We start from the raw sequence: 57,671 nt of genomic DNA, 5'->3' as shown, positions 1-57,671 counted from the left end.
GTGCCCAGCACGTCCGGGCCGAGCGCGGCGCCCGCGTCCCGGTAACCGACCGGGGTGCGCTCGGCGGCCGCCCAGCGGCCGATGCGCACCTGGCCGGCGAGCAGATCGTGGCGTGCGCCGCGCCGGGGCAGGTCGCGGGCGCCGGAGGGGTGGGTCCAGGCCGCGCCGCCCTGTCGCAGCACGGTCTCCCGGAAGTCCGCGAACCCCGCCGTCCACGCCCGCCGCACGCGCACGCAGTCCACGTCGTTCATCCGGCCGGCCCTGACCTCGCCGGTGAGCAGCTCGGCCGCCTCGTGCTGTCCCGCGTCCCGCAGCTCGGGCCACTGCGCACGCGGCCGCTCGGCGGCGGGCACCCCGTGGTCGGGCCCGCCGTGCCGGGCGGCGAGTCGTTCCTTCACGTACGGCCACCAGCCGCCGACCTTCGCGAACGGCCACACCACCAGCAGCGTGATGACCGCGTACAGCGAGTTCGTGAACAGCCAGGAGGCGAACAGCTCGTAGCTGCCGGAGATCAGCACCACGAGCGAGAACAGCGGGTCGACGACCGGCAGCGCGTCCCAGCCGACCCCGAAGGCGTCGGGGAACACGAAGCTCAGCGTCGCGAGCGCGCCGAGCAGGGCGAGCAGGGCGCGGGCGGGCTGCGGCCGGCGGCCGACGAAGTGCTGCACGACGTGCGGCCAGCTGCCCAGCCGGCCCATGGCGTAGACGAGGACGGCGAAGAAGACGCCGTCGTAGACCACCCGCGCCTCGGCGCCCTCCGTGGTCTTCGGGGAGGCGATCGTGCCGCCCCACCACCAGTCCTCCGGGGTGAACAGCCGCAGCAGCGTGAACTGGTACGGCATCGCGCCCCGCCGCCACAGCGACCACAGCACCAGCGCCACGACCAGCGGTACCAGCATCCCGACGACCGTCACGGGCGCGAGCCGCTCCGCCGCCCGGGCCGCCGCCTTCGGCAGCCGGTACCCGAACCGCCAGATGCCGGGCTTGCCGGCCGGCCGCTCCTCGTCCAGCCACTCGGCGACGGACGGGGAGGAGGAGGGCCGTGCGGCCGGGGCCTGCGCGGGCCGTGGCGGCACCTGCGGCGGTCCCGCCGGGCGCGGCACAGGATTCGCATGCGTACCCCGCATGTCCTGCGTCCCGTCGCTGTCCATCGCCCCTGCCCCCTGACCAGCCGTTCCGTATGCCGTTCGCGAGTCAATCTAACGCGCCCACAACGGGAGTTCACCGTTTACGCGGCCGGGCCTGCGACGATCACCGGCCGACGGCACTGTCCACGACGGACAAGCCGCCCCGCCGACACCGCCCACTTGGAGCATGCGCACCCCCCGCTCCCCGTCCTAGCCTGCGAGAAAAGAAGGCACGTGTCCGCAGAGCAGTGTCCGCGAAACCCCAGGAGCCCCTCATGACCGCCCTTCCGCAGGAGCGCCGCGTCGTCACCGCCATCCCCGGCCCGAAGTCGCAGGAACTGCAGGCCCGCCGCATCGCCGCGGTCGCGGCCGGGGTGGGCTCCGTGCTCCCCGTCTTCACCAAGCGCGCGGGCGGCGGCATCATCGAGGACGTCGACGGCAACCGCCTGATCGACTTCGGCTCCGGCATCGCGGTGACCTCCGTCGGCGCCTCCGCCGAGGCCGTCGTACGCCGGGCCACGGCCCAGCTCGCCGACTTCACCCACACCTGTTTCATGGTCACGCCGTACGAGGGCTATGTGGAGGTCGCCGAGGCCCTCGCCGAGCTCACGCCGGGCGACCACGCCAAGAAGTCCGCGCTGTTCAACTCCGGCGCCGAGGCCGTCGAGAACGCCGTCAAGATCGCCCGGGCGTACACCAAGCGCCAGGCGGTCGTCGTCTTCGACCACGGCTACCACGGCCGGACGAACCTGACGATGGCGCTCACCGCCAAGAACATGCCGTACAAGCACGGCTTCGGTCCGTTCGCGCCCGAGGTTTACCGGGTCCCGGTCGCCTACGGCTACCGCTGGCTGACCGGCCCGGAGAACGCCGGCGCCGAGGCCTCCGCCCAGGCCATCGACATGATCAACAAGCAGATCGGCGCGGAGAACGTCGCCGCGATCATCATCGAGCCGGTGCTCGGCGAGGGCGGCTTCATCGAACCGGCCAAGGGCTTCCTTCCGGCCATCAGCAAGTTCGCGTCCGACCACGGCATCGTCTTCGTCGCCGACGAGATCCAGTCGGGCTTCTGCCGCACCGGCCAGTGGTTCGCCTGCGAGGACGAGGGGATCGTCCCGGACCTGATCACCACGGCCAAGGGCATCGCGGGCGGTCTGCCGCTCGCCGCCGTCACCGGCCGCGCCGAGATCATGGACGCGGCGCACGCGGGCGGCCTGGGCGGCACGTACGGCGGCAACCCGGTGGCCTGCGCGGGCGCGCTCGGCGCGATCGAGACGATGAAGGAGCTCGACCTCAACGCCAAGGCGAAGCACATCGAGTCCGTCATGAAGGCCCGGCTCACCGCCATGGCCGAGAAGTTCGAGGCCATCGGCGACATCCGGGGCCGGGGCGCGATGATCGCCGTCGAGCTGGTCAAGGACCGTACGACGAAGGAGCCGGACGCCGCGGCGACCGCCGCGCTCGCCAAGGCCTGCCACCAGGAGGGCCTGCTGGTCCTGACCTGCGGCACCTACGGCAACGTGCTGCGCTTCCTGCCCCCGCTGGTCATCGGCGACGATCTGCTGAGCGAGGGCCTCGACATCATCGAGCAGGCCTTCGCGCGCATCTGACCCGCGCCGCGCGCGCCTCAGGCGCCTCACGCGCATCCGGGCCGGGGCGCCGCACAGCGGATTCCTATCCGCCGCAGAGCGTGTGAAGAAGGTGTGCGAGGAGGATGGCGGGACGGGATACGGCCTGTCGCACCGCCTGTCACTGCCGTACGTTCTACCCAGATGAGAGATACACCCCGTCCGCAGGAGACTGCGGACGGAACCCAGGCCGGGGCCTCCCCAGCTTCGACCTGGTCGTGCCCTCGCGCACACAACCGGAGTTTCCGGCTTCGGATCTCCACACCGATCGGACGGCCGCTCGCCCCAAACCCCCCGGGGCGGCCGGCATTCCGGTCCGGACGGCCATCCCGGAACCACCCCCCCTGTTCCGGGATGGCCGACCTCCTTCTCTCCTCCTTGTTCTCTCCTTCTTCTCAGGTGCGGACCACACAGCGGGCCCCGGATGCGATCCGGGGCCTTTTTTCGGTCGACGCTCACTCCTGACAAGCTGGAGCCCATGTCGCCCCGCCCCCGCCCCGGCCCGCGCGCACTTCTGCTCGGCCTGCTCGGCCTGCCCGCCCTGCTCTTCGCGCTGATCACCTGGCAGGTGGCCGCCGACGGGCCTCTCCTGAGCACGGACGAGCGCGTCAGCCGCGCCCTCGTCCACCCGGACCGGGCCTCCGAGCTGCTGGCCGACCTGGGCAACGTGCCGGTCGCGGTGCCCGTCCTGGTGCTGGTCGCGGCGTATGTGGCGGGGCGGCGGAGGGCGGCCGACGAGGCGCGGTGGTGGGTGCCGTCCGTCGCCGCGCTCGCGCTGCTCGTGCTGGTGCCGCTGATCGTCGTCCCCCTCAAGGAGTGGACCGACCGGCCCGGCACGCCCGCCGTGCCGCCGGCCACCGGCTACTACCCCTCCGGGCACACGGCGACGGCGGCCGTCGCCTACGGCTCCGCGGTGCTGATCCTGCTGCCCTGGCTGCGCACGGCGCTCGCCCGGCGGCTGGCCGTCGCCGTGAGCGCGCTCCTCGTGCTGGCCGTCTCGTTCGGGCTGGTCCGGCGGGGCTACCACTGGCCGCTGGACGTCGTGGCCAGCTGGTGCCTGTGCACGGTGCTGCTGGGCGCGCTGTGGCTCTTCCTGGAGCGGGACCGGGAGCGGGCGCGGGACCTGGACCGGGAGCGGGAGCGGGAGCGGCATCGGGAGCGGGAAGGGGCGCGAGGCCGTCGACCCCGCCAATCCGGCGCACCCTCGCCGTCCACCCGTACGACTCGGACAAGCGCTCCTGCGGCTCCCCGCCCCTACCGTGGAGCACGCAAGCCACAGGACACCCCCAACGCGGAAGGGCCGGGAACGCCACTATGACTTCCACCCATGCCTTCTGGCTGGCCGGCCGCCAGGCCACCGGCGAGGACACCTTCGACGTCACCTCCCCGTGGGACGGTCGGCTCGTCGGGAAGGTCAGCGTGCCGACGGACGCGCAGGTCGAGGAGGCCGTCGCCGCCGCCCACGCCGTGCGGGACGAGTTCGCCGCCACCCCGGCCCATGTGCGCGCCGCCGCCCTGGACCACGTCAGCAGGCGTCTCGTCGAGCGCACCGAGGAGATCGCGCAGCTGATCTCCGCCGAGAACGGCAAGCCGATCAAGTGGGCGCGGGGCGAGGTCGGGCGCGCGGTCTCGGTGTTCCGGTTCGCGGCCGAGGAGGCCCGGCGGTTCAACGGCGGCGAGGCCCAGCGGCTCGACACCGACCTCGGCGGCCAGGGACGGCTCGCCCTCACCCGGCGCTTCCCGAAGGGCGTCGTGCTCGGCATCGCGCCGTTCAACTTCCCGCTGAACCTGTGCGCCCACAAGATCGCCCCGGCGATCGCGGCCGGTGCGCCGATCATCCTGAAGCCCGCCCCGGCGACCCCGCTCTCCGGCCTGATCATCGGCGACCTGCTCGCCGAGACCGAGCTGCCCGCCGGCGCCTGGAGCATCCTGCCGGTCTCCAACGACCGCATGCCCGCCCTCGTCCAGGACGAGCGGCTGCCGGTCATCTCCTTCACCGGCTCCGAGAAGGTCGGCTACGCGATCATGGACTCGGTGCCGCGCAAGCACTGCACCCTGGAGCTGGGCGGCAACGGCGCGGCCGTGGTCCTCGCGGACTACGCCTCCGACGCCGACCTCGACTGGGCCGCCGGCCGTATCGCGACCTTCTCCAACTACCAGGGCGGCCAGTCCTGCATCTCGGTGCAGCGGGTCATCGCGGACGCCGCCGTGTACGACCGGCTGCTGCCGCGCATCGTCGCCGCCGTCGAGGCCCAGGTGGCCGGCGACCCCGCCGACGACGCCACCGACGTCGGCCCGCTGGTCAGCGAGGACGCGGCCAAGCGCGTCGAGACCTGGGTGGACGAGGCCGTCGCGGCGGGCGCCTCCCTGCTCGCGGGCGGCAAGCGGGACGGCGCCTCGTACGCGCCGACCGTCCTCGCCGATGTGCCGGCCGACACCACGATCGCCTGCGAGGAGGTCTTCGGACCGGTCCTGACCGTGCGCAGGGTGGACGGCGAGGCGGAGGCCTTCGCCGCGGTCAACGAGTCCAAGTACGGTCTCCAGGCGGGCGTGTTCACCCACGACCTCCAGGTCGCCTTCCGCGCCCACCGCGCGCTGGAGGTCGGCGGTGTCGTCGTCGGCGACGTGCCGTCCTACCGCGCCGACCAGATGCCGTACGGCGGCGTCAAGCAGTCCGGCGTCGGCCGCGAGGGCGTCAAGTTCGCGATGGACGACTACACGTACGAGCGGGTCCTGGTCCTGACCGGCCTTGCGCTCTAGCTAATGGGAACCATTTTCAGATAAGCTCCGCGAAGAAGGGGCCCGGCACCGATGCCTTCCGGTGCCGGGCCCCTTCTCCGTGTCGGCCGTGTCCGGCCCCTCAACCGGTGAAGCCGACATGCGCGAGCCGTAGCGGGCCGCGCAGCCTGAGGTGCAGATCGTGGACGCCCTCGGCGCGCAAGGGGGCTTCGACGGTGACGTAGTCGTACGGGCCCGGGGTCGGCGTGTCGACCGTCAGCGCGGCCAGGGCCGGACCGCCGTCCAGGGCGAGCTCCATCGAGCCCTCGCCCGCCACGCTCACGCTCACCCCCGTCGCTGCGCCGAAGTCGCAGGCGCGGTAGACTAGTTCGCCCGTCCCGCCCGCCACCGGGGTCACCGCGTCGCCCGACGTCTTCGTACGGTCGACGATCTCGGTGCCGCTCTGCTCGTCGAAGTCGACGGCCGCCAGGCCGCGCCCGCGGACCGGGCGAGGGGCGGACGGCTCGCCCTCCAGCGTCACCGTCGTGCGCAGGCGGATGTCCGCGCTGGACGAGCCGACCAGCAGGTCGTAGGGGCCGGACTCCAGCCGCCACCGGCCCTGCGCCACGTCCCAGAACGCGAACGCGGACAGCGGGACCTCGAAGGCCAGCTCCGCCTTCGCGCCCGGGGCGAGCCGCACCCGGCGGTGGTCGAGCAGCTCACGGCGCGGGCGGGTCACCGAGGGGTCCACGGCGCGCGTGTAGAGCTGGACGACCTCGTCGGCCGTCCGGTCGCCCGTGTTGGCGACCGTGCAGGCGACGTGTGCCGAGCCGTCCTCGACGCGCACCGCCAGATCGGTGTAGGAGAACGACGCGTACGACAGGCCGTGCCCGAACGGGAACAGGGGGGCGCCCTCGAAGTACAGATACGTCTGGCGGGCGCCGATCACGTCGTAGTCGAGGAGATCGGGCAGATCGGCGTCGTCGGCGTACCAGGTCTGCGGGAGCCGGCCCGCGGGGGAGACGTCGCCGGCCAGGACGCGCGCCAGGGCGGTGCCCGCCGCCTGGCCGCCGTGCGCCGTCCACAGCACCGCCGACAGCGGGCCCGGCTCGAACGCGTACGGGTACGCCGACACCAGGGCCAGCACCGTGCTCGCGTTCGCCGCCCGGGCGGCCGCCAGCAGCCGCTCCTGCTGGGGCGGCAGCCGCAGCGTCGTGCGGTCCTGCGTCTCACGGCCGTTGATGTGCGGATCGTTGCCCGCCACCACCACGACCACATCCGCCCCGGCCGTGACGCGGGTCACTGCGTCCTCGCCGGATTCGACGACGATGAGCTCGAAGACCTCGGGACTCTCCCCGCTCTGCCCGTCCGCCCCGGCAACCCTGACGCCGTCGGCGGCGACACAGACATGGCGACCCGTTCCCATGTGCAGCAGGAGGTGACCGTTTCCATGGGGTTCGAGCCGGAACGTCTCCTGCACGACCCAGCCGCCCGGCTGGTCGGCGGCGGCGCGCAGAAAGCCGTCCTCGGCGACGGAGAGATAGCGGCCGTCGGGCGCGCGGAGCGTCAGCACGTCCTCGCCCCAGTCGACGAGCGCGAACTCGGTGCCGACGGCGTCCGTGGTCAGCGGCGGGAGATCGGTGCGGCCGGCGAGCAGCGCCGGGTCGAGGGCGCCCTGCGCGCCGCGCACCTCGTCGATGGCCTCGGGGGCGGTGGGGACCTTCAGGAAGGCGTCCGCCGAGGTCCGCAAGCGGACCCGGTCCACGCCCTCCGCGAACTCCACGCGCTCCGCGCCGAACCGCTCGTACAGCCCCTCCAGGGGAGTGGAGCGGTGGATCAGCGTGCCGCTGTACCAGTCCAGCTTGCACTCGTCGGCGAGCAGTCCGACCACCGCGATCCGGGTGTCGGCGGCCAGCGGCAGCACCCCGTCGTTGCGCAGCAGGACGATCGCCTGCTCGGCGGCCTCCCCGGCGAGCGTGCGATGGGCCGGGGTGTCGAACTCGCCGGTGCCCGCGTGCGGGTCGTAGTGCGGGTCGAACTCGCCCAGCCGGAAGCGGACCGAGAGCTGGCGGCGGACCGCCGCGTCCACGTCGGCCTCCGTCAGCAGGCCCTGCTCCAGGGCGCCGGTCACCCGGGCGACGATCTTCGAGCCGTCGGTCCCGTGGTCGGTGAAGCTGTCCACCCCGGCGACCAGCGCCGCCGCCGTCGCCTCCTCGTGGGTGTCGAAGTAGTGCTCGGAGTCCACCAGGTTGGAGGGCGCGCCGGCGTCCGAGCAGACCAGGAGCTCCTCGTCGGTCCAGGCGCGCAGCTGCTCGCGCAGATACGGCGAGACATGGTTCGGCCGGCCGTTGACCAGGTTGTACGCGGGCATCACGCCCGCCACCGCGCCCGCCTCGACGCAGCCGCGGAAGGCGCGCAGGTCGTACTCGTGCAGCACGCGCGGGCGGACCGAGGACGAGGTGACGTCGCGGCCCGTCTCGTTGTTGTGGGCCAGCCAGTGCTTGAGGACGGGGGCCGTGCGCCAGTACGTCGGATGATCGCCGCGCAGCCCGTGCGTGTAGGCGGTGGCGATGGCGGAGGTCAGCCCGGGGTCCTCGGAGTAGCCCTCCTCGTTACGGCCCCACAGCGGGTGGCGCAGCAGATTGACCGTGGGGGACCAGACGTTGAGGCCGACCCGCTCGTCGCGGGCGCGCATCGCCCGGACCTCCTTGGACACCGCCTCGCCCACCCGGCGCACCAGGTCGGTGTTCCAGCTCGCGGCCAACCCCACGGCCTGCGGGAACACCGTGGCCGGGCCCATCCACGCGACGCCGTGCAGCGCCTCCTGGCCGGTGCGGAACGCGGCGATGCCGAGCCGGTCGACGGCGGGGGCGAACTGGTGCAGGAAGGAGACCTTCTCCTCCAGGGTCAGCCGGGACAGCAGATCGTCGATGCGCTTCGCGAACGGCAGCTGCGGATCGCGGAAAGGCGGCGTGGGCGGCGTGTGTGCGGTCACGTGGGGATCCCTTTGCGGTGGAGCGGGGAGGGCTCTTTCGAAGCGCTTCGATGCTCATTCGACGGTGGGGTGGGTGTCAAGAGACCTCGCCACTATTTCAAGTGGCGCATAAGAACAGGTCACTCGCCGATACCTCGGAGGAATTTGGATGCGACCCTTGTGCGCCCCTGCACCTTCACTTAACCTCGCAGCAACATCGAAGCGCTTCGACGAAGAGTTGGCCCCCGTGCCCCAGTTCAAGGGTCGTCAACGGTCGCCCATGGTCGGAGGACCGCTTCAGCTCAGCCAGATCCACTGAAGACACCGCAGCCGACGGCCACCGCCGGGTGTCCTGGTGCGCCATGAAGGGTTGACGCAATGACGCCGAACGCCGCTTCCGCCTCCTCCGGGCCCAGCCGGAGAAGCTTCCTCGCCTCCACGGCGGTCGTCACCGCAGCGGTGGCGGGAGGGATGCCGCTGCTGTCCGCCTGCGGCGGCACGGACAGCGGCTCGCGCGACGGCACCACCTCGGGCAAGGACGCGAACAAACTGCTGCCGACCTACGTCGCCAGCACGGTCGCCCAGCCGGACCTGCCCTCGAAGAACGGCTCGTCGGCCGGCTACACCGGCAAGGTCGACCTCACGACCCTGACCGCCTCGGTCCCGAAGAAGCTCGGCACCGGCGATTCCTTCAAGATCATGTCCCCGTTCTGGGGCTCCCCGCCGAAGGCCGGCTGCGCCTACTACACGGCGCTCGACGCCGCCGCGGGCACCAAGATCACCTGGCAGAACCAGGACGGCAACACCTACGGCCAGAAGCTCGGCGCCGTCCTCGCCTCCAGCTCCATACCCGACATGGTGGTCGTGCCCGGCTGGGAACTGGTCGGCAAGATCGCGAACGCGGTCACCGCGAAGTTCATGGACCTCGGCCCCTACCTGGCGGGCGACAAGGTCAAGAAGTACCCGAACCTGGCCGCGATCCCCTCCGACGCCTGGCGCATGGGCATCTTCGGCGGCGCGCTGCGCGGCATCCCGATGCCGGCCGCCACCGCGTCCTTCATCGTGCCCTACTACCGCAAGGACATCTTCGACAAGAAGGGCTACACCGTCCCCAAGTCGCCCGACGAGTTCCTCAGCTGGGCCAAGGAGGCCACCAGCGCCAAGGCCAAGGTGTGGGCCTGCGGGGACATGAACTGGACCGCGTGGAACATCTTCGGCGTCCGCGGCTCCGGTCCGATCGGCTGGAGCATCGGTTCCGACGGCAAGTTGACCTACCGCGTCGAGCAGCCCGAGTACCTCGAAGCCCTGGAGTGGACCCGCAAGCTGTTCGACGCGGGCGTGGTCCACCCCGACGACAAGGCGCGCTCGGGCGACGTGGGCAACCGGTTCACCGCCGGGCAGATCCTGGTCTACAACAACGACATGTCCCACTGGTACGGGAAGACCTCCGAACAGGCCACGTCCAACCCGGACTTCGAGATCGACGGCATGGACATCTTCGGCGCGGACGGCGGCGACCCGACACTGTGGGCGGCCCAGCCCGCCGGCATCTGGTCGATGATCCGCAAGGGCGCCTCGAAGACGACGATCGAGAACGCCCTGGCCGCCGCCGACTTCGCGGCCGCGCCCTACGGCACCAAGGAGCGGATGCTCGTCGACTACGGCGTCGAGGGCACCCACTACACGGTCAAGGACGGCGTCCCGGTCAAGACCGACCTGGGCAACTCCGAGGTCGTCAACGCCTGGGTGATGCTGTCCGCACCGGCCGCCTACTACGCCCACCCCGACTTCCCCGAGATCGCCCGCAAGCAGGTCGAGTGGCAGCAGCGGATGGGCGCCTTCATGAAGAAGACGTCCACCTACGGCATGAACATCGTCGAGCCGACCCGCTACGCCAACCTCTCCAGCCAGTTCGAGCAGCTGGAGATCGACTACGTGCGCGGCAACCGGAAGCTGTCCGACGTGCAGGCCGCCATCTCCACCTGGAAGTCCTCCGGCGGCGACAAGCTGCGCGACTGGTACAAGCAGCTCATCGACCAGAACGGCAGCGGCAACTGATGTCCCTCACGGCCGGGAGCAGGCCCGACGGAAAGCGTCCCCCCGCGGCCGTCGAGGAACCGGCGGCCGCGGTCGCCGCAGCAGCGGCGAAGGAGCGGTCGCCGCGCAAGGCGGGCAGGCTGGGCAGGGCAGGCAGGGCGGGCAAGGCGGCCCGGGTCCCCTGGCGGATCCGGCTGCGCCGCGACCGCACGCTCATCCTGATGACACTGCCCGTCATCGTGCTGCTCCTGCTCTTCAACTACGTCCCGCTGCTCGGCAACGTCGTCGCCTTCCAGGACTACGACCCGTACGTCTCCAGCAACGGCGTCACGGCGATCTTCCACAGCCCCTGGGTCGGGGTGGAGCAGTTCTCCCGGATGGTCGACGACCCGCTGTTCTGGGACGCCACGAAGAACACCATCCTGCTGTTCGCGCTCCAACTGGTGCTGTTCTTCCCGATCCCCATCGCCCTCGCGCTGCTCATCAACAGTGTGATCCGGCCCCGGGTCCGGGCCGTGGCGCAGGCGATCATGTATCTGCCGCACTTCTTCTCGTGGGTCCTCGTGGTCACCGTGTTCCAGCAGATCTTCGGCGGCGCCGGCATCATCGCGCAGACCCTCGAGGACCACGGGTGGAGCGGCTTCGACCTGATGACCGACGCGAGCCTCTTCAAGTACCTGGTCACCGCCCAGGCCGTGTGGAAGGACGCCGGCTGGGGGATCATCGTCTTCCTCGCCGCACTCGCCGCCGTCAGCACCGATCTGTACGAGGCCGCCGCCATGGACGGCGCCGGGCGCTGGCGGCGCATGTGGCACGTGACGCTGCCCGCGCTGCGCCCGGTGATCGCGCTGCTGCTGGTCCTGCGCGTGGGTGACGCGCTGAGCGTCGGATTCGAGCAGTTCCTGCTCCAACGCGACGCGGTAGGAGTCGGGGCCAGCGAGGTCCTGGACACATACGTGTGGAACATGGGTATCCAGAACGGCGACTTCAGCTACGCGGCCGCGGTCGGCCTCGTCAAGGGAGCCATCGGAGTGTGCCTCGTCCTGGCCGCGAACAAGTTCGCGCATCTGCTGGGTGAGCAGGGGGTGTACCAGAAGTGAGTCTCAACACGCAGCTCATCCGCAGCCTCCGGGCTCCCGCCCGCCCCGCGTGGGAGGAACCGCCCGGCAAGGCCGGACTCACGTTGAAGGGCGGCTTCCTCGCCCTGTGCTGCCTCGGCGTGCTCGCTCCGCTGTGGATCGTGATCGTCACCAGCCTCTCCCCGAAGCCGGTGATCGACCGGGTCGGCGGCCTGGTCGTGATCCCCCAGGGCATCACCTTCGTCAACTACACCGAACTGCTCAGCGGCGGCCAGGTCAGCCGGGCGATCATGGTCTCGGTCGGCGTCACGCTCGCCGGCACGCTGTTCTCGATGACGGTGTCGGTGCTCGCGGCCTACGGGCTGTCGCGGCGCGGGAGTCTGGGACACCGGTTCTTCCTGGTGACCATGCTGGCGACGATGTTCTTCGGGGCCGGGCTCATCCCGACCTACCTTCTGGTGCAGTCGCTGGGCCTCACCGACACCTATCTGTCCCTGATCCTGCCCAGCGCGGTCAGCGTCTTCAACATCCTCGTCCTGCGCGCCTTCTTCATGGGGATCTCCCCGGAACTCACGGAGTCCGCCCGCATCGACGGGGCCGGCGACCTGCGCATCCTGCTGACCATCATCATGCCGTTGTCGCGGGCCGTGCTGGCCGTCATCTCGCTGTTCTACGCGGTCGGGTACTGGAGCGCCTGGTTCAACGCCTCCATCTATCTCACCGACCAGCAGATGATGCCGTTGCAGAACGTGCTCATCCAGCTGGTCCAGAAGAACACCGAGGCGCCGACCGGTCTTCAGCAGGCCGTCCGCACCGGTGAACTCTCCGCGCTGGGCCTGCAGATGGCCGTCATGGTCCTTGCGCTGATCCCGGTCGCGATCGCGTCGCCCTTCGTCCAGCGCCACTTCAAGCAGGGCATGCTCACGGGCGCGGTGAAGGGCTGAGTCCCGGCTGCGGGTGCGTGGGGGCCGGTCGCGCAGTGGACCGGCCCTGAAGGGGCGCGGGGAACTGCGCGAGCAACCACGAATCACCCGCAGACGAACCACGACCGGACGTCCCCGAACCCACTTCACCCACCCGAGGTCCCCCATGCACGTCACCCGTCGCACCGTCCTCGCCGGCACGGCAGTCGCCGCCGCCGCGCTCGTGAGCCTCCCCGCAACGCAGGCCCGCGCGGCCACCGCGGCCGCCCCCGCCTACCGCTGGCGCAACGCCGTGGTCGGCGGCACCGGATTCGTGACCGGCGTCCTCTTCCACCCCGCCGTCCGCGGTCTCGCCTACGCCCGCACCGACATCGGCGGCGCCTACCGGTGGGACGACAGAGCCGCCCGCTGGACCCCGCTCACCGATCACCTCGGCTGGGACGACTGGAACCTCCTCGGGGTCGAGGCCCTCGCCGTGGACCCGGCGCACCCCGACCGCGTCTACCTCGCCCTCGGCGCCTACGCCCAGTCCTGGGCCGGCAACGGAGCCGTCCTGCGCTCCGAGGACCGCGGCGCGACCTGGACCCGCAGCGACCTCGCCGTGAAGCTCGGCGCGAACGAGGACGGCCGGGGCATGGGGGAGCGGCTGCTGGTCGATCCGCGGGACAGCGACACCCTGTGGCTGGGCACGCGCCACGACGGGCTGCTGAAGTCGACGGACCGGGGCGCCACCTGGGCCGCCGCGAGCGGCTTCCCGGGCGTCCCGACCGCCTCCGGGCAGGGCGTCTGCCTGCTCGTCGCCGTCGGCCGCACCCTCTACGCCGGCTGGGCCGACTCCGACGGGACGACGCCCAACCTGTACCGCACCGCCGACGGCGTCACCTGGGAGGCCGTCCCGGGCGCCCCCGCCGGCGCCGCAGCGAAGGTTCCCGTCCGCGCCGCCTATGACTGCCACACCCGTGAGCTGTACGTGACGTACGCCAATGCCCCGGGACCGAACGGCCAGTCCGACGGCAGTGTGCACAAGCTGGCCGTCGCCAAGGACACATGGACGGAGGTGACTCCCGTCAGGCCCGGCGGGACCGACGCCTTCGGCTACGGCGGCGTCGCCGTCGACGCCCGTCGGCCCGGCGCGGTCGTCGTCTCCACCAACAACCGCTGGGCGGCCGTCGACACCCTGTACCGCACGACCGACGGGGGCCGCACCTGGACGTCCCTCAAGGACTCCGCCGTCTTCGACGTCTCCGAGACGCCCTACCTCGAGTGGGGCGCCGACGCGCCCAAGTTCGGCTGGTGGATCCAGGCGGTCGGCATCGACCCGTACGACTCGAAGCACATCGTCTACGGCACCGGCGCCACCCTCTACGGCACCCGGGACCTGAAGCACTGGGCGCCGCAGATCCGGGGCCTGGAGGAGGCGTCCGTCGTCCAGCTGGTGTCGCCGCCGGTCGGGGAGGCGCACCTGCTCAGCGGGTCGCGGGACATCGGCGTGCTCTACCACGAGCGGCTCACGGCCTCGCCCTCGCGCGGCATGGCCACGAACCCCGTCTTCGGGTCCGCCACCGGCCTCGCACAGGCCGCGGCCAAGCCCTCCTACGTCGTGCGCACCGGCTGGGGCGACCACGGCAACGGCGCTCACTCCGCGGACGGCGGCCGCACCTGGGCGCCCTTCGAGGCCCAGCCCGCCCTGGCCGAGGACGCCCCCGGGCCGATCGCCGTGAACGCCGACGGCAGCGCGCTGCTGTGGTCCTTCGTGCACTGGGACGGCACCCGGTACCCCGCCCACCGCTCGGCGGACAACGGCGCGACCTGGACCGAGATCGCCTCCTTCCCCAAGGGCGCCACACCGGTCGCCGACCCGGTCGACCCGGCGGTCTTCTACGCGTACGACATGGACACCGGAACCGTGCTCGCCAGCACCGACGGCGGCCTCACCTTCACCGCTCGGGCGACCGGACTGCCCGCCGGGGACAGCCAGTTCAAGCTGGTCGGGGCCCCCGGGCGGACCGGCGACCTGTGGCTGAGCACCAAGTGGAACGGCCTCCACCGGTCCACCGACGGCGGCGCGACCTTCGCCCAGGTCGACAGCTGCTGGGCCTCCTACACCCTCGGCTTCGGCAAGGCGGCCGCCGGCGCGGACTACCCCGCGATCTACCAGGTCGGCTCCACGGAGGCCATTACCGCCGTGTACCGCTCCGACGACGGCGCGAAGAGCTGGGTGCGGATCAACGACGACGCCCACCAGTGGGGCTGGACCGGCGAGATCATCGTCGGCGACCCGCGCGTGTACGGCCGGGTCTACCTCGCCACCAACGGGCGCGGCATCCAGTACGGGGAGCCCGTCTGATGCCCGGACACAAGCGGCCCACCCTCTGCGACGCCACCCGCGGCCGCATCCTCTTCGGCGGCGACTACAACCCCGAGCAGTGGCCCGAGGAGACCTGGCACGAGGACGTCGCTCTGATGGCGGCCGCCGGCGTCAACTCCGTCACCCTCGGCGTCTTCTCCTGGGCGAAACTCGAACCGGAGCCGGGCGCACGGGAGTTCGGCTGGCTCGACACGCTGATGGACCTGATGCACACGGCCGGCGTCGGCGTCGTCCTGGCCACCCCCACCGCCTCCCCGCCGCCCTGGATGGGCCATCTGCATCCCGACACCCTGCCCGTCGACCAGGACGGCCGCACCGAATGGTGGGGCGGCCGCCAGCACTTCTCGCACTCCAGCGCCACCTATCGCCGCTACGCCGCCGCCATCACCGAGGACCTCGCCGCCCGCTACGGCGACCACCCGGCCCTCACGATGTGGCACATCAACAACGAGTACTGCACCTACGACTGGAGCGAGCAGGCCGCCGCCCGCTTCCGCGACTGGCTGCGGGCGCGGTACGGCGACCTCGACGCCCTCAACGAGGCCTGGGGCACCGCCTTCTGGAGCCAGGGCTACGGCGACTGGGCCGAGATCCACACGCCCCGCCACGCCCACTACCTGAAGAACCCCGGTCAGGTGCTGGACTTCAAGCGGTTCACCTCCGACATGCTGCTGGAGTGCTGCACCGCAGAGCGGGACATCGTCCGCCGGGCCACCCCGCACCTCCCCGTCACCACCAACTTCATGCCGCTGTGGGTCGGCCTGGACGCGTGGCGCTGGGCCGAGGAGGAGGACGTCGTCTCGGTCGACCTCTATCCCGACCCGCGTGACCCGCTCGGCGCGCAGCAGGGCGCCCTCGTCCAGGACCTGACCCGTTCGCAGGCCCGCGGCCCGTGGATGCTGATGGAACAGGCCGCCGGGCCGGTCAACTGGCGGGGCGTCAACCACCCCAAGCCGCGCGGCCTCAACCGGCTCTGGTCGCTCCAGGCCGTGGCCCGGGGCGCGGACGCCGTCTGCTACTTCCAGTGGCGGCAGTCCCGGCAGGGCGCGGAGAAGTTCCACTCCGGGATGGTCAGCCACGCGGGGGAGGAGGGCCGCACCTACCAGGAGATCAAGCAGCTCGGCGCCGACCTGGCCAGGATCTCGGCCGAGGTGACCGGCACCCACAGCGGCAGCGAGATCGCGATCCTGCACGACTGGCACGCCTGGTGGGCGGGCGACCAGGAAGGCCGCCCCTCCCACGAGGTCGACCACCCCACCGTCCTGAGCGCCTGGCACCGCGCGCTGTGGGAGGCCGACCTCGCCACCGACTTCGCCCACCCCGAACACGACCTCACCGGCTACAAGCTGGTCGTCGTTCCCCAGCTGTACGCCATGACGGACGCGGCGATCGACAACCTCCTCGCCCATGTCCACCGCGGCGGCACGGTCGTGGCCGGCTTTCTGACCGGCGTCGCCGACGCGGACGACCGGGTCCGCCCCGGCGGCATGGACGCCCGGCTGCGCGACCTGTTCGGCATCCGCACCCTGCACGAGTGGTGGCCGCTGGACGCGCAGGAGCGGGTCGAGATCGACGGCTTCCGCGGGACCCTGTGGTCGGAGGAGCTGGAAGCAGCCGGACCGGACGCGGTGGAAGCCGTCTACAAGGGCGGTGAGCTCGACGGACTGCCCGCCGTGCTGCGCAACGAGCGCGCCTGGTACGTCTCCACCCTCCCCGAGCCCGACGCCCTGCGCACGCTGCTCGCCCGCATCGCCGCCGACGCGGGCGCCCGGCCCGTCGCCGAAGGCCTCCCGCCGGGCGTCGAGGCCGTACGCCGGGGCGAGCTGCTGTTCCTGCTCCACCACGGCCGCGACTCGGTGACCGTCCGGCTCCCGGGCGCCCACCACGACCTGCTGACCGGGACGACCTTCACGGACGAGGTCACGTTGGGCCGCTACGGCGTGGTGGTCTTGCGCTCATGACCGACATCCCCCGCAACCTCGTCACCGGCGACCCCGCCGCGGCCGGCCCCGTGCACGGAACCTGGGAGTACCAGCCCGCCGACCGCTGGGAGGACGGCTTCCTCAGCGGCAACGGCCGGCACGGCGCCCTCGTGTTCGGCGATCCGTACGACGACCGGGTCGTCGTCACCCACCACACCCTGGTCCGCCCCAACGGCGCCGAACACGCCCGCCCGCCCGAACTCGCCGCCGAACTCCCCGCCCTCCAGGACAAGTTGCTGGCCGGCGAGACGGCCGCCGCCGAAGGCTTCACCGACCACCGCCCCCTGCAGTGGGTCCAGCCCTTCCACCCGGCCTTCCAGCTGCGGCTGTGCCGAGCGCCCTCGACCGAGCCGCGCCGCTACCTCCGCTACCTGCGCTCCGTCGACTTCACCACCGGCGAGACCAGCGCCACCTGCGTGGGCGGCACCAGCCGGGTCTTCGTCTCCCGCGCCGACGACGTCATCGTCCAGCAGGTCACCGGCCTCGACCTGGACGTCTGGCTGGACCACCGGCTCCCGGGCGCACCCGAGGACCTCGCCGTCGGGCAGGGCGCGGTCCTCACCCCGGACGGCGCGCTGCTCACCCTGCGCGCCCGCTACCCGGACAGCGACCGCGCGTACACGGGCGTGACCCTCGTTGTCGCCACCGGCGGCCGCACCGAACTCGCCCACCCCGGCGTGCGGGTCACCGGCGCCGAGTCCGTCCTGCTGCTCACCCGCGTGCACCGGCACACCGGCGAGTTCGACGCCGCCCGCGAACAGCGTGCCCTGAGCGCTCTGCCGCACCGCTACGACGACCTGCTCGCCCGCCACCTCGCCCGCCACCGCACCGCCTACGACCGCGTCCTCCTCGACCTGCACGCCGACCCGGCCGAACGCGGCCTCCCCGGCTCCGAGCTGCTGGAACGCCCCCGCAGCACGGCTCTCCTGGAGCGCCTCTTCGCCGCCGGCCGCTACCACCTGCTGTCCTCCTCCGGCCTCAATCCGCCCCGGCTGCCCGGGCTGTGGACCGGCGACTGGAACACCGCGTGGGCCGGAGCGTTCACCAACGACGCCAACGTCAACCTCCAGACCGCCTCCGCCACCGCCGCCGCCCTCCCCGAAGTCACCGACGCCCTCGCCGAGTCGATCCACCGCCAGTTCGACGACTGGCGCGAGAACGCCCGTGCCGTCTTCGGCGCCCGGGGCGCGGTCGCGCCCGCGCACAGCGACGGAGAGTCGGGGCTGTCGTACCACTTCAGCCGCGAGTACCCGCTGCATCTGTGGACCGCCGGCGCCGACTGGCTGCTCAAGCCGCTCGTCGACCACGACGAGGCCCGCGGCGAACGCGACCCGCGCACCGCCGCCGCCCTCGCCGAGGTCGCCCTGTTCTACGAGGACTTCCTCACCCGGACCGACGCCGAAGGCCGACTCGTCGTCGTCCCCTCCTACTCGCCCGAGAACCGTCCGGCCAACGGCAGCTGGGGCGCCCTCGACGCGGCGATGGATCTCTCCGCCGCCCGGCACGCCCTCCTCACCGCCGCCGCGTACCACCCCGACCGGGCGCCCGGATGGCTGGCCCTCGCCGACCGCCTCCCACCCCACCGGGTCAACGCCGACGGCGCGCTCGCCGAGTGGGCCCGGCCCGGCCTCGACGACACCTACGACCACCGCCACCTCAGCCATCTCTACGGCGTCTGGCCGCTGGAGGAGATCAACCCCTACGACACCCCGGACCTCGCGGCCGCCGCCCACCGCGCCCTGGAGCTGCGCGGCGCCGAGAACGACTCCGCGCACGGCCATCTCCACCACGCCCTGATCGCGGCCCGGCTGCGCGACGGCCGCCGGGTCGCCGACGCCCTCGGCAGCGTCCTGGACGGCGACTTCTTCCACGCCTCCCTGATGAGCGCCCACTACCCCCGCCGCGACGTCTACAACGCCGACGCCGCCCACACCCTCCCCGCCGTGCTCGTCGAGGCGCTCGTCCAGTCGACCCCCGACCGGCTGGTCCTGCTGCCCGCGCTCACCGCCGCCCTGCCCTCGGGCGAACTCCGGGGCGTCCGCACCCGGTTCGGCGCGGAGCTCGACCTCCTCTGGAGCCCCGACGGCGCACGGGCGATCGTCCGACCGCACCGCACCCACCGCATCGAACTCCGGACTTCCGCCGGCGACCGGGAGTTCCTCGACCTGGTCGCCGGAGAAGACCACGTCCTCACCTGGGGACGCGGCAACCCCCCATGAAAGACACCGCACCTCCCCCCACCCATGGAAGGGACACCATGGCAACACGCACCCGCAACAGGGTCGTCAAGGCCCTCCTCGCCCCCGCGATCGCCCTCGGCATCACCGTCGGAGCGGCCTCCGCCCCCGCCTCGGCCGCCGTCTGGAGCTCCTGCGACCAGTGGGGCAACACCAGCCTGAACGGCTACACGCTCTACAACAACATCTGGGGCTCCGGCGCCGGCAGCCAGTGCGTCTGGGCGAACTCCGGCACCAACTGGGGCGTCTGGGCCAACCACCCCAACACCGGCGGCATCAAGTCCTATCCGAACTCCAAGAAGGTGGTCAACAAGACGATCACCTCGCTCGGTTCGCTCTCCAGCAGCTACAACGTCACGGTCCCGTCCTCCGGCGCCTACAACACGTCGTACGACATCTGGGACACCGACTACGACTACGAGATCATGCTCTGGGTCAACTACAACGGCGCCGTCGGCCCCCTCGGCACCTCGCAGGGAAACGTGACCCTCGGCGGCCACACCTGGACCGTCTACAAGGGAAACAACGGCGCGAACGAGGTGTTCTCGTTCCTGCGCACGTCCGACTCGTCGTCCGGCACCGTCAACATCCTCCCGATCCTCAAGTGGATCAAGGACACGAAGGGCTGGTTCGGCAACGAGACCATCGGTGACGTGCAGTTCGGCTTCGAGATCACCTCGTCCTCGGGCGGGCTGGACTTCGTGACCAACAACCTGACCGTCAGCAGCAGCTGACGCAGGGCGCGCCGAGGCCGGCCGGCCCTACGCCCGGTCGACCTCGGCCCGCAGCGCGTCGTACCCGGCGAACGCCGAGTCGACGTCGGCACGGGTCAGCCCGTACCGGGACAGGTCGTAGCTGTGCGGCCGGGCGCCCCTGGGCCGGGCCGCGACCCCCGGGAGCCGTGCCGCGTCGGCCTCGGTCCACCGGGCGCCGACGGCGTCGTAGAGCTTCGGGGCGCCGCTCGCCGGATCGGAGCCCAGCCAGGAGTACGGGACGTCGACGAGCGCCTCGGGCGGGATCGAGGCCCGGGCGGCGAGCCCGCGCCGCACGGAGTCGCTCAGCAGCTCCAGCCAGGTCGCGCCGAGACCGTGCAGATCGAGCGGGCGCAGCGTGATGGCCATCCCGTGCTCGATCAGACTGCAGAAGGACGCCACGACGGCCGCCGGCTCGCGGTGCGTCCACACGAGCGTGGCGTCGGGGAAGACGGCGAGCAGCGCGTCGAGGTTTCCGGTGTGCAGCGGCGACTTCAGCACCCAGCGGCGGCGGGGCCGGCCGTACTGGAGCACCTGGTAGATCTGCTTGAGGTAGGCGTAGTCGGGGACGAAGTCCCGCGCGTCGAGCGCCGCCCGGTACGCGGGGATACGGGCCTGGGACAGCGGCATGATGGTGTGCGGGAGGGCGAAGGTGCACTCCTCGGGGCCCTCCGCGACCAGCGGATGGATGTCGCGGTAGCGCGGGGCGAACAGGTTGATGCCGCCGACCATCATGCGCGCGGCCCTGACCGCCTTCTCGCGCCGCTCGGGCGAGCCGTCCAGATCCGGTGTCAGTAACTCCCACAACAGCGGACATCGGTGCTGCTCCGAGAGGGACAGCACCCCGTGGGTGAGCGTGGTGGCGGTGCGCGGCAGGCCGACGACGAACACCGGCCGCTCGATGGGCTCCTGCGCGATCTCGGGGTGCTCGGCGATCAGCCGCCGGACCCGGGCCCGGTTGGCGAGATGCCTGCGGACATGGCCCTGCGCCGACCACCAGCCGACCGGGGTGAGGTTCTCGTCCCGGGCCCAGTGGCCGAGCAGCAGCCGGAAGTCGTCGGAGAAGCCCGCGTCCACCGGACCGGCGTCGCCGGCCAGGCGGTCGAAGGCGCGGTCAGGTGCGCGGCGGGAGGAGAACCCCGCTCTGAGGAGGAGATTGGCCAGGGTGAGCGGGAGCGGATGAGGGAGGGGGAGCGGGTGAGGGACGGAGCCGCTGGGTACGGCGGACACGGAGGACACGGCGAACACCCTTTCGTGGAGCGGTGGAGGTAGCGGATCCCAGCCCTCTACCCCACCGACCCCCTTCTGTCACAAGGGTGTTCACACGGCCTGTTCACACGGCCCTGGGACTATTCGGCCACCGGCAGCCGCGCCCCGTCCCGCAGGAACAGCGGGAGCCGGTCCAGCGGGGCGTCGACGGTCACCGCCGTGCCGCCCTCGTAGGTGTCCCCCGTCCACGCATCCGTCCAGGTCGCGCCCGCCGGGAGATACGCCGTGCGGGCCGTGGCGCCCGCCGTCAGCACCGGGGCGACGAGCAGGTCCCGGCCGAACAGGTAGGAGTCGTCCACCGACCAGGTCGCAGGGTCGTCCGGGAACTCCAGGAACAGCGGCCGCATCGGCGGCAGCCCCTCCTCGTGCGCCTCCCGCATGACCCGAAGGACGTACGGCTTGAGCCGCTCGCGCAGCCGCAGGTACTTCTCCAGGACCGCGCCGGCCTCCTCGCCGTACGACCACACCTCGTTCGGGCCGCCGGTCATGTCCGGGCCCAGCGGCATGCCCGGGTCGCGGAAGCCGTGCAGACGCATCAGCGGGGACAGCGCGCCGAACTGGAACCAGCGGACCATCACCTCCCGGTACGCCGGGTCGTCCGGGTCGCCGCCGTGGAAGCCGCCGATGTCGGTGTTCCACCACGGGATGCCGGAGAGCGCGGTGTTCAGACCGGCCGCGATCTGCCGACGCAGGGTCGGGAAGTCGGCGCCGATGTCACCGGACCACAGCGCGGCCCCGTAGCGCTGACTGCCCGCCCACGCCGAGCGGTTGAGGGTGATGATCTCGTCGTCGCCGGAGCCGGACGCGCGCAGCCCGTCGTAGAACGTGCGGGCGTTGTCGGCCGGGTAGATGTTGCCGACCTCCAGGCCCGGGCCCGCCCAGTAGCGCAGGTTCTCCTGGAAGCCGGGCTTCAGCTCGGGCTCGCAGGCGTCCAGCCAGAACGCGGTGATCCCGTACGGGGCGAGGTAGTTGTCGCGGATGCGCTCCCACACGAACTCCCGGGCCTCGGGGTTCGTCGCGTCGTAGAACGCGATCTGGACCGTCGAGGCGACCCCCTTGTCCGGCCAGTCGGCGTGTGCCATCGGACCGTACTGGGTGCCGATGAAGTAGCCGCGCTGCTCCATCACCGGGTGGTTCTCGCTCAGCGGCGACACCGAGGGCCAGACGCTCACGACCAACTTGACGCCGAGCTCCTCCAGTTCACGGACCATCGCCGCCGGGTCGGGCCACTCGCTCAGGTCGAACTTCCAGTCGCCCAGGTGCGTCCAGTGGAAGAAGTCGCAGACGATCACGTCCAGGGGCAGGCCCCGGCGCTTGTACTCCCGGGCCACGCCGAGGAGTTCGTCCTGGGTGCGATAGCGCAGCTTGCACTGCCAGAAGCCGGCCGCCCACTCCGGCAGCATCGGCGTGCGGCCGGAGACCGCGCTGTAGCGGCGCTGGGCGTCGGCCGGGGCGCCGGCCGTGATCCAGTAGTCGATCTGGCGGGCCGAGTCCGCGACCCAGCGGGTGCCGTTGCCCGCCAGCTCCACCCGGCCGATCGCCGGGTTGTTCCACAGCAGGGTGTAGCCCCGGCTGGAGGTCAGCACCGGGATGCCGACCTCGGCGTTGCGCTGGACCAGGTCCAGGACCAGGCCCTTCTGGTCCAGCCGGCCGTGCTGGTGCTGGCCGAGCCCGTACAGCTTCTCGTCGTCGTAGGCGGCGAAGCGCTGCTCCAGCCGGTGGTGGCCGTTGCCGACGGCCGTGTAGAGGCGTGAGCCCGGCCACCAGAAGTGGGCGCGCTCCTCGGCCAGGATCTCCGCGCCGTCGTCCGTGCGCAGAAAGCGGATCAGCCCCTCGGCGTTCACCTCGACGGTCAGCGCGCCGACCGTCAACTGCCCCTCCCCGTCGACGATCTTGACGCTGCTCTCGGTGGCCGGCGGCTCGTCGAGCAGCGCGCCCGGCAGCCCTTCGAGGATCGGCCCGCCGAGCCGGGCACGCACCCGGACGGCGTCCGGACCCCACGGCTCGATGCGCAGGGTCTCCTGGCGGCCGCTCCACTCCAGCGCGCCGCCGCGCTCACGGAAGGTGCCGACCGTGGGCGACGACTGCGCGAGACTGACCTGAGGCTGGTTTTCGACAGGCTGGTTCACGTGGGGTGCTCCCTTGAAGGAGTGCAGGCAGACGGGGTGCAGGCAGACGGGGTGCAGACATGGGGGTGCCCTGAGACGCCGCTGGTGCGGCCCGGCGTCAGGAACGTCGGGAGGATCAGGAAGGTCGGGAAGGCAGGGAAGCGGGGAAGGCCGGGAAGGTCAGGAAGCGGCGGGCGCCGGTCCCGTGCTCGCCCGGACGGTCAACTCGGGGGAGATCAGCACGACTTCGTCGCTGCCGCGGCCCTCCAGCTTGGCGACCAGGCGTTCCACGGCGTGCCGGCCCATCTCCTGCGCGGGGATGGCGACCGACGTCAGCCGCACCGAGGCCTGGACGGCGACCTGGTCGGGGCAGATCGCCACCACCGACACGTCCTCCGGCACGGCCCGGCCCTGCTGACGCAGCAGGGCGAGCAGCGGCTCGACCGCCGACTCGTTCTGCACGACGAACCCGGTGGTGCCCGGCCGCTCGTCGAGCACCCGGGCCAGCGTCACGGCCATCGCGTCGTACCCGCCCTCGCACGGACGGTGCAGCAGTCGCAGGCCCAACTCCTTGGCCCGGTACCGCAGTCCGTCGAGCGTGCGCTCGGCGAAGCCGGTGTGCCGTTCGTAGACCGCCGGGGCCTCGCCGATGACAGCGATGTCGCGGTGGCCGAGCGTCGCCAGATGCTCCACGCACAGTGCGCCGGTCGCCGCGAAGTCGAGATCCACGCAGGTCAGGCCGGAGGTGTCGGCCGGCAGCCCGATCAGCACGGACGGCTGGTCGGTGGAGCGCAGCAACGGCAGCCGCTCGTCGTCGAGTTCGACGTCCATCAGGATCATCGCGTCGGCGAGCCCGCTGCCGGTGACGCGGCGGACGGCGTCGGGACCCTCCTCGCCGGTGAGCAGCAGGACGTCGTAGCCGTGGCTCCGCGCAACCGTGGCCACCGCGATGGCGATCTCCATCATCACCGGCACATACATGTCGGTGCGCAGCGGGATCATCAGCGCGATGATGTTCGACCGGCTGCTGGCCAGCGCGCGGGCGCCCGCGTTCGGGTGGTAGCCGAGCGTGCGGATGCTCTGCTCGACCCGCTGCCGGGTGGTCGTGGAGATGGACCGCTTGCCACTGAGGACATAGCTCACCGTGCTCGCCGAGACTCCGGCGTGCTGGGCGACCTCGGCGAGGGTGACCATCCAGCTCTCCAATTTTTGTGAAGCGCTTCGACAGTGCGCATTGCGAACAGGGGCGGGTGAGGGTGGTTCGACAGTAGCTCTAGCGGGGGTGGGTGTCCATAGGTTGTCGAAGCGCTTCGACAGCGAGTTGCGGGGGATTGGTGGAGAAGGCTACGGCAACCTTTTCCGGCCCCGGCGGCCACTGGAGTCACGTAAGCGCTGTCCGCCCCCGGAAGGACCCCCATGCAGCACCGTCGCCCCCGCCTGTCGAAGAAGGCCAAGGCGCTCACCGCCGCCGCGGTCGCCCTCGCGGCCGCCGCCGGCGTCACCGTCGCCCAGGCGGGCGAGTCGAGCAAGAAGTGCACGGCCTTCGACACCGTCACGCTCGGCAAGTACTACGTGAACAACAACCTCTGGGGCCAGGACAAGGGCACCGGCAGCCAGTGCGTCTGGGACGACGGCCGGTCCGGGTCGAACATCGCCTGGGGCACCAGCTACACCTGGGCCAACAACAGCAAGGGCACCGACGGGGACGTGAAGTCGTACGCCTCCACCGTCCTCGGCTGGCACTGGGGCTGGAAGGTCGACAAGGCGTCCACCGGACTGCCGATCAAGGTCGGCGACCGCAAGAAGGTGACCGCGAGCTGGGAGTTCTCGCTCCCCGCGAACCCCGGCACCATGAACGTCGCCTACGACCTGTGGCTGCACACCAAGAACACCGCGGACTGGCAGGACCAGCCCACCGACGAAATCATGATCTGGCTCAATCGGCAGGGCGGCGCGGGCCCGCTGGGCGCCAAGTACGGCAGCGTCAGCCTGAACGGCGCGATGTGGGACATCTACCAGGGGGACATCGGCTGGAAGGTGTACTCCTTCGTCCGCCGCACCAACACCACCAAGGCCACCCTCGACCTGGACGACTTCACCCAGGCACTCGTTCGGCGCAAGCTGCTGAGCAACGACAAGTACGTCTCCGGCATCGAGTCCGGCACCGAGGTCTTCAAGGGAACAGGCCGACTGGACACCAGGTCCTACTCGGTCACCATCGGCTGAACGCGGACGCGTGGGGTGGCCACCTCGCCCGGGATCGGGTACCAACGATCGAGTAGCACTCATCGGTAACCAAATGTGGTCCGAGATCCCGATTCGCGGCGAGGTGAGCCTCATGTCCGCACCACCCCTCAAAAAACCCACCGTCACCGAGCGTGAGGCCCGCCAGGTCGCCGAGGCCGCCCGGGAACAGGACTGGCGCAAGCCGAGCTTCGCCAAGGAACTGTTCCTGGGACGCTTCCGGCTCGACCTCATCCACCCCCACCCGGTCCCCTCCGAGGAGGCCGTCCGGCGCGGCGAGCAGTTCCTGACCAAACTCCGCGACTTCTGCGAGACGAAGGTCGACGCGGCCCGCATCGAACGCGAGGCCAGGATCCCCGACGAGGTCATCAACGGACTCAAGGAGCTCGGCGCCCTCGGCATGAAGATCGACCCCAAGTACGGCGGCCTCGGTCTCACCCAGGTGTACTACAACAAGGCGCTCGCCCTGGTCGGCTCGGCCAGCCCCGCGATCGGCGTGCTGCTGTCGGCGCACCAGTCCATCGGCGTGCCCCAGCCGCTGAAGCAGTTCGGCAGCGACGAGCAGAAGCAGCGGTTCCTGCCGCGCTGTGCCACCACCGCCATCAGCGCCTTCCTCCTCACCGAGCCCGACGTCGGCTCCGACCCGGCGCGCCTGGCGACCAGCGCGGTCCCGGACGGCGACGACTACGTCCTCGACGGGGTCAAGCTGTGGACCACCAACGGCGTCGTCGCCGACCTGCTGGTCGTGATGGCCCGGGTGCCGAGGAGCGAGGGCCACAAGGGCGGCATCACCGCCTTCGTCGTGGAGACGGACTCGCCCGGCATCACCGTCGAGAACCGCAACTCCTTCATGGGCCTGCGCGGCATCGAGAACGGCGTCACCCGCTTCCACCAGGTCCGGGTCCCGGCCGCGAACCGGATCGGCGCCGAGGGCACGGGCCTGAAGATCGCCCTGACCACCCTCAACACCGGTCGGCTCTCGCTGCCCGCGTCCTGTGTGGCCGCCGGCAAGTGGTCGCTGAAGATCGCCCGCGAGTGGTCGGCGGCCCGCGAGCAGTGGGGCAAGCCGATCGCCCACCACGAGGCGGTCGGCGCGAAGATCAGTTTCATCGCGGCGACCACCTTCGCCCTGGAAGCCGTACTGGACCTCTCCTCCCAGATGGCCGACGAGGACCGCAACGACATCCGTATCGAAGGCGCGCTGGCCAAGCTCATCGCCTCCGAGCTGGGCTGGCGGATGGCCGACGAACTCGTCCAGATCCGCGGCGGCCGCGGCTTCGAGACGGCCGAGTCGCTCGCCGCCCGCGGCGAGCGCGCGGTGCCGGCCGAACAGGTCCTGCGCGATCTGCGCATCAACCGCATCTTCGAGGGCTCGACGGAGATCATGCACCTCCTCATCGCCCGCGAGGCCGTCGACGCCCACCTCACCGTCGCCGGCGACCTCATCGACCCCGACAAGTCCCTCCAGGACAAGGCGAGGGCCGGCGCGAACGCCGGCGTGTTCTACGCCAAGTGGCTGCCGAAACTCGTCACGGGATCAGGCCAGCTCCCGGGCACGTTCAGCGAGTTCAGGACCGGCGGGGTCGACCTCTCCCCCCACCTGCGCTACGTCGAACGGCATGCCCGCAAGCTCGCCCGCTCCACGTTCTACGCCATGTCCCGCTGGCAGGGCCGGATGGAGACCAAACAGGGCTTCCTCGGCCGGATCGTCGACATCGGCGCGGAGCTGTTCGCGATGAGCGCGGCCTGCGTGCGCGCGGAACTGCTGCGCTCGCGCGGCGAGCACGGCCGCGAGGCCTACCAGCTCGCCGACGCCTTCTGCCGCCAGTCCCGCATCCGCGTCGACGAGCTCTTCACCCGCCTGTGGAGCAACACCGACGGCGTGGACCGCAAGGTCGTCAAGGGCGTCATGGCGGGCGCCTACGAGTGGCTGGAACAGGGCATCGTCGACCCCTCGGGCGAAGGCCCCTGGATCGCCGAGGCCGCCCCCGGGCCGAGCGAACGGGAGAACGTCCACCGCCCGATCAGGTGAGCCACCGCACACCAGAGCGCAGGGTGTCCTCCTTGGGGGGACACCCTGTCCCGTCGCACACCCCGTGCGGCAACAATGGGGGGCATGAGCGACAGCCCAACCCCCCTCGCCGACCCACACCTCGTCTACGACGCAGGCGCGGGCGACGGCCCCAAGGACGTGGTGATCCTCGGCTCCACGGGTTCGATCGGCACCCAGGCCATCGATCTCGTGCTGCGCCACCCGGACCGGTTCCGGGTGACCGGCCTGTCCGCCAACGGCGGCCGGGTCGCCCTCCTCGCGGAGCAGGCCCGCCGGCTGCGGGTGCGGACCGTCGCGGTCGCCCGCGAGGACGTCGTGCCCGCCCTGCGCGAGGCGCTCGCCACCGCGTACGGGCCCGGGGAGCCGCTCCCGGAGATCCTGGCCGGCCCGGAGGCGGCCGCCCGGCTCGCCGCCACCGACTGCCACACCGTTCTCAACGGCATCACCGGCTCCATCGGCCTCGCGCCCACCCTCGCCGCCCTGGAGGCGGGCCGCACCCTCGCGCTCGCCAACAAGGAGTCGCTCATCGTCGGCGGCCCGCTGGTGAAGGCGCTGGCCGAGCCCGGGCAGATCATCCCGGTGGACTCCGAGCACGCGGCCCTCTTCCAGTCCCTGGCCGCCGGCACCCGGGCCGACGTCCGCAAGCTGGTCGTCACCGCCTCCGGCGGCCCCTTCCGCGGCCGCACCAAGGCCGAGCTGGCGCACGTGACCGTCGAGGACGCCCTCGCCCACCCCACCTGGTCCATGGGCCCGGTGATCACGATCAACTCCGCGACCCTGGTCAACAAGGGGCTGGAGGTCATCGAGGCGCACCTCCTCTACGACATTCCCTTCTCGCGGATTGAGGTGGTCGTGCACCCGCAGTCGTATGTCCACTCGATGGTTGAGTTCACGGACGGATCGACACTGGCCCAGGCGACGCCCCCCGACATGCGCGGGCCCATCGCCATAGGCCTCGGTTGGCCCCGGCGCGTCCCCGATGCGGCGCCCGCCTTCGACTGGAGCAAGGTGTCGACCTGGGAGTTCTTCCCGCTCGACAACGAGGCCTTCCCCTCGGTGAACCTCGCCCGGCACGTGGGCGAGCTCGCGGGCACGGCCCCGGCGGTGTTCAATGCCGCCAACGAGGAGTGCGTGGAGGCGTTCCGCAAGGGCGCGCTCCCGTTCAACGGGATCATGGAGACGGTCACCCGGGTCGTGGAGGAGCACGGCACGCCGGTGACGGGAACTTCACTGACCGTGTCGGACGTCCTCGATGCGGAGACCTGGGCACGGGCCCGGGCCCAGGAACTGACGGCTACTGCGGAGGCGCGTGCATGACAGCCCTGATGATGATCCTCGGCATAGTCATTTTCGCGGTCGGCCTGCTCTTCTCGATCGCCTGGCACGAGCTGGGACACCTGTCCACCGCCAAGTACTTCGGCATCCGCGTGCCGCAGTACATGGTCGGCTTCGGCCCGACGATCTTCTCGCGCAAGAAGGGCGACACCGAGTACGGCATCAAGGCGATCCCCTTCGGCGGCTACATCCGCATGATCGGCATGTTCCCGCCGGGCGACGACGGCAAGATCACCGCCCGCTCCACGTCACCCTGGCGCGGCATGATCGAGGACGCCCGCTCGGCCGCCTACGAGGAGCTCCAGCCGGGCGACGAGACCCGGATGTTCTACACCCGCAAGCCGTGGAAGCGGTTCATCGTGATGTTCGCGGGCCCGTTCATGAACCTGGTGCTCGCGGTGGCCCTGTTCCTCACGGTCCTGATGGGCTTCGGCATCCAGCAGCAGACCACCACGGTCAGCTCGATCTCCCCGTGCGTCATCTCCCAGACCGAGAACCGTGACGCGTGCAAGTCGACCGACCCGGCCTCCCCGGCCGCGGCCGCCGGCATGAAGCCGGGCGACGAGATCGTCTCCTTCGCAGGTCAGCGGACGGACGACTGGAACACCCTCTCCGACCTGATCCGCGTCAGCGCCGGCCAGGAAGTGGCGATCGTCGTGGACCGGGACGGCAAGGAGGTGACCCTGCACGCCAAGATCGCCACCAACCAGGTCGCGAAGAAGGACGGCGACGGGGCGTACGTCCAGGGCGAGTACGTCAAGGCCGGCTTCCTCGGCTTCAGCTCGGCCACCGGCGTCGTCAAGCAGGACTTCGGCGACTCCGTGTCCTGGATGACCGACCGGGTCGGCGAGGCCGTCGACTCCCTGGCCGCCCTGCCCAGCAAGATCCCGGCCCTGTGGAACGCGGCCTTCGACGGCGCGCCCCGCGAGCCCGACTCACCCATGGGCGTGGTCGGCGCGGCCCGCGTCGGCGGCGAGATCTTCACCCTGGACATCCCGGCCTCACAGCAGCTGGCCCTGGCCGTGATGCTGGTCGCCGGATTCAACCTCTCCCTCTTCCTCTTCAACATGCTCCCGCTGCTGCCCCTGGACGGCGGACACATGGCGGGCGCCCTGTGGGAGTCCCTGCGCCGCAACACGGCGAAGGTCCTCAAGCGCCCCGACCCGGGCCCGTTCGACGTGGCGAAGCTGATGCCGGTGGCCTACGTGGTGGCAGGCATCTTCGTCTGCTTCACGATCCTGGTCCTGATCGCGGACGTGGTGAACCCGGTCAGAATCTCCTAGTCACCCAGAGTTCACGACGGCCCGGCACACTGGTGTGCCGGGCCGTCTCCCTTGGGTGGACAGGTGACCGGTGTGATGTGCTCCCGCCCGCCCCGGTGCCGTAATCTCGAAGCCTGGAACCCGCCACAGACGGGACCTGGGCCTTGATCCACGACTTGGGGTTGCACAGCAGATGACTGCGATTTCTCTCGGCATGCCGTCCGTTCCGACCAGGGTTGCCGAGCGCCGGAAGAGCCGCCAGATCCAGGTCGGATCCGTGGCGGTGGGCGGGGACGCCCCGGTCTCGGTCCAGTCGATGACCACGACCCGCACGTCGGACATCGGCGCGACGCTCCAGCAGATCGCCGAGCTGACGGCGTCCGGCTGCCAGATCGTCCGCGTGGCCTGCCCGACCCAGGACGACGCGGACGCCCTCGCGACGATCGCCCGCAAGTCGCAGATCCCGGTGATCGCGGACATCCACTTCCAGCCGAAGTACGTCTTCGCCGCGATCGAGGCGGGCTGCGCGGCGGTCCGGGTGAACCCCGGCAACATCAAGCAGTTCGACGACAAGGTCAAGGAGATCGCCAAGGCGGCGAACGAGCACCGCACCCCGATCCGCATCGGCGTCAACGCCGGCTCGCTGGACCGCCGCCTGCTCCAGAAGTACGGCAAGGCGACGCCCGAGGCGCTCGTCGAGTCCGCCCTGTGGGAGGCGTCCCTCTTCGAGGAGCACGACTTCCACGACATCAAGATCTCGGTCAAGCACAACGACCCGGTGATCATGATCGAGGCGTACCGCCAGCTCGCCGCCCAGAGCGACTACCCCCTCCACCTGGGCGTCACCGAGGCGGGCCCGGCCTTCCAGGGCACGATCAAGTCGGCGGTGGCCTTCGGCGCGCTCCTCTCCCAGGGCATCGGCGACACCATCCGCGTCTCGCTGAGCGCGCCCCCCGTCGAAGAGGTCAAGGTCGGCAACCAGATCCTGGAGTCCCTGAACCTCAAGCAGCGCGGCCTGGAGATCGTCTCCTGCCCGTCCTGCGGCCGCGCCCAGGTCGACGTCTACAAGCTGGCGGAGGAGGTCACCGCAGGCCTCACCGGCATGGAGGTCCCCCTCCGCGTGGCCGTCATGGGCTGCGTGGTGAACGGCCCCGGCGAGGCCCGAGAGGCCGACCTCGGCGTCGCCTCCGGCAACGGCAAGGGCCAGATCTTCGTCAAGGGCGAGGTCATCAAGACCGTCCCGGAATCCAAGATCGTAGAAACCCTCATCGAGGAAGCGATGAAGCTGGCCGAACTGATGGAGGCGGAAGGCATCACCTCCGGCGAGCCGTCGGTATCGGTCGCGGGCTGAGGTTTCCAGCACCGGTCACGGCAACTCAGCCCGTCCGGCGTTTGAGGACGAGGGCGGGCGGTGCGCTCTGCAGCGCGGGTCCGGGTGATTCCAGCCCGTCCGGCGTTTGAGGACGAGGCCGTTCAGGCCGACAGCGGGGGTCTGGGGGCGGCAGCCCCCAGTCACCGCACGACCGGCCGACGGCAAGTCCCGACCGCCGGCAACACCAACACGGGGCGGCACCACCAAGCTTCCGCAGGTACAGTGCGGGGATCAGCTGACCTGAGTGTGAGGCCCCGCGCGTGTTGACCCAGACGACCTCCCGGGTCCTCGAACCGAGCGACCTGGACGCCGCGCTCGCCGTCCTCGACCGCGAGCCCGTAGCCAACGCCTTCGTGACATCCCGTGTGCAGGTCGCGGGCCTCGACCCCTGGCGGCTCGGCGGCGAGATGTGGGGCTGGTACGAGGACGGCATGCTGACGTCCCTCTGCTACGCGGGCGCCAACCTGGTCCCGATCTGCGCCACCCCCCGCGCCGTCCGCGCCTTCGCCGACCGCGCCCGCCGGGCCGGCCGCCGCTGCTCCTCGATCGTCGGCCCCGCCGAGCCGACCACCCAGCTCTGGCGCCTCCTGGAGACCCACTGGGGCCCGGCCCGAGAGGTCCGCACCCGGCAGCCCCTCATGGTCACCGACCGCATGCCCGCCGACATCGCCCCGGATCCCTACGTCCGCCGCATCCGCAAGGACGAGATGGACGCGATCATGCCCGCGTGCGTGGCGATGTTCACCGAGGAGGTCGGCGTCTCCCCGATGGCCGGCGACGGCGGCCTCCTCTACCAGGCGCGCGTCGCCGAACTCGTGGGCTCCGGCCGCTCGTTCGCCCGTCTCGACGACCGGGGCAGGGTCGTCTTCAAGGCGGAGATCGGCGCGGCGACCCCGCAGGCCTGCCAGATCCAGGGCGTCTGGGTGGCCCCGGAGTACCGGGGCCAGGGCCTGGCGGCCCCCGGCATGGCGGCGATCCTGCGCTACGCCCTGGCGGACGTGGCCCCGATGGTGAGCCTCTATGTGAACGACTTCAACACGGCGGCGCGGCGCACCTACCGGAGGGTGGGCTTCCAGGAGGTCGGCGCATTCATGAGCGTGCTGTTTTAGCCCCCTGTAGGCTCCCGCCATGGACCTCGTCATCGGCCCCTTGGACCTCCCTGCGCACGTGGACGAGGCCCTGGCAGTCCAGGCCGTCGCCTTCGGACTGGGCCCCGACGAAGTGGCCGTGAGACGCCAGATCGTCCTGCGCCACATGACGAACCCGGGCGCGCGTGCCTTCGGCGCGTCGACCCCCGAGGGCCGGCTGATCGGCTTCGTCTACGGCATGCCCAACGACCGCACCCACTGGTGGTCCACCGTCGTCCAGCCCTACCTCCGGGCCCAGGGCAACGAGCACTGGCTGGACGACTCCTTCGTGATCACGGAGCTGCACGTCCACCCCGTCCACCAGAACCGCGGCGCGGGCCGGGCCCTGATCACCACGATCACCGACACCGCGACCGAACCCCGCTCGATCCTCTCCGCGATCGACGCGGACAGCCCCGCCCGTGCCCTCTACCACGCTCTGGGCTACCGGGACCTGGCCCGCAGGGTCCTCTTCCCCAGCGCTCCCCGCCCGTACGCGGTGATGGGCGCGGCGCTCCCTCTCCTGCGCCGCGCATAACGGATTTCCGGGCTTGCCGCGCTCCCGGCTAACCTGCTAGCCATCCCCCTTGCCCAGCAGGTACCCAGCAGGAGTACGAGAACATGGCGAACGCACCGGTCCAGCGCATGTCCCAGTTGATGGCGAAGACGCTGCGCGACGACCCTGCGGACGCCGAGGTGCTCAGCCACAAGCTCCTCGTGCGCGCCGGCTACGTCCGCCGCACCGCGGCCGGCATCTGGTCCTGGCTGCCGCTCGGCAAGAAGGTCCTGGCCAACGTCGAGCGGATCGTCCGTGAGGAGATGGACGCGATCGGCGCCCAGGAGGTGTCGCTCCCGGCCCTGCTGCCCCGCGAGCCCTACGAGGCGACCGGCCGCTGGGACGAGTACGGCCCGGAGCTGTTCCGCCTGAACGACCGCAAGGGCGGCGACTACCTCCTCGGCCCGACCCACGAGGAGATCTTCACGCTGATCGTGAAGGACCAGGCGTCCTCCTACAAGGACCTGCCGGTCATCCTCTACCAGATCCAGACGAAGTTCCGTGACGAGGCCCGTCCCCGCGCCGGCATCCTGCGCGGCCGCGAGTTCCTGATGAAGGACTCCTACTCCTTCGACACGGAGGACGAGGGCCTCGCGAAGTCCTACGCCCTGCACCGCGAGGCCTACCAGAAGGTGTTCACGCGCCTCGGCCTCGACTACCGCATCTGCGCCGCCACGGCGGGCGCGATGGGCGGCTCGAAGTCGGAGGAGTTCCTCGCCCCGGCCGAGGCCGGCGAGGACACCTTCGCGGACTGCCCTACTTGCGACTTCGCGGCGAACACCGAGGCGATCACATACCGGCTGCAGCCGGCGGACGCCGAGGGCGTGCCCGCGCTCGAGGAGATCCCGACCCCGGACACCCCCACCATCGAGACCCTCGCCGCCCACCTCGGCGTGCAGCCTGCCGACACCCTCAAGAACCTCCTCGTGAAGGTCGACGGCGAGATCGTGGCCGTCGGCGTCCCCGGTGACCGCGAGGTCGACCTGGGCAAGGTCGAGGCGCACTTCGCCCCGGCCGCCGTCGAGCTGGTCACCGCCGAGGACTTCGTGGGCCGCCCGGACCTGGTCCGCGGCTACGTCGGTCCGCAGGGCCTGGGCGAGAAGGTCACGTACATCGCCGACCCGCGGGTGGCCCCCGGCACCTCCTGGATCACCGGCGCCAACAAGGAGGGCACGCACGCGAAGAACGTCGTCGCGGGCCGCGACTTCGAGGTCGGCGAGTACGTCGACGTCGTGGTCGTCCAGGAGGGCGACCCCTGCCCCAACTGCGGCACCGGCCTGAAGCTGGACCGCGCCATCGAGATCGGCCACATCTTCCAGCTGGGCCGCAAGTACGCGGACGCGCTGAAGCTCGACGTCCTCGGCCAGAACGGCAAGCCGGTCCGCGTCACCATGGGCTCCTACGGCATCGGCGTCTCCCGCGCGGTCGCCGCCCTCGCCGAGCAGACGGCCGACGACAAGGGCCTGTGCTGGCCCGCCGAGGTCGCCCCGGCCGATGTGCACGTCGTCGCGGCGGGCAAGGCCCTCCAGACCGAGCTGGCGCTCGACGTCTCCGAGCAGCTGCGCGCGGCCGGTCTGCGCGTCCTGGTCGACGACCGGGCCGGCGTCTCCCCGGGCGTGAAGTTCACCGACTCCGAGCTGATGGGCGTACCGAAGATCCTCGTCGCGGGCCGCCGCTCCGCCGAGGGCGTCCTGGAGCTGAAGGACCGCAGGACCGGCGAGCGCGAGGAGCTCACGGTCGACGAGGCGATCGCCCGCCTGACGGCGTGATCCGAGAGGCCGTTTAAGAAACGTCTCAGGGAGTTCTGTCGAGACGTATGGCCGCCTCACAGACTTCTCTCAGGCCGTTCCCCGACCGTAGGACGTGACAGAGCGTCACTAGGGAGGGGAACGGTCATGGCGACCAGAGAAGACGAGCGGGGGGCCGCGGCGGCGGTCCGCAGAGGCGCACGGCGCACGGCGGCCTTCGCCGCGGCGGTGACGCTGGCGGCGGCGGCCGGGGTGTTCGCCCTGGTCGGCACGATGCAGGCGGACGCCACCACGACGGCGAGCAGCACGAGCACGAGCAGCAGCGACTCCTCGTCGAGCAGCTCCTCCACCGACAGCACCACGTCCACCGACAGCACCACGTCCACGGACAGCGACACCGGCTCGGACAGCTCCACCAGCTCCGACGACTCCACGAGCTCGGACAGCGACACCGGCACGGACGACTCGACCAACTCCGACGACTCGACCAGCTCGGACAGCGGTCTCACCTCGTCCTCGTCCTCCTCCGGCGGCTCCACCGACTCCACGTCGGGAGCGTCGTGATGAGCACTGCGCTGCGCACCTCGCCCGAGTCCCGCACCACGGCCGCCGCGGAGTGGCGGGCGCTGGGCACCACCGTCCGCGTGGTCGTCACCGACCCGGCCCTGCTGGAGTCCTGCAACCTGCTCCTCGCCCGGCACCTCGCCGAGGTCGACGCGGCCTGCAGCCGCTTCCGCGCCGACTCCGAGCTGGCCGCCCTCGACACCGCAGCGGGCCGCCCGGTCCGGGTCAGCCCGCTGCTCGCCGAGGCCCTCGACGTGGCCCTGCGCGCGGCCGAGGCCACCGACGGCGCCGTGGACCCCACCGTCGGCTCCGCGATGGACGCGATCGGCTACGACCGCGACTTCCAGCTCGTCCGCGAGGACGACCGTCCGGTCCGGCTCACGGTCCGGCGCACCCCTGGCTGGCGCACCGTGCGCCTCGACCGCGCGACCGGCACGGTCACCGTCCCCGAGGGCGTCCGGCTCGACCTGGGCGCCACCGCCAAGGCCTGGGCCGCCGACCGTGCCGTCCGGACGCTGGCCGCGGCGGCCGACTGCGGAGTCCTGGTCAGCCTGGGCGGCGACACGGCCGTCGCGGGGGCGGCCCCGGCGGGCGGCTGGCAGATCCGCGTCCAGGACGTCACGGGACCCGTCGACGAGACGCCCGCCCAGGGCCCGTACGACTCGGTGGGCCTGCACAGCGGAGGCCTCGCGACCTCCGGCACCGCGGCCCGCAACTGGCGCCGGAGCGGCCACGACCTGCACCACATCGTCGACCCCCGCACCGGCCTGCCCGTCCGCACCCCGTGGCGCACGGTCTCGGTCGCCGCCCGCACCTGCGCCGACGCCAACACGGCGACCACCGCCGCCCTGGTCAAGGGCGCGGGCGCGGAACGCTGGCTGACGCGGCTCGGCCTGCCGGCGCGGCTGGTGGGTCAGGACGGTCTGGTCGTCACCACGCCGGGCTGGCCGACCGACTCGGCCCGGGGAGCGGCCGCGTGACCTCCGAGACCCTCTGGTACGCCAACCGGGCGACGGGCGCCGTCTGCCTCGTCCTCTTCACGGTCGTCGTCCTGCTCGGCGTCGCGGTGAGACTCAAGGCGCGCGTCCCCGGTCTGCCCCGCTTCGGCACGATGAGCCTGCACCGCACGCTCTCGCTCTCCGCGACCGCCTTCCTGGCCCTGCACATCACGACGGCGATCGTGGACGGCTATGTGAACATCACGGTCGTCGACGCCCTGATCCCCTTCGTCTCCGACTACCAGCCCCTCTGGCTGGGCCTCGGCACGGTCGCCTTCGACCTGATGCTGGCCGTCCTCGTCACCAGCCTGCTGCGCGAGCGCCTCGGCCACCGCACCTGGCGGGCCGTCCACTGGCTGGCGTACGCCTCCTGGCCGGTCGCCCTCGTGCACGGCATCGGCATCGGCACGGACACCGGCGCCGACTGGATGACCTGGCTGACCGTGGCCTGCGTCGCCACCGCGGTCGCCGCCTTCGCCGCCCGGCTCGCGCATGCCGCCCGCGCCGCCCGCCGCACCCCCGCAGCCCTCCTGCGCACCGCCGAAGGAGCCCGACCGTGACCGCGACCTTCCCGGACCTGTACATGCCCCCTCGGCTCCTGGCCCCCGGCGCCGCCCCCGCCGACCTCGCCACCCATCACCAGCGCTACGGCCCGCAGGCCCTCGGCGACCCCGAGAGCGTGCTCCGCACGGTCGCCGAGTCCGGCCTCACCGGCCGCGGCGGCGCCGGTTTCCCGACGTACCGCAAGCTCGTCGCCGTCGCCGAGGCGGGCCGGCGCACCGGCCGCGCGCCCGTGGTCGTGGCCAACGGCGCCGAGGGCGAACCGGCCAGCCACAAGGACAAGACCCTGCTGCGGCTGTCCCCCCATCTCGTCCTGGACGGCCTCCAGACGGCGGCGCAGGTGATCGGCGCGGGGGAGGCCTGCATCGCCGTCGAGGACGGCGCGACCTGGCTGGAATCGGCCCTGGCCCAGCGCACCGCGGACCCGCTGCCCGTGAAGGTCGTCCGGCTGCCCAAGTCGTTCCTGTCCGGCCAGGCCTCCGCCCTCGCCCGGTACGTCTCCGGCGGGCCGGCCCTGCCCGCGTACCAGCGCCCGCCGGTCCGTGAACGCGGGGTGCACCGGGCCCCGACCCTCGTGCAGAACGTGGAGACCCTGGCCCACCTCGCGCTGGTCGCCCGCTACGGCGCCGACTGGTACCGCACGGCCGGCACCCCGGCCCAGCCCGGCAGCGTCCTGTGCACGATCCATGTGCCGGGCCGCGAACCCCGGGTGGTGGAGGCCCCCTACGGCCTGTCCATCGGACGGGTGCTGCCGCTTGAGGGCGCCCAGGCGGTCCTCGTCGGCGGCTACCACGGCACCTGGATCCCGGCCGCCGAGGCCGCGCAACTCGCCCTGGACTCCGGCTACTTGGGTGCCGGTGTGCTCGCCGCGCTCCCCGTGAGCCATTGCGGCCTCGCCGAGACCGCCCGCGTCCTGCGCTACCTCGCCCTGCAGTCGGCCGGCCAGTGCGGCCCCTGCCTCAACGGCCTGCCCCGCATCGCCACCGCCTTCCGCACCCTCGCCGCCCCCGGCCCGCAGGGCACGGTCCGCGCCGACCTCGCCCGCTGGTCGGGCCTGGTCGAGGGACGCGGCGCCTGCCATCACCCCGACGGCACCGTCCGTCTGGTCCGCAGCGCCCTGACGACCTTCGCCGCCGAGGTCGACGCCCACGCCCGAGGCCGCTGCACCGCGACCGACCGAACCCCCCTGCTGCCGGTCCCCCAGGAGAGCCGCCCATGAGCACGGCCCAGCGCCTCGACATCGACTGGACGTCCTGCCAGGGCCACGGCCTCTGCGCGGACTTCCTCCCGGAGCACATCACCCTGGACGAGTGGGGCTACCCGATCGTCGACGGCGCTCCCGTCCCCGCGCGGACGGCGAAGCGGGCCCGCCGGGCCGCGGCCGACTGCCCGGTGCTCGCCCTCAAGCTCGCTCCGGCACAGGACGGCTGACGGCGGGTCAGCCGACCTCCACCGTGACGCCGCGGGAGGCGGCGAGCTCACACGGGATCTCCACCCGCATGCCGCAGAAGCACATGAGCAGATCGCCGCGCGACGCGGGCGCACCCAGATCGATGGTCAGGATGTCCCGGACCTCCCGGAGCACGTCGCGGACCTGGAAACCCCTGGCCACGCGGATGCTGACTTCGTCCGGATCCCAGACCGCGATTCTCGGCAGATTGTCTGCCATACAGATGTGGATGCACACAGATGTCTCCCCAGGGATGCGCCACAACACGCAGAAATCCGCTCCGGGAGGCCAGCGGCTGACTGATGGTACCGATGGCCGCCGGGACTGTGGGGGGTTTCGTCATATTCATCCGTAACGCGGGGGGCGTCTCAGGTGATACGGCTGACCTGAAGCATCGCCTCGGCGTCCTTGAGCAGGGCCCGCTGCCGTGACTCCGGCAATTGCCGGTACAGCTTCAGGAGTCGGGCCTCGCGCTCGTCCCCGCTGGGACCGGGCACGGGGCGGCCCACCGCCTCGAAGAACTCCCTCGGCGTGGTGTGCACGCCCCAGCGCCGGAACGTCTCGACCATGGCCCGCAGCTTCTCCGGGTCGACGCGGGAGGTGCCGCGGGTGCGGTTCATCCAGGCGTTCAGCGTCGGGTACGAGATGCCGGCCTCCGCCGCGAGGTCCTTCTGCGTTCTTCCCCGGGTCTGCGCCAGGAGACGTTCGAGCAGAGCCGCCAGGTCCTCGTCCTGGCGGGCGGGATCATGGCCGGGGTCCGGGTCTCCTGAAAGGCGCTGCTGGTTCGTCACGCCTCAGAGGATCGGTCATCGATATCTACATGCGCAAGTAGATCGAAGACCGGCGGTACGAGCTTCGGGAGCACGCCGGAGCACGGGTGATGCGCCGGCGTCATAGTGCGCCCCCGTGCTCCCCGTGGGGGATCCGAGCGCTCTTCCCTCGCGGTCCGTGAGCGCCTTGACACTATATGCATCTACGTGAAGACTGTAGATAATTCCGGACAGGCGCAGGGTGACGTCCCGTCCAGGAATCTACATCTACATGAATATTGGAGATGGGGAGGCCATCGTGCCCGCACCGAACCACACCGCCACCGCCGCGGACCGCCCGGAACCCGAACTGGTCGCCCGGGCCCGCACGGGCGACCGGGAGGCGTTCGCCGCGCTCTACGACGAGCACTACCGCGTCGTGTACGGCTACCTGCTCGTCCGCACACGCGACAGACATCTGGCGGAAGACCTGACCCAGGACGCGTTCGCCCGCGCCCTCAGCCGTATCGACGCCTACACCTGGCAGGGCACGGCGTTCGTCGCCTGGCTGATCACCATCGCCAAGAACCTCTACCTCGACGAACTGGGCCGCGGCCGCACCCGGCTGGAGACCCCCGTCGCCGAGTTCCACGACTCCCGGCAGCCGGGCCGGGCCGCGGAGTCGCTCGCCCTGCGCGAACTGGAGGCCGTCGAGGCCCACGAGACGGTCCGCACCGTGCTGCACTCGCTCAACGACCACCAACGGCACTGCGTGGAACTGCGCTTCCTCAATGAACTGACGCCGGCCGAGACGGCCCAGGCCATGGGCCGCAGCGTCGGCGCCGTCAAGACGCTGACCTACCGCGCACTGCGCCAACTGCGCTGGACGACCGAGGCGGTGCCGGTGTGAACGGCGTCGACTCGGCCCCGGCCCGGCTCCGCGTCGCCCCCCGGCGCTCCCGCGGCCTGCTCCTGCACCGGACCCCGGGCGGCGGCTGGTCCCGGGCCTCGCGCCCGGTCACCGACCTGGAACGGCAGGCGCTGGCCTGGGACGCCGCATGCGCCCGGGCCCGGACCGTCGCCCGCGCCATCGAGCGGCGGCTGGGCGCACACCCCGGCCCGCACGGCATCCGCGTCGACGGCGACCGGGTGCGGGTCCTGCTCCGCGTCGACGACCACGCCCAATGGGCCCGCTGGCGCTCGTACTTCGGCGTCACCGCCGTCGGCGAACGGGACCGCCCCCGCACGGTGACCGCCGCGGGAGAACGCGACGGCGTCCCGGTCACGGTCGTCGCCCGCGGAGCCGGCACGGCCCCGCCGAGCACGACCGGAGCGAAACGGCGACGCTTCCGGCTCGGCGGCACGACCTACGACCTGGTGCTGCCGCAGCGCGACGCACAGGGCGACGTCTGGTACTTCCAGGGCTACCGAAACCCCGACGGCATGCCCTTGCTCTCCCTCGACGGCCGACCCGAGCGATGCTCCCTCGCGAACGTGGAAGCGTATCTGGGGCCGTTGTCGCCGGTGCGGGACGAGAACTGACCCCCGTTCACCGCCACCGGAGCACCCCGATGCCCCCCTCCACGACGGACCCCCGCCCGCACCGCGCCGTCCGTCCCGCCGGCCGGCTGGCCGCCGCCCTGCTCCGCCTCCTGCGGCCGGCCGGCCGCACCACCCCGCGGCCGGCCGATCCACCGGACCGCCTCGCCCTGGACCTGGACGACTGCCGACGGGAACTGGCCCGCTGGCAACGGCACGCCGACTCCTACGAACGGGAACTGACCCACATCGCCCGCGACCGGGCGCACCTCCTCGCCTGGCTGGCCGCGCTGCACCCGTCGAGCGCCGTCATCACCCCGGTCGCCGACGAGGGACCGGGCGGCACGCACCTGCTGCGGCTCGTCGCCGGGGAACGGCCGCTGTCCTGGCGCCTCCCGCCCGTCGACCTCCCCCTGTTCGCGCACGTCCCCCACGAGGACCGGGCCGCGGCGCATCTGACACGGGACGGCCCCCGGGACCCGGACCAGGCCGCCCACATCCTCCGGCACACACGACTGCTGGCCCTGGAGGGCGCCCTGCTCGCCGCCCTCGCCGAGCTGCGGCCGCCCGTCCGGCCCACCGACCTCCGACGGCGCACGGCCGACCCGTGAGACTCCGGTCGGCAGGCTCGGGAGGCACGTCGGCCGGACTCCAGCGCCCCTTTGCGGGGACCTCCGGCAAGGGGACCCCCGGCAAAGGGGCGCTGCCCGGCCGCGTCACCGCACGACCGGCGCCCGCGACACCCCTACAGCCAACCCGCGAACTCCAGCAGCAGCTCGGCATCCCGAGACCGCCCGACCCTTCGCGCCCGCACCCCCGACTCCACAGCCCGGAAGAGCGTCCACCCCCGCACCCGCTCCTGATCCAACTCCAACGACTCGGCCAGCTTCCGCACCCGCCGCCGAACGATCGCCGCCCCCGAGGGCGAGGCGATGAGGTCCTCCACCCGATCCCGCACCAGCCGGGCCAGATCGAACGCGCACTCGCCCACCACCGGATCCGGCCCCACGGCCAGCCACGGCGACCGCTCACCCGCCAGCACCTTGCTCTGCCGGAACGTCCCGTGCAGCAACCGCTGCTCCGGGGCCGACGCCAGCAACTCCTCCCGGGCCGCCAGGGCCGCGTCCACCAGGGCGACGACCTCCGCGTCCGAGCTCGCCCGCATCGCCTCCGCCTGCCGCCCGGTCCGCTCGGCCACGCTCCCGAAGGAGTGCCCGGCCGGTGGCTCCACCCACAGCCGCCGCAACGTCCCCGCCGCCTCAAGCAGCGCCTTCGCCTCCGGCAGCGACCGCACCGACACATCGGGATGCAGCCGCTCCAGCAGCAGCGCTCCCGCCGCCTGCGGCTGCGACCCCTCCAGCAGTTGGACGGCGCCCAGGCCGTCCCAGTGCGCCAGCGCGGCCCGCTCGGCCTCGGGCCGGAACCGCGGCGGGGCCAGCTTCAGCACGGCCGGCGTCCCGTCCGGGCGCCGCACGAGCAGGACCAGACTGGTCCGGCCGCCCGGCACCTGCACCCGGTCCACCGTCAACTCGCGTAGAGCGACGGCCTGTCGGGCCGCCTCCGGCAGCTTCTCCAACCAGCCGTCACCGTCCGGTGCCGTCTCACCGAGCGCCCTGACCAGACGCTGCGGCGGTTCGAAAGCCATGCGCGAGTCGTTCCCTTCCCTCTCCCGACTACGCCGCCGGGGTCCCCGAGGCGGTGGCCGGATCCGTGGCCGTCGGCCCCGCCTGCCCCGTCCGCTCGGCGAGACCAGGGAAGGCTACGCTCCCGCCGCGCCAGCGCGCCGCGCGCACCGCCGCCTCCCGCAGCGCCGCCGCCGCGTCCGCCCGCCGTGCGTCCACGGCCGCCCGCACCAGGTCGGAGTACGCCCCGGCCACCCGATCCTCCAGCTCCGCGGCGAGCCGGACCGCCGCGGCGGAGTCCGCCACCGCGAACGGCAGCGCGTATCCGGCGCTCGCCGCGACCGGCTCGGCGCCCAGCCCGCGCACCTCGCGCGCCAGCGCGTCCCGGCGCGCCCGGTGCGCGTCGTACGCCGCCCGCGCCTCGGTGCGCCGTCCTTCGCCGACCCGTCCGCCCACGACCCCGTACCCGTACACGACGGCATGCTCGGCGGCCAGCACCGCCTGGAGCGCCGTCAGCTCCTCGTTCGTCGCCCCGCTCATCGGGTCCCCTCCGTCAGCAGGTAGGCGTGGGCCGCGCCGGCCGCCGCCACCGAGGCCAGCAGCCGGGCCAGCTCGCCGGGCACGTCCACCAGTTCCGCGGCTCTGCGGTCGGCGAGTGCCCGCTCGGCGCCGGCCAGCCCGACGAGCGCGTCCTTCTCGGTCACCGGCGCGGCCGAAGCGCTGCTCGTGGAGGAGGACGAGGCCGGAGCGGAGGCGGTAGGAGAGGAGGAAGCGGGGGACGGCGCTGCCTTCTCGCGGCCCCCGAACGCCTCCACATGCCGTACGACCTCCGCCCGCAGCGGTCCCAGCAGTCCCGCCAGCGCCGGATGGACGGCGAGGACGGCGTCGTACCGCACCAGCAGCCCGTTGCTCTCCTGGGCGCCGCGCGCGCGTGCCCGCTCGGTGGCCGACGGACTGCCGCCCGCGCTCTCCTCGGTCTCCTCGGGGCCGGAGGAGCAGCCCACGAGCAGCGCGGCCCCCGCGGCCGACGCGAGCAGCGATCTTCTGGGAAGGGGGAACGGCACGGCAGACGTCCTCGGGGAACTCGACGGAAGACACCAACGGTCAGGAAGGGCGGCGGGCCCGTGATCACCGTACCCGCGCGCGCCTCCCGCACCGGTCAGCGGCACCGCGGGTTCGCGGCCCCGGCCGCCCTGCGCGCCCAGGGGTGGACGGCAACACACCCTGCGACCGGATACCCTTTGACCAGACACGCGCCCCATCCCACAACAGCACACGCGGCCGAGGAGTCACCCGGATGAGCACCACCCAGAGCGAGAGGCTGCGAGAGCTCCTGGAACCGCTCGTCGCCTCCCAGGGTCTGGATCTCGAAGAGATCACCGTGGACTCCGTCGGTCGCAAGCGGGTGCTGAGCGTCGTCGTCGACTCCGACACCGGAGCGGACCTGGACCGGATCGCCGATGTGAGCCGTGTGCTCTCGGCGAAGCTCGACGAGACGGACGCGATGGGCGAGGGCGAGTACACCCTCGAGGTCGGCACCCCGGGCGCGGAGCGCGCCCTCACCGAGCACCGCCACTACGTGCGCGCCGTCGACCGGCTGGTGCGGTTCCAGCTGACCGAGGGCGGCGAGCTGGTCGCCCGGATCCTGACCGTGGACGACGAGGGACTCGACCTCGAGGTGCCGGGCGTGAAGGGCCGCAAGGCCACCGCCCGCAGACTCGCCTTCGGGGACGTCGACAAGGCGCGCGTGCAGGTCGAGTTCAACCGCAAGGGCAAGACCGACGAGAACGACGAGAACGAGATGGAAGAGGAGGCGTAGCCGTGGACATCGACATGAGTGCCCTGCGGGGCTTGGTGCGGGAGAAGGAGATCTCCTTCGACCTGCTGGTCGAGGCGATCGAGTCGGCCCTCCTCATCGCCTACCACCGCACCGAGGGAAGCCGCCGTCACGCGCGCGTGGAGCTCAACCGGGAGACCGGACATGTGACCGTGTGGGCGAAGGAGGACCCCGAGGACCTCGAGGAGGGGCAGGAGCCCCGCACGTTCGACGACACCCCGTCCGACTTCGGCCGTATCGCCGCCACCACGGCCAAGCAGGTGATCCTGCAGCGCCTGCGCGACGCCGAGGACGACGCGACGCTCGGCGAGTACGCCGGCCGTGAGGGCGACATCGTCACCGGCGTGGTCCAGCAGGGCCGCGACCCGAAGAACGTGCTCGTGGACATCGGCAAGCTGGAGGCCATCCTGCCGGTGCAGGAGCAGGTCCCCGGCGAGACGTACTCGCACGGCCTGCGCCTGCGGTCGTACGTCGTCCGGGTGGCGAAGGGCGTGCGCGGCCCGTCCGTGACGCTCTCCCGGACCCACCCCAACCTGGTGAAGAAGCTCTTCGCCCTGGAGGTGCCGGAGATCGCCGACGGCTCGGTCGAGATCGCCGCGATCGCCCGCGAGGCCGGTCACCGCACGAAGATCGCCGTCCGGTCCACCCGTTCGGGTCTGAACGCCAAGGGCGCCTGCATCGGCCCCATGGGCGGCCGGGTGCGCAACGTGATGGGCGAGCTGAACGGTGAGAAGATCGACATCGTCGACTGGTCGGACGACCCGGCCGAGATGGTGGCGAACGCGCTGTCCCCGGCCCGGGTCTCCAAGGTCGAGGTGGTGGACCTCGCGGCCCGCTCCGCGCGCGTGACCGTGCCCGACTACCAGCTGTCGCTGGCGATCGGCAAGGAAGGGCAGAACGCCCGGCTCGCCGCCCGGCTGACCGGCTGGCGGATCGACATCCGTCCGGACACCGAACAGCCTGGCGAGTAGGTCCGGGGAATAGATCTCGGCCTGCCCTGGCTGAGATCACGACAACAACCGTTCGATCCCTGCCCCAAAGGGGTGAGGTCGGTACGGGGAGGTAGACTTAAACGTGTCTGGCCGGACGCACGCCGGAGCATGCCCTGAACGCACCTGTGTGGGGTGCCGGGAGCGAGCGGCCAAGACGGAGCTGCTGCGCATCGTGGCGATCAAGGACGCATGCGTCCCCGATCCTCGCGGTACGCTGCCCGGCCGGGGTGCGTATGTGCACCCCGCCCCGGTCTGTCTCGACCAGGCGGTACGTCGCCGGGCGTTCACGAGGGCCTTGCGAGCCCCGGGAGCGCTCGACACAAACACGTTGCGCCAGTACGTCGAGCAGACGACCGTTGCCGAACAGGCAACACCGTAAGAAGGCGTCGCGCGGAACCTCCGTGCGGCTCTGGTACCCCGCGAGTTGGAAGTAGGTCGAGATTGCGATGAGCACTCGATGAGCACGCGATGAGTACGCCCATGAAGTAGCGACGGTCCGGACACACCCGGACCTAAAAGGAGCGAAGTGGCTAAGGTCCGGGTATACGAACTCGCCAAGGAGTTCGGGGTTGAGAGCAAGGTCGTCATGGCCAAGCTCCAGGAACTCGGTGAATTCGTCCGTTCGGCGTCTTCGACCATCGAAGCGCCCGTTGTCCGCAAACTGACTGATGCCTTCCAGGGCGGCGGCAAGCCCGCCCCGCGCAAGGCAGCCCCCAGGCCCGGCGCGCCCTCCCCGGCGCAGGCGGCCCGTCCGGGCCCGGCTGCTCCGCGGCCGGCCGCCCCCAAGCCTCCCGTGGCGCAGACGCCCGCGGCCCCGGCCGCGCCGGCCGCCGCCTCGGCCCCCGCCGCGCCGGCCGCTTCCGGCCCGCGTCCGGTGCCGGGTCCCAAGCCCGCGCCGCGTCCGGCCCCGGCCGCCCCGGAGTTCACCGCTCCGCCGTCGGCCCCGGCCGCCCAGAAGCCTGCCGCTGCCGCCCCCCAGGGCCAGGGTCAGGGTCCGCGCCCCGGCGCGCCCCGTCCCGCCGGCCGTCCCGCGCCCGGTCAGGGTCAGCAGGACCGTGGCGACCGCGGGGAGCGCGGTGACCGCGGTGACCGTGGTGACCGCGGTCAGCGTCCCGCCGCAGCGCAGGGCCAGCGTCCCGGTGGCGCCGGCGCCGCTCGTCCGGGCGGTGCCCGTCCGGCCGGTCCGCGTCCCGGCAACAACCCCTTCACGTCCGGCGGCAACGCCGGCATGGCGCGCCCGCAGGCGCCCCGTCCGCAGGGCGCCCCGCGTCCCGGCGGCCCGGGTGCTCCCGGCGCCGGTCCCCGTCCGCAGGCCCCCGGTGGCCAGGGCGGCGGTCCTCGTCCGCAGTCCCCGGGCGGCGCACGTCCGTCCCCGGGCGGCATGCCTCGCCCGCAGGGTGCAGGCCCCGGCGGTCCGCGTCCCGGCGGCCCGCGTCCCAACCCCGGCATGATGCCGCAGCGTCCCGCTGCCGGCCCGCGTCCCGGCGGCGGCCCCGGCGGCCGCGGTCCGGGCGGCGCGGGTCGTCCCGGCGGCGCCGGCGGCGGTCGTCCCGGTGGCGGCGGCGGCTTCGCCGGTCGTCCCGGCGGTCCGGGTGCCGGTGGCGGCGCCCGTCCGGGTGGCGGCGGCGGCTTCGCCGGTCGTCCCGGCGGCGGTGGCCCCGGCGGCGGTGGCGGCGGCTTCGGCGGCGGCGGTGGCCGTCCCGGCTTCGGCGGTCGTCCCGGCGGTCCCGGTGGCCGTGGTGGCACGCAGGGCGCCTTCGGTCGTCCCGGCGGTCCCGCGCGTCGCGGTCGTAAGTCGAAGCGGCAGAGGCGCCAGGAGTACGAGGCCATGCAGGCCCCGTCGGTCGGCGGCGTGATGCTGCCTCGCGGCAACGGCGAGACCATTCGCCTGTCGCGCGGTGCGTCCCTCACCGACTTCGCCGAGAAGATCGGCGCCAACCCGGCGTCGCTCGTCGCGGTGATGATGAACCTCGGCGAGATGGTCACGGCCACGCAGTCCGTCTCCGACGCGACCCTCGAGGTCCTCGCCGGCGAGATGAACTACACGGTCCAGATCGTCAGCCCCGAGGAGGAGGACCGCGAGCTGCTCGAGTCCTTCGACATCGAGTTCGGCGAGGACGAAGGCGACGAGGACGACCTGGTCGTCCGCCCGCCGGTCGTCACCGTCATGGGTCACGTCGACCACGGTAAGACCCGACTGCTCGACGCGATCCGCAAGACGAACGTCATCGCGGGCGAGGCCGGCGGCATCACCCAGCACATCGGTGCCTACCAGGTCTCGACCCAGGTCAACGAAGAAGACCGCGCGATCACCTTCATCGACACCCCGGGTCACGAGGCGTTCACCGCCATGCGTGCCCGTGGTGCCCGGTCGACGGACATCGCGATCCTGGTCGTCGCGGCCAACGACGGCGTCATGCCGCAGACGGTCGAGGCGCTCAACCACGCCAAGGCGGCCGACGTCCCGATCGTCGTCGCGGTCAACAAGATCGACGTCGAGGGCGCGGACCCGACCAAGGTGCGCGGTCAGCTGACCGAGTTCGGTCTGGTGGCCGAGGAGTACGGCGGCGACACCATGTTCGTCGACATCTCCGCCAAGCAGGGTCTGAACATCGACTCGCTGCTGGAGGCCGTGATCCTCACGGCCGACGCCTCGCTCGACCTGCGGGCCAACCCGAGCCAGGACGCGCAGGGCATCTCGATCGAGTCCCGTCTCGACCGCGGCCGCGGCGCCGTGGCCACGGTCCTCGTCCAGCGAGGCACCCTGCGGGTCGGCGACACGATGGTCGTGGGCGACGCCTACGGCCGTGTGCGCGCCATGCTCGACGACAACGGCAACAACGTCGCCGAGGCCGGCCCGTCGACGCCGGTCCAGGTCCTGGGCCTGACCAACGTCCCGGGTGCGGGCGACAACTTCCTCGTCGTCGACGAGGACCGCACCGCCCGCCAGATCGCCGAGAAGCGTGCGGCCCGTGAGCGCAACGCCGCGTTCGCCAAGCGCACGCGCAGGTTCTCCCTGGAGAACCTGGACGCCGCCCTCAAGGCCGGCGAGGTCCAGCAGCTGAACCTGATCATCAAGGGTGACGCTTCCGGTTCGGTGGAGGCCCTCGAGTCCTCCCTGCTCCAGCTGGACGTCGGCGAAGAGGTCGACATCCGCGTCCTGCACCGCGGCGTCGGTGCGGTCACGGAGTCCGACATCGACCTCGCGATGGGCTCGGAAGCCATCGTCATCGGCTTCAACGTCCGTGCGGCAGGCCGCGCGGCGCAGATGGCCGAGCGCGAGGGCGTGGACGTCCGGTACTACTCGGTCATCTACCAGGCGATCGAGGAGATCGAGGCGGCCCTGAAGGGCATGCTTAAGCCGGAGTACGAGGAGTTCGAGCTCGGTACGGCGGAGATCCGCGAGGTCTTCAAGTCGTCCAAGCTGGGCAACATCGCCGGTGTCCTCATCCGCTCGGGCGAGGTCAAGCGCAACACCAAGGCACGCCTCGTCCGCGACGGCAAGGTCATCGCGGAGAACCTCAACATCGAGGGCCTGCGCCGCTTCAAGGACGACGTCACCGAGATCCGCGAAGGGTTCGAGGGCGGTATCAACCTCGGCAACTTCAACGACATCAAGATCGACGACGTCATCGCGACGTACGAGATGCGCGAGAAGCCGCGGGTGTAACCACCCAGGCTTCGCACCGGCCGGCGGGGATCGCTCCCCGTCGGCCGGTGCGGCGTCCGGCGGACGCATCCGACGCATACACGAGGTAAAACTCCGTCGAGCGCCCGCCTGGATCGTTGTACCGTTCTTGATGTCCCTGCCCCATGGCGGCAGGGCCGTCGATCCCGTACCGGCGGGTGAACCGGTTACACATGTACGTGGGGACTCTGTCCTTCGACCTCCTCCTCGGCGACATACGCTCGCTGAAGGAGAAGCGCTCCGTCGTCCGTCCCATCGTCGCCGAGCTCCAGCGCAAGTACGCGGTGAGCGCGGCCGAAGTGGACGACCAGGACCTTCACCGCAGGGCCAAGATCGGCCTCGCCGTGATCTCCGGTGACACGGAGCATCTGACCGATGTACTGGACCGGTGTGAACGACTGGTCGCAGGCCGCCCCGAAGTGGAGCTGCTGTCGGTCAGACGCCGCATCCACGGCGAAGACGACTGACCGACCAGAAGAACGCAAGAAGAGATCAGAACGGGAGACGGACCAGTGGCCGACAACGCGCGTGCCAAGAGGCTGGCGGACCTCATCCAGCAGGTGGTGGCCCAGAAGCTGCAGCGCGGGATCAAGGACCCGCGGCTCGGCTCCCACGTCACCATCACGGACACCCGGGTGACGGGCGACCTCAGGGAGGCGACCGTCTTCTACACGGTGTACGGGGACGACGAGGAGCGGGCCGCGGCGGCCGCCGGCCTGGAGAGCGCCAAGGGCATCCTGCGCTCCGAGGTCGGCCGCGCGGCCGGCGTGAAGTTCACGCCGACGCTGGCCTTCGTCGCCGACGCCCTGCCGGACAACGCCCGCACCATCGACGACCTCCTCGACAAGGCGCGCGCCGCCGACGAGAAGGTCCGCGAGGCGTCCGCGGGCGCCGGTTACGCGGGCGGGGCCGACCCGTACAAGAAGCCCGGTGACGAGGACGAGACGGACGACTCCGCCTGATGAACCGCAAGCAGACCCCGCCCGACGGCCTTGTCATCGTCGACAAGCCGTCGGGCTTCACTTCGCACGACGTCGTGGCCAAGATGCGGGGGATCGCGGGGACCCGCCGTGTCGGCCACGCCGGCACGCTCGACCCGATGGCGACGGGCGTCCTCGTCCTCGGCATCGAGAAGGCCACGAAGCTCCTCGGGCACCTCGCGCTCACCGAGAAGGAGTACCTGGGCACGATCCGGCTCGGTCAGACGACCGTGACCGACGACGCGGAGGGCGAGATCACGGGGTCCACGGACGCCTCGAAGGTCACCCGGGACGCGATCGACGCCGGCATCGCCAAGCTGAGCGGCCCCATCATGCAGGTGCCCTCCAAGGTCAGCGCCATCAAGATCGACGGAGTCCGCTCCTACAAGCGGGCCCGGGACGGCGAGGACTTCGAGATCCCGGCCCGCCCGGTCACCATCTCCTCCTTCTCGGTGTACGACGTCCGTGACGCCGTCGCCGAGGACGGCACCGCGGTCCTGGACCTGGTCGTGTCCGTCGTCTGCTCCTCCGGCACCTACATCCGCGCCCTCGCCCGCGACCTGGGCGGCGACCTCGGCGTCGGCGGCCACCTCACCGCCCTGCGCCGCACCCGCGTCGGCCCCTACAAGCTGGACTCGGCGAAGACGCTCGACCAGCTCCAGCAGGAGCTGACCGTGATGCCGATGGCCGCCGCGGCGGCCGCCGCGTTCCCCCGCTGGAACGTGGACGCCAAGCGCGCCCGGCTGCTCCTCAACGGCGTACGCCTGGAGATGCCGGACGAGTACGCGGGCGCGGGCGCCGTGGCCGTCTTCGACCCCGAGGACCGCTTCCTGGCCCTGGTGGAGGAACAGAAGGGCAAGGCGAAGAGCCTGGCCGTACTCGGCTGAGGCTGCATCGACTTCGCCCGTGGAGCGGCGAACACGGGGTTGTGCTGCGCCGCCGCTCCACGGTCCCCCCTCGGTTCCCCCACCCCTAGGGTGTATCCGATGCCCCCCTTTCATTCACCCGTCCGGGCAGGCGCTCGGAGTGAACCGAGGGAGTGCAGGGGGGCGCGTTCGCTCCGTGATCTGTCCCGCTGATCATCCCGCCCCTACCGTCGGACAGAGGGCACGTGGGCGCGGTGGGAGGTACGGCGATGGCGGGACGGGGCCCGCGGACACCGCGGCACGAATCCCCTCGGGGCGAAGCACCCCGGGACACAACCCGGGACACACGCCGGGACACATCTCAGGACACTCCCCAGGACGCCGGTCTGGTCCGCATCCGCGACCTCGCGGGCCGACCGCGCGGCACCGGCTTCGTCGCCGACCACCACGGCACGGTGATCACCAGCCACGAGGCCGTCGACGGCCTGCCCCGGCTCGTGCTGTACGCCGCCGGCGACCGCAGCTGTGTCGTCACCGCCGACGCGGTCACCCCCCTCCCGGAGCTCGACCTGGCGCTCGTCCGCACCGAGGGCCTCGGCGCGGACCCGCTGCCGGTGACCGTGCGGGAGGGCGTCGAGACCGGCAGATACGTCCGACTGGCCGCCGGCTGCTGGCGCGAGGCCCGGGTGCTGACCGAGACGTCCGTGACGTACACCGCCACCGACCGCTGCCATCACCTGGACGACGCCCTGGAACTGGCCATCGGCACGTCGGGCCGGGACGCGCTCAGGCTGGGCGGAGGCGCGGCCGGGGGACCGGTCCTCGACGCCGAGACCGGCGCGGTCGTCGCCGTCCTCGGCACAGCGCTCCGGTCCGGCCACCGCGACACCGGCTTCGCGGTGCTGCTGCGCCCGCGCGGACCGGCGACCGACGACGGTCCGGCATCCGCGGACCGCGGAGCGGAGCCCGCCGGGGCGGCGTGGGGGGTGGCGGCCTGCGATGCGCAGGCGGTGCCGGCTCCCGCTGCGGCCGCTGCTGCGGCCGCGGGGGATTCGGCGGGCGGTCCGGCCAGGGGGCGGCCCGCCGCGGCCGACGGGCCCCTCGCCGAGCTGCTCGTGCGCAACGCGGCCACCGTGCCCGCGTACGGCGCCGATCTCAACCTGGCGGGCATCCTGGAGCTCACGGCCACCTCCGTCGGCTCGGACGGCCCGCCCGGCACGCTGTCCGGCCACCTCGGCGGCACGGCGACCGGCTCCCGAACCGTCGACGCGGTGCCGGTCGAACGCGCCGCCCCCGCACGGGAGTTCGCCGCCTTCGCGGTGAGCCCGACGGCCGTCCTCGGCCTCGTCGGAGCGCCGGGCAGCGGCCGTACGACGGAACTCGCGGCCCTCGCCGCCCGCCGCGACCGGGACACGCCCCCGGCCCCCACCCTGTGGCTGCGCGGCGCCGACCTGAGGGACGAGGACGACTCCCTCGCCGACGCCGCCCGCCGCACCCTCGCCCGAGCGGCCCGCATCGTGGCGGCCTCCGCCGGCTCGCCGGCCGCCGCCGACCTCGGCGACGTCACCCCCGAGCGGATCGCCCGTCACGCGCAGGCCGTCGGCCGCCCGCTGCTGCTGCTTCTGGACGGCCCCGAGGAGATGCCCCCGGTCCTCGCGCACCGGCTCGCCGACTGGACCGAGGGCACCGCGGAGTGGCTGCGGGAGACCGGGGCGCGGCTGGTGGTGGCCTGCCGGGGCGAGTACTGGGAGCGGGCGGGAGCGGAGTTCCCGCCCGAGATGCTGTACGGCGGCGCCGTGCCCGGAGATCCGCTCCCGCCCTGCGTCCGCCTCGGCGACCTCACCCCCGACGAGGCGTGCGAGGCCCGGGCCCGCTACTTCGTGCCCGAGACCGCGCTCGCCGCCCCCGACGATCGCCACCCCCTCACGCTCCGCCTCCTCTCCGAGGTCCGAGCCGCCCTCCCCGGCCCGCCCGCCTGCGTCCCCGTCGACCGCGACGACGTCCTCGCCGCCCACCTCGACCTGATGTGCCTGCGCATCGCGGTCCGCCTCGCCGCCGAGAACGGGCTGCGCGGCACCGCCGTGCGACGGCTCGCGGCGAAGGTCTCCGGCCAGGTGCACGAGGCCGCCCGGCGCAGTCTCGGACCGGGGCAGGGCGAACTGGACCGGGCCTCGTTCGAGGCGGTGTTCCCCTGGGGACCCGCCCCGGCCCGGCTCGGCGGCGGCGCCGGCTGGGCGTCCGCCGTCCTCGCCGAGGGCCTCCTGGTGCCGGCGGGCGGCGGTTACCGTTTCGCCCACGAGGAACTCGCCGACTGGATCCAGGGCGTCCACCTCGATCTGGGCGAGGCGCTGCGCGCCCTGGTCCACCGCCGCAGCACACCGGAGGGCGGCCGTCCGCTGCCCGTCCCGCACCACCGCATCGGCCCCGTCGTGCAGGCCCTGCTGCTCGTCGCCCGCCAGCAGGGTCCGCACCAACTCGCTGCCCAGCTCAGGGAGTTGACCCACGCCCTGGAGGCCGAGCCGGGCTCCTGGTGGGCCGCCCGGCTGCTCACCGAGACCCTGCTGCGGGTCCCGGACGCGACGCCGTACACCGGTGTCCTGCGCCTGCTGGCGGACCTGATCGGCGCCCGGGCGGAGAGGAACGGCCGGTTCGCGGACTTCGGCCCCGCCTTCTGGACCGGGCTCGCGCTGCCGCCCGACGCCCGCCTCGACCTCCTGCGCCGCCTGGTCGTCGCCGACGGCGCCCCGCAGGACGCGGACGCGCCCCGCTACCTCGACGCCGTCGCCCGGCTCCTGGCCGCCGACCCCACCGCCGTCCAGCCGTACCTCACCCACTGGTTCGACGACGAGCGGCCGCTGCCCGCGACCCCGCACGCCACCGTGGCCACGGCCGCACAGGCGCTGCTGCACACCCACCGGCACCGTGCGCTGGACGACCTCACGGAACTCCTCGTCGACTGCGCGCACCCCCGCGCCGACGAACTGCTCGCCGTCCTGGCGGAGGAGGAGCCGTCCGCGCTGTGCCGGGCCGTCGACCGGTGGTCGCACGACGAGCGCCCGGCCCGGCGGGCCGTGGCGATGACGTACGGCCTGCGCGCCGCCCCGCACCTCCGCACGGACGCCGACCACCGGCTGCTGCGCTACGCGGCTCTCGCCCTGCTCGCCCGCCCCGCCGACGGCCCGCTGCACGGCGGCGCGCTCGCCCTCCTCGTCCGCGACCCCGAGACCCGCTCCCCGCACCTCCCGCAGGCGCTGGAGCGGTTCGCCGCCGGGGACCCGCAACTGCCCCCGAGCGCGCTGCTCGCCGCCCTGAGCACCCACCCCGAGCCGGTCCTGGACGCCTTCAGGACCCGGCTCGCCCGCCCCGACCGCGCGGACGCGGGCAGCGTCCTGCGCGCCCTCGCCGACGTCACCACGCCCGGGCCGGCCCACCGGGTCGCCGTCCTCGTGCGGGAGGCGCTGGAGCGGCGGCCGGAGACCGCAGGGCACGTGGCCGCGTACGTCGACCGGCGACTCGACCACGGCCCCGCCGCCCGCACCGTCCTCCTCCCGCTGGTCACGGGCCTGCTGGACGGCGACGGCCCCGAGCAGGTACGGGCCGCCCTGGGCGGCGTGCTGGCCGCGCCCGGGGCCCCGGAGTCGCGTCCCCTGCGTCGTGAACTCCTGGAGCACCTGCTCACGCGCGAACAGGCCCCGGCCGTCCTGGACGCCGTCCTGCACGCCGCCGCCGGGCGCACCGGCGAGGAACTGCGCGACCTCGTCCACCGCACCGGCCTGCTCCTCGTGCGCACCCCGGACGGCGCGACCCGCTTCGACCGCGGTCTGGTCGAGCTGGGACGGCAGGTGCCGGGCTTCGCCGCACAGGTGGTGGACTGGCTCACGGAGGCGCCGGGGGAGTGGGCCGCGGTGGTCGGCCCCAGCGCCCGCCGCACGATCGAGAACCTGGCGGGCGTACGGGTGCCCGCGTGACGGCACCGCCCCGAGTCCGTGCGTCGGGTCACAGGCCCGATGCCGATGCGGGCCGCAGGCACCCGGCATGGCACCCTTAGACCTGCGTAAGAGGCAATGGTAGATACGGACACGGGTTCGAGGAGCGGTCACAGTGCAGCGCTGGCGTGGCTTGGAGGACATCCCCGAGGGCTGGGGACGCAGCGTCGTCACCATCGGGTCCTACGACGGGGTGCACCGCGGACACCAGCTGATCATCCGGCACGCCGTGGACCGCGCCCGTGAACTGGACGTCCCCGTCGTCGTCGTCACCTTCGACCCGCACCCCAGCGAGGTCGTCCGCCCCGGCAGCCACCCGCCCTTGCTCGCCCCGCACCACCGCCGCGCCGAGCTGATGGCGGAACTCGGCGTGGACGCGCTGCTGATCCTCCCCTTCACCACCGAGTTCTCGAAGCTGTCCCCGGCGGACTTCGTGGTCAAGGTCCTGGTCGACAAGCTGCACGCCAAGGCCGTCGTCGAGGGCCCGAACTTCCGCTTCGGCCACAAGGCCGCGGGCAACGTCGAGTTCCTCAACGAGCAGGGCAAGGTCTACGACTTCGACGTCGAGGTCGTCGACCTGGTGCTGTGCGGCGAGGCGGGCGGCGGTCAGCCGTTCTCCTCGACCCTGACCCGGCGGCTGGTCGCCGAGGGCGACGTCGAGGGCGCGGCGGAGATCCTCGGCCGCCCGCACCGGGTGGAGGGCGTCGTGGTGCGCGGGGCCCAGCGCGGGCGGGAGCTCGGCTTCCCGACCGCCAACGTCGAGACGCTGCCGCACACCGCGATCCCGGCCGACGGCGTCTACGCGGGCTGGCTGCACGCGGACGGCGAGGTGATGCCGGCCGCGATCTCCGTCGGCACGAACCCGCAGTTCGACGGCACCGAGCGCACGGTGGAGGCGTACGCCATCGACCGCGTCGGCCTCGACCTCTACGGTCTGCACGTCGCCGTCGACTTCCTCGCCTTCGTGCGCGGCCAGGCGAAGTTCGACTCGCTGGACGGCCTGTTGGAGCAGATGGCACAGGACGTGCAGCGCTGCCGGGAACTCGTGGCGGCGGCGCGCTAGCCGACCTCGACGGAACGCCCGAAGGGCGGCCGGTGTCCTGTGACACCGGCCGCCCTTCGGCATGTACGGGCTACTGCTGCGGCGGCTGAGGCGGCTGCGGCGCCTGGGGGTGCTGCGGGTAGCCGTAGCCGGGCGGCGGATACCCGGGATGCGGCTGCTGAGGCTGCTGCGGGTACGGCTGCCCCTGCGGCTGCTGTCCCTGCGGGGGGTACGGCTGTCCGGGCTGCTGCGGATACGGCTGTCCGGGCATCTGCTGGCCCGGCATCTGCTGACCCGGCATCGGCGGGGCGGCCATCGGCGGCGGGTTGCCGTCGCTGGTCCACAGCCCCTGACGCTGCTGGTGGCGGATGAAGTCCTCCGCGACCATCGCCGTGAGGTTGAAGTACGCCTCCCGCACCTTCGGCCGCATCATGTCGAGGTCGACCTCGGCGCCGGCGGCCAGATGCTCGTCGAACGGCACGACGACGACACCGCGGCAACGGGTCTCGAAGTGCGACACGATGTCGTCGACCTTGATCATCTTCCCGGTCTCGCGCACCCCGGAGATGACGGTGATGGACCGTGAGACGAGCTCGGCGTACCCGTGCGCGGACAGCCAGTCCAGCGTGGTGCTGGCGCTGCTCGCCCCGTCCACGGACGGCGTGGAGATGATGATGAGCTGGTCGGCGAGGTCGAGCACACCGCGCATGGCGCTGTAGAGCAGACCGGTGCCGGAGTCCGTGAGGATGATCGGGTACTGGTTGCCGAGCACGTCTATCGCGCGCCGGTAGTCCTCGTCGTTGAAGGTCGTGGACACGGCCGGGTCGACGTCGTTGGCGATGATCTCCAGGCCGGACGGCGCCTGGGAGGTGAACCGCCGGATGTCCATGTACGAGTTGAGGTACGGGATCGCCTGGACGAGGTCACGGATCGTCGCCCCGGTCTCGCGCCGCACCCGGCGGCCGAGGGTGCCGGCGTCCGGGTTGGCGTCGATCGCGAGGATCTTGTCCTGGCGCTCGGTGGCGAGGGTGGAGCCGAGCGCGGTGGTCGTGGTCGTCTTGCCGACACCGCCCTTGAGGCTGATGACCGCGATCCGGTAGCACGACAGCACGGGAGTGCGGATCAGCTCCAACTTCCGCTGCCGCTCGGCCTCTTCCTTCTTCCCGCCGAGCTTGAAGCGAGAGGACGCGGCGGTCGGCCGGCCGCTCTTCGCCTTCTGCTTCTTGTTGTTGAGCAGCCGGTCGGACGACAGCTCCATGGCGGCCGTGTAACCCAGCGGCGCGGCACCCGGGTTCACCGGCTGCCGCTGATCGTGCTGGATCGGCTGCGGCCAGGCCGCCCCGGTCCGAGGATCGACGGGCTGCTGCGGAATCTGCGCCGGGTCGGGACCGGGGGCATGCGGCGCGGGCTGCCCCTGAGGAGACTGCCCGGGACCGGGGAAGCCCTGAGATGCGGCAGCAGCCTGCTGCGGAATCCCGGGCTGCGGAGCCTGCGGCTGCGGAGCCTGCGGGAACCCGTAACCGCCGGGGGCGGCAGGCGGGACTGGTGCCGGGGCGTCACCGGCCTGCGGGAAGCCGTACCCGCCGGGCTGGGGTGCCGCGGGCACGGGGTGAGGCTGGGCGTTGGGGGCGGGGGGTGCCGCCGGCCCCGCGTTCTGCTGCGGGAATCCGTAGCCGCCGGGCTGGGGTGCCGGGGGCACCGGTTGGGGTTGGGCGTCGGGGCCGACGTTCTGCTGGGGGAAGCCGTGGCCGCCCGGGGCGTTGGGGGCGGGAGGCTGCGGGAACCCGTAGCCCCCGGGGGCGGCCGGCGGGGTGGGTGCCGGGGCGTCAGCGGGCTGCGGGAAGCCGTAGCCGCCGGGCTGGGGTGCCGGGGGTGCGGGGTGAGGCTGGGCGTCCGGG

The 57,671-nt window shown here is 72.2% G+C and carries 46 protein-coding genes (1 of these 46 only partly in view); 35 read left to right on the top strand and 11 right to left on the bottom strand.

All coding sequences use genetic code 11. The features are described from left to right. Positions 1-1,151, bottom strand: the 5' end (the start) of a protein-coding gene (locus ACWD4O_RS30465) for an ATP/GTP-binding protein (protein ID WP_451284730.1). The gene continues 1,207 nt to the left of window position 1, outside the view; 1,151 of the gene's 2,358 nt are visible here — the first part of the coding sequence; its start codon is at positions 1,149-1,151; its stop codon lies off the left edge, out of view. Positions 1,152-1,402: 251 nt separating this feature from the next. Between ACWD4O_RS30465 and gabT the strand changes: the two genes are divergently transcribed. The 3 genes from gabT to ACWD4O_RS30450 all read left to right on the top strand — a co-directional run bounded on the left by gabT (position 1,403) and on the right by ACWD4O_RS30450 (position 5,515). Further along, entirely contained in the window at positions 1,403-2,737 is a 1,335-nt protein-coding gene (gene gabT, locus ACWD4O_RS30460; protein ID WP_451284729.1) for a 4-aminobutyrate--2-oxoglutarate transaminase, read from the top strand. A 496-nt stretch (positions 2,738-3,233) separates the two neighbouring features. After that, on the top strand, positions 3,234-4,073 hold the full coding sequence (locus ACWD4O_RS30455; RefSeq protein ID WP_451284727.1) for a phosphatase PAP2 family protein: 840 nt from the start codon (positions 3,234-3,236) through the stop codon (positions 4,071-4,073). Beyond that, entirely contained in the window at positions 4,070-5,515 is a 1,446-nt protein-coding gene (locus tag ACWD4O_RS30450; protein ID WP_450950187.1) for an aldehyde dehydrogenase family protein, read from the top strand. Before ACWD4O_RS30455 ends, ACWD4O_RS30450 begins: the two co-directional genes overlap by 4 nt. Positions 5,516-5,615: 100 nt before the next feature. Here the strand turns inward: ACWD4O_RS30450 and ACWD4O_RS30445 are convergent, their stop codons facing one another. Then, on the bottom strand, positions 5,616-8,468 hold the full coding sequence (locus ACWD4O_RS30445) for a glycoside hydrolase family 3 C-terminal domain-containing protein (RefSeq protein WP_451284725.1): 2,853 nt from the start codon (positions 8,466-8,468) through the stop codon (positions 5,616-5,618). Positions 8,469-8,825: 357 nt separating this feature from the next. Between ACWD4O_RS30445 and ACWD4O_RS30440 the strand changes: the two genes are divergently transcribed. The 7 genes from ACWD4O_RS30440 to ACWD4O_RS30410 all read left to right on the top strand — a co-directional run bounded on the left by ACWD4O_RS30440 (position 8,826) and on the right by ACWD4O_RS30410 (position 19,807). Beyond that, on the top strand, positions 8,826-10,505 hold the full coding sequence (locus ACWD4O_RS30440; RefSeq protein ID WP_451284723.1) for an extracellular solute-binding protein: 1,680 nt from the start codon (positions 8,826-8,828) through the stop codon (positions 10,503-10,505). Then, positions 10,505-11,584, top strand: coding sequence for an ABC transporter permease (locus ACWD4O_RS30435; protein WP_451284721.1), 1,080 nt, complete (start codon positions 10,505-10,507; stop codon positions 11,582-11,584). The genes ACWD4O_RS30440 and ACWD4O_RS30435 overlap by 1 nt, the downstream gene beginning before the upstream one ends. Beyond that, positions 11,581-12,507, top strand: coding sequence for a carbohydrate ABC transporter permease (locus ACWD4O_RS30430; protein ID WP_451284719.1), 927 nt, complete (start codon positions 11,581-11,583; stop codon positions 12,505-12,507). The genes ACWD4O_RS30435 and ACWD4O_RS30430 overlap by 4 nt, the downstream gene beginning before the upstream one ends. A gap of 145 nt (positions 12,508-12,652) precedes the next feature. Beyond that, positions 12,653-14,833 carry a 1,4-beta-glucanase gene (locus tag ACWD4O_RS30425; RefSeq protein ID WP_451284717.1) on the top strand — a complete coding sequence of 727 codons (2,181 nt, stop codon included), beginning with the start codon at positions 12,653-12,655 and terminating at the stop codon, positions 14,831-14,833. After that, the gene (locus ACWD4O_RS30420; protein WP_451284715.1) at positions 14,833-16,815 is read left to right on the top strand and encodes a beta-galactosidase; all 1,983 of its coding nucleotides are present in this window, start codon (positions 14,833-14,835) and stop codon (positions 16,813-16,815) included. The genes ACWD4O_RS30425 and ACWD4O_RS30420 overlap by 1 nt, the downstream gene beginning before the upstream one ends. After that, positions 16,812-19,055 carry a glycosyl hydrolase family 95 catalytic domain-containing protein gene (locus ACWD4O_RS30415; protein ID WP_451284713.1) on the top strand — a complete coding sequence of 748 codons (2,244 nt, stop codon included), beginning with the start codon at positions 16,812-16,814 and terminating at the stop codon, positions 19,053-19,055. The genes ACWD4O_RS30420 and ACWD4O_RS30415 overlap by 4 nt, the downstream gene beginning before the upstream one ends. A 38-nt stretch (positions 19,056-19,093) precedes the next feature. Beyond that, positions 19,094-19,807 carry a glycoside hydrolase family 12 protein gene (locus ACWD4O_RS30410; RefSeq protein WP_451284711.1) on the top strand — a complete coding sequence of 238 codons (714 nt, stop codon included), beginning with the start codon at positions 19,094-19,096 and terminating at the stop codon, positions 19,805-19,807. Between the two features lie 27 nt (positions 19,808-19,834). Here the strand turns inward: ACWD4O_RS30410 and ACWD4O_RS30405 are convergent, their stop codons facing one another. The 3 genes from ACWD4O_RS30405 to ACWD4O_RS30395 all read right to left on the bottom strand — a co-directional run bounded on the left by ACWD4O_RS30405 (position 19,835) and on the right by ACWD4O_RS30395 (position 24,396). Then, a complete protein-coding gene (locus tag ACWD4O_RS30405) occupies positions 19,835-21,064 on the bottom strand; it encodes a sulfotransferase family protein (RefSeq protein WP_451284709.1) in 1,230 nt (409 codons plus the stop codon). 110 nt (positions 21,065-21,174) lie between these two features. Continuing rightward, positions 21,175-23,223, bottom strand: coding sequence for a glycoside hydrolase family 31 protein (locus ACWD4O_RS30400; RefSeq protein ID WP_451284707.1), 2,049 nt, complete (start codon positions 23,221-23,223; stop codon positions 21,175-21,177). A 159-nt stretch (positions 23,224-23,382) separates the two neighbouring features. Then, positions 23,383-24,396: a LacI family DNA-binding transcriptional regulator gene (locus tag ACWD4O_RS30395; RefSeq protein ID WP_450951831.1), complete on the bottom strand. Its 1,014-nt coding sequence runs from the start codon at positions 24,394-24,396 to the stop codon at positions 23,383-23,385. Between the two features lie 222 nt (positions 24,397-24,618). Here ACWD4O_RS30395 and ACWD4O_RS30390 point away from each other — a divergent pair, with 222 nt between their 5' ends. From ACWD4O_RS30390 to ACWD4O_RS30330, 13 genes are all read left to right on the top strand, one after another. Beyond that, the gene (locus ACWD4O_RS30390) at positions 24,619-25,428 is read left to right on the top strand and encodes a GH12 family glycosyl hydrolase domain-containing protein (protein WP_451284704.1); all 810 of its coding nucleotides are present in this window, start codon (positions 24,619-24,621) and stop codon (positions 25,426-25,428) included. A 112-nt stretch (positions 25,429-25,540) separates the two neighbouring features. Then, entirely contained in the window at positions 25,541-27,478 is a 1,938-nt protein-coding gene (locus ACWD4O_RS30385; protein WP_451284702.1) for an acyl-CoA dehydrogenase family protein, read from the top strand. An 84-nt stretch (positions 27,479-27,562) separates the two neighbouring features. Continuing rightward, positions 27,563-28,816 carry a 1-deoxy-D-xylulose-5-phosphate reductoisomerase gene (dxr, locus tag ACWD4O_RS30380; RefSeq protein WP_451284700.1) on the top strand — a complete coding sequence of 418 codons (1,254 nt, stop codon included), beginning with the start codon at positions 27,563-27,565 and terminating at the stop codon, positions 28,814-28,816. Beyond that, positions 28,813-30,117 carry a M50 family metallopeptidase gene (locus tag ACWD4O_RS30375; RefSeq protein WP_451284698.1) on the top strand — a complete coding sequence of 435 codons (1,305 nt, stop codon included), beginning with the start codon at positions 28,813-28,815 and terminating at the stop codon, positions 30,115-30,117. Before dxr ends, ACWD4O_RS30375 begins: the two co-directional genes overlap by 4 nt. 172 nt (positions 30,118-30,289) lie before the next feature. Further along, a complete protein-coding gene (gene ispG, locus ACWD4O_RS30370; RefSeq protein WP_451284696.1) occupies positions 30,290-31,447 on the top strand; it encodes a flavodoxin-dependent (E)-4-hydroxy-3-methylbut-2-enyl-diphosphate synthase in 1,158 nt (385 codons plus the stop codon). A gap of 281 nt (positions 31,448-31,728) precedes the next feature. Next, positions 31,729-32,577, top strand: a complete 849-nt coding sequence (locus ACWD4O_RS30365) for a GNAT family N-acetyltransferase (protein WP_351913112.1) — start codon at positions 31,729-31,731, stop codon at positions 32,575-32,577. A 19-nt stretch (positions 32,578-32,596) separates the two neighbouring features. Continuing rightward, positions 32,597-33,133, top strand: coding sequence for a GNAT family N-acetyltransferase (locus tag ACWD4O_RS30360; protein ID WP_451284694.1), 537 nt, complete (start codon positions 32,597-32,599; stop codon positions 33,131-33,133). Positions 33,134-33,216: 83 nt separating this feature from the next. Then, the gene (locus tag ACWD4O_RS30355; RefSeq protein WP_451284692.1) at positions 33,217-34,920 is read left to right on the top strand and encodes a proline--tRNA ligase; all 1,704 of its coding nucleotides are present in this window, start codon (positions 33,217-33,219) and stop codon (positions 34,918-34,920) included. Positions 34,921-35,046: 126 nt separating this feature from the next. Beyond that, complete coding sequence (locus ACWD4O_RS30350; protein WP_451284690.1) at positions 35,047-35,463, top strand: hypothetical protein; 417 nt, start codon at positions 35,047-35,049, stop codon at positions 35,461-35,463. Next, the gene (locus tag ACWD4O_RS30345; protein WP_451284688.1) at positions 35,463-36,443 is read left to right on the top strand and encodes an FAD:protein FMN transferase; all 981 of its coding nucleotides are present in this window, start codon (positions 35,463-35,465) and stop codon (positions 36,441-36,443) included. The genes ACWD4O_RS30350 and ACWD4O_RS30345 overlap by 1 nt, the downstream gene beginning before the upstream one ends. Next, positions 36,440-37,021, top strand: coding sequence for a ferric reductase-like transmembrane domain-containing protein (locus ACWD4O_RS30340; protein ID WP_358806442.1), 582 nt, complete (start codon positions 36,440-36,442; stop codon positions 37,019-37,021). The genes ACWD4O_RS30345 and ACWD4O_RS30340 overlap by 4 nt, the downstream gene beginning before the upstream one ends. Further along, positions 37,018-38,241 (top strand): NADH-ubiquinone oxidoreductase-F iron-sulfur binding region domain-containing protein, encoded by a 1,224-nt coding sequence (locus tag ACWD4O_RS30335; RefSeq protein WP_451284685.1) that lies wholly within the window; start codon positions 37,018-37,020, stop codon positions 38,239-38,241. The genes ACWD4O_RS30340 and ACWD4O_RS30335 overlap by 4 nt, the downstream gene beginning before the upstream one ends. After that, entirely contained in the window at positions 38,238-38,453 is a 216-nt protein-coding gene (locus tag ACWD4O_RS30330) for a ferredoxin (RefSeq protein ID WP_450951843.1), read from the top strand. The genes ACWD4O_RS30335 and ACWD4O_RS30330 overlap by 4 nt, the downstream gene beginning before the upstream one ends. 7 nt (positions 38,454-38,460) lie before the next feature. On the opposite strand, the gene ACWD4O_RS30325 is transcribed toward ACWD4O_RS30330, so the two are convergent. Beyond that, positions 38,461-38,691 (bottom strand): hypothetical protein, encoded by a 231-nt coding sequence (locus tag ACWD4O_RS30325; protein WP_351913128.1) that lies wholly within the window; start codon positions 38,689-38,691, stop codon positions 38,461-38,463. A 149-nt stretch (positions 38,692-38,840) separates the two neighbouring features. After that, positions 38,841-39,263 carry a helix-turn-helix domain-containing protein gene (locus tag ACWD4O_RS30320; RefSeq protein WP_450951844.1) on the bottom strand — a complete coding sequence of 141 codons (423 nt, stop codon included), beginning with the start codon at positions 39,261-39,263 and terminating at the stop codon, positions 38,841-38,843. A 277-nt stretch (positions 39,264-39,540) separates the two neighbouring features. Between ACWD4O_RS30320 and ACWD4O_RS30315 the strand changes: the two genes are divergently transcribed. From ACWD4O_RS30315 to ACWD4O_RS30305, 3 genes are read left to right on the top strand one after another with little or no spacing between them, the layout of a single operon-like run. Beyond that, positions 39,541-40,131 carry an RNA polymerase sigma factor gene (locus ACWD4O_RS30315; RefSeq protein ID WP_451284683.1) on the top strand — a complete coding sequence of 197 codons (591 nt, stop codon included), beginning with the start codon at positions 39,541-39,543 and terminating at the stop codon, positions 40,129-40,131. After that, positions 40,128-40,763 (top strand): BN159_2729 family protein, encoded by a 636-nt coding sequence (locus ACWD4O_RS30310; RefSeq protein ID WP_451284681.1) that lies wholly within the window; start codon positions 40,128-40,130, stop codon positions 40,761-40,763. The genes ACWD4O_RS30315 and ACWD4O_RS30310 overlap by 4 nt, the downstream gene beginning before the upstream one ends. A 29-nt stretch (positions 40,764-40,792) precedes the next feature. Next, positions 40,793-41,371: a hypothetical protein gene (locus ACWD4O_RS30305; RefSeq protein WP_451284679.1), complete on the top strand. Its 579-nt coding sequence runs from the start codon at positions 40,793-40,795 to the stop codon at positions 41,369-41,371. Between the two features lie 134 nt (positions 41,372-41,505). Here the strand turns inward: ACWD4O_RS30305 and ACWD4O_RS30300 are convergent, their stop codons facing one another. Genes ACWD4O_RS30300 through ACWD4O_RS30290 form a run of 3 tightly spaced genes read right to left on the bottom strand, consistent with a single transcriptional unit; the run spans position 41,506 to position 43,446 of the window. Continuing rightward, the gene (locus tag ACWD4O_RS30300) at positions 41,506-42,405 is read right to left on the bottom strand and encodes an aminoglycoside phosphotransferase family protein (RefSeq protein ID WP_451284677.1); all 900 of its coding nucleotides are present in this window, start codon (positions 42,403-42,405) and stop codon (positions 41,506-41,508) included. 28 nt (positions 42,406-42,433) lie between these two features. Further along, positions 42,434-42,922 carry a DUF4439 domain-containing protein gene (locus ACWD4O_RS30295; protein ID WP_451284675.1) on the bottom strand — a complete coding sequence of 163 codons (489 nt, stop codon included), beginning with the start codon at positions 42,920-42,922 and terminating at the stop codon, positions 42,434-42,436. Continuing rightward, positions 42,919-43,446 carry a hypothetical protein gene (locus tag ACWD4O_RS30290; RefSeq protein WP_451284674.1) on the bottom strand — a complete coding sequence of 176 codons (528 nt, stop codon included), beginning with the start codon at positions 43,444-43,446 and terminating at the stop codon, positions 42,919-42,921. The genes ACWD4O_RS30295 and ACWD4O_RS30290 overlap by 4 nt, the downstream gene beginning before the upstream one ends. Positions 43,447-43,679: 233 nt before the next feature. Between ACWD4O_RS30290 and rimP the strand changes: the two genes are divergently transcribed. The 9 genes from rimP to ACWD4O_RS30245 all read left to right on the top strand — a co-directional run bounded on the left by rimP (position 43,680) and on the right by ACWD4O_RS30245 (position 55,794). Continuing rightward, on the top strand, positions 43,680-44,201 hold the full coding sequence (gene rimP / locus ACWD4O_RS30285) for a ribosome maturation factor RimP (RefSeq protein WP_450951851.1): 522 nt from the start codon (positions 43,680-43,682) through the stop codon (positions 44,199-44,201). Between the two features lie 2 nt (positions 44,202-44,203). Beyond that, the gene (gene nusA / locus ACWD4O_RS30280) at positions 44,204-45,190 is read left to right on the top strand and encodes a transcription termination factor NusA (protein ID WP_451284672.1); all 987 of its coding nucleotides are present in this window, start codon (positions 44,204-44,206) and stop codon (positions 45,188-45,190) included. A 103-nt stretch (positions 45,191-45,293) separates the two neighbouring features. After that, entirely contained in the window at positions 45,294-45,590 is a 297-nt protein-coding gene (locus ACWD4O_RS30275; RefSeq protein WP_450951853.1) for a YlxR family protein, read from the top strand. A gap of 147 nt (positions 45,591-45,737) precedes the next feature. Further along, complete coding sequence (infB, locus tag ACWD4O_RS30270) at positions 45,738-48,881, top strand: translation initiation factor IF-2 (RefSeq protein WP_451284669.1); 3,144 nt, start codon at positions 45,738-45,740, stop codon at positions 48,879-48,881. A gap of 191 nt (positions 48,882-49,072) precedes the next feature. After that, positions 49,073-49,366: a DUF503 domain-containing protein gene (locus ACWD4O_RS30265; protein WP_351913151.1), complete on the top strand. Its 294-nt coding sequence runs from the start codon at positions 49,073-49,075 to the stop codon at positions 49,364-49,366. A gap of 45 nt (positions 49,367-49,411) precedes the next feature. Further along, on the top strand, positions 49,412-49,861 hold the full coding sequence (gene rbfA / locus ACWD4O_RS30260; RefSeq protein WP_079659156.1) for a 30S ribosome-binding factor RbfA: 450 nt from the start codon (positions 49,412-49,414) through the stop codon (positions 49,859-49,861). Next, the gene (gene truB, locus ACWD4O_RS30255) at positions 49,861-50,766 is read left to right on the top strand and encodes a tRNA pseudouridine(55) synthase TruB (RefSeq protein ID WP_451284668.1); all 906 of its coding nucleotides are present in this window, start codon (positions 49,861-49,863) and stop codon (positions 50,764-50,766) included. The genes rbfA and truB overlap by 1 nt, the downstream gene beginning before the upstream one ends. A 248-nt stretch (positions 50,767-51,014) precedes the next feature. Further along, the gene (locus ACWD4O_RS30250) at positions 51,015-54,713 is read left to right on the top strand and encodes a trypsin-like peptidase domain-containing protein (RefSeq protein ID WP_451284666.1); all 3,699 of its coding nucleotides are present in this window, start codon (positions 51,015-51,017) and stop codon (positions 54,711-54,713) included. Between the two features lie 133 nt (positions 54,714-54,846). Further along, complete coding sequence (locus ACWD4O_RS30245) at positions 54,847-55,794, top strand: bifunctional riboflavin kinase/FAD synthetase (RefSeq protein ID WP_451284664.1); 948 nt, start codon at positions 54,847-54,849, stop codon at positions 55,792-55,794. Between the two features lie 70 nt (positions 55,795-55,864). Here the strand turns inward: ACWD4O_RS30245 and ACWD4O_RS30240 are convergent. Next, positions 55,865-57,671, bottom strand: a 1,807-nt coding sequence (locus tag ACWD4O_RS30240) for an AAA family ATPase (RefSeq protein ID WP_451284662.1), incomplete at its 5' end; no start/stop codon positions are given.

Source organism: Streptomyces sp. NPDC002623, from assembly GCF_053592635.1.
Note: the sequence above shows the minus strand (reverse complement) of the source record. Positions and strands in the feature narration are given on the sequence as shown.

What these genes read in the sequence shown, in the direction of transcription:
- gabT (WP_451284729.1), top strand. Translation starts at nt 1,403, where the DNA reads ATGACCGCCCTTCCGCAGGAGCGCCGCGTCGTCACCGCCATCCCCGGC.
- ACWD4O_RS30455 (WP_451284727.1), top strand. Translation starts at nt 3,234, where the DNA reads ATGTCGCCCCGCCCCCGCCCCGGCCCGCGCGCACTTCTGCTCGGCCTG.
- ACWD4O_RS30450 (WP_450950187.1), top strand. Translation starts at nt 4,070, where the DNA reads ATGACTTCCACCCATGCCTTCTGGCTGGCCGGCCGCCAGGCCACCGGC.
- ACWD4O_RS30440 (WP_451284723.1), top strand. Translation starts at nt 8,826, where the DNA reads ATGACGCCGAACGCCGCTTCCGCCTCCTCCGGGCCCAGCCGGAGAAGC.
- ACWD4O_RS30435 (WP_451284721.1), top strand. Translation starts at nt 10,505, where the DNA reads ATGTCCCTCACGGCCGGGAGCAGGCCCGACGGAAAGCGTCCCCCCGCG.
- ACWD4O_RS30425 (WP_451284717.1), top strand. Translation starts at nt 12,653, where the DNA reads ATGCACGTCACCCGTCGCACCGTCCTCGCCGGCACGGCAGTCGCCGCC.
- ACWD4O_RS30420 (WP_451284715.1), top strand. Translation starts at nt 14,833, where the DNA reads ATGCCCGGACACAAGCGGCCCACCCTCTGCGACGCCACCCGCGGCCGC.
- ACWD4O_RS30415 (WP_451284713.1), top strand. Translation starts at nt 16,812, where the DNA reads ATGACCGACATCCCCCGCAACCTCGTCACCGGCGACCCCGCCGCGGCC.
- ACWD4O_RS30410 (WP_451284711.1), top strand. Translation starts at nt 19,094, where the DNA reads ATGGCAACACGCACCCGCAACAGGGTCGTCAAGGCCCTCCTCGCCCCC.
- ACWD4O_RS30395 (WP_450951831.1), bottom strand. Translation starts at nt 24,396, where the DNA reads ATGGTCACCCTCGCCGAGGTCGCCCAGCACGCCGGAGTCTCGGCGAGC.
- ACWD4O_RS30390 (WP_451284704.1), top strand. Translation starts at nt 24,619, where the DNA reads ATGCAGCACCGTCGCCCCCGCCTGTCGAAGAAGGCCAAGGCGCTCACC.
- ACWD4O_RS30385 (WP_451284702.1), top strand. Translation starts at nt 25,541, where the DNA reads ATGTCCGCACCACCCCTCAAAAAACCCACCGTCACCGAGCGTGAGGCC.
- dxr (WP_451284700.1), top strand. Translation starts at nt 27,563, where the DNA reads ATGAGCGACAGCCCAACCCCCCTCGCCGACCCACACCTCGTCTACGAC.
- ACWD4O_RS30375 (WP_451284698.1), top strand. Translation starts at nt 28,813, where the DNA reads ATGACAGCCCTGATGATGATCCTCGGCATAGTCATTTTCGCGGTCGGC.
- ispG (WP_451284696.1), top strand. Translation starts at nt 30,290, where the DNA reads ATGACTGCGATTTCTCTCGGCATGCCGTCCGTTCCGACCAGGGTTGCC.
- ACWD4O_RS30360 (WP_451284694.1), top strand. Translation starts at nt 32,597, where the DNA reads ATGGACCTCGTCATCGGCCCCTTGGACCTCCCTGCGCACGTGGACGAG.
- ACWD4O_RS30355 (WP_451284692.1), top strand. Translation starts at nt 33,217, where the DNA reads ATGGCGAACGCACCGGTCCAGCGCATGTCCCAGTTGATGGCGAAGACG.
- ACWD4O_RS30350 (WP_451284690.1), top strand. Translation starts at nt 35,047, where the DNA reads ATGGCGACCAGAGAAGACGAGCGGGGGGCCGCGGCGGCGGTCCGCAGA.
- ACWD4O_RS30345 (WP_451284688.1), top strand. Translation starts at nt 35,463, where the DNA reads ATGAGCACTGCGCTGCGCACCTCGCCCGAGTCCCGCACCACGGCCGCC.
- ACWD4O_RS30330 (WP_450951843.1), top strand. Translation starts at nt 38,238, where the DNA reads ATGAGCACGGCCCAGCGCCTCGACATCGACTGGACGTCCTGCCAGGGC.
- ACWD4O_RS30325 (WP_351913128.1), bottom strand. Translation starts at nt 38,691, where the DNA reads ATGGCAGACAATCTGCCGAGAATCGCGGTCTGGGATCCGGACGAAGTC.
- ACWD4O_RS30305 (WP_451284679.1), top strand. Translation starts at nt 40,793, where the DNA reads ATGCCCCCCTCCACGACGGACCCCCGCCCGCACCGCGCCGTCCGTCCC.
- ACWD4O_RS30300 (WP_451284677.1), bottom strand. Translation starts at nt 42,405, where the DNA reads ATGGCTTTCGAACCGCCGCAGCGTCTGGTCAGGGCGCTCGGTGAGACG.
- ACWD4O_RS30295 (WP_451284675.1), bottom strand. Translation starts at nt 42,922, where the DNA reads ATGAGCGGGGCGACGAACGAGGAGCTGACGGCGCTCCAGGCGGTGCTG.
- rimP (WP_450951851.1), top strand. Translation starts at nt 43,680, where the DNA reads ATGAGCACCACCCAGAGCGAGAGGCTGCGAGAGCTCCTGGAACCGCTC.
- ACWD4O_RS30265 (WP_351913151.1), top strand. Translation starts at nt 49,073, where the DNA reads ATGTACGTGGGGACTCTGTCCTTCGACCTCCTCCTCGGCGACATACGC.
- truB (WP_451284668.1), top strand. Translation starts at nt 49,861, where the DNA reads ATGAACCGCAAGCAGACCCCGCCCGACGGCCTTGTCATCGTCGACAAG.
- ACWD4O_RS30250 (WP_451284666.1), top strand. Translation starts at nt 51,015, where the DNA reads ATGGCGGGACGGGGCCCGCGGACACCGCGGCACGAATCCCCTCGGGGC.